45 protein-coding genes, 1 other RNA gene and 4 pseudogenes (2 of these 50 running past the window's edge) are annotated in these 57,671 nt (G+C 33.5%); 45 read left to right on the forward strand and 5 right to left on the reverse strand.

Going from position 1 to position 57,671, the window contains the following annotated elements; all coding sequences use genetic code 11:
- From LK443_RS04380 to LK443_RS04445, 15 genes and pseudogenes are all read left to right on the forward strand, one after another.
- Nucleotides 1–483, forward strand: the 3' portion of a protein-coding gene (locus LK443_RS04380; protein WP_227932323.1) for a 2-dehydropantoate 2-reductase. It extends 447 nt beyond the left edge of the window; the window shows 483 of its 930 coding nt (coding positions 448–930); its start codon lies beyond the left edge, outside the window; the stop codon is at nt 481–483.
- Nucleotides 484–797: 314 nt separating this feature from the next.
- The gene (locus LK443_RS04385; RefSeq protein ID WP_227932325.1) at nt 798–1,565 is read left to right on the forward strand and encodes an ABC transporter ATP-binding protein; all 768 of its coding nucleotides are present in this window, start codon (nt 798–800) and stop codon (nt 1,563–1,565) included.
- A 231-nt stretch (nt 1,566–1,796) separates the two neighbouring features.
- Nucleotides 1,797–3,539: pseudogene (locus LK443_RS04390) on the forward strand (FtsX-like permease family protein); the annotation flags it as partial.
- Between the two features lie 184 nt (nt 3,540–3,723).
- Nucleotides 3,724–4,794, forward strand: a complete 1,071-nt coding sequence (locus tag LK443_RS04395) for an ABC transporter ATP-binding protein (protein WP_227932329.1) — start codon at nt 3,724–3,726, stop codon at nt 4,792–4,794.
- Nucleotides 4,794–5,669, forward strand: a complete 876-nt coding sequence (locus tag LK443_RS04400; protein ID WP_227932331.1) for a carbohydrate ABC transporter permease — start codon at nt 4,794–4,796, stop codon at nt 5,667–5,669. Before LK443_RS04395 ends, LK443_RS04400 begins: the two co-directional genes overlap by 1 nt.
- 2 nt (nt 5,670–5,671) lie before the next feature.
- A complete protein-coding gene (locus tag LK443_RS04405) occupies nt 5,672–6,490 on the forward strand; it encodes a carbohydrate ABC transporter permease (protein ID WP_227932333.1) in 819 nt (272 codons plus the stop codon).
- The gene (locus tag LK443_RS04410; RefSeq protein ID WP_227932335.1) at nt 6,474–7,766 is read left to right on the forward strand and encodes an MBL fold metallo-hydrolase; all 1,293 of its coding nucleotides are present in this window, start codon (nt 6,474–6,476) and stop codon (nt 7,764–7,766) included. The genes LK443_RS04405 and LK443_RS04410 overlap by 17 nt, the downstream gene beginning before the upstream one ends.
- Before the next feature lie 27 nt (nt 7,767–7,793).
- Nucleotides 7,794–9,083, forward strand: coding sequence for an extracellular solute-binding protein (locus LK443_RS04415; protein WP_227932337.1), 1,290 nt, complete (start codon nt 7,794–7,796; stop codon nt 9,081–9,083).
- A 484-nt stretch (nt 9,084–9,567) separates the two neighbouring features.
- Nucleotides 9,568–9,672: pseudogene (locus LK443_RS09455) on the forward strand (restriction endonuclease subunit M); the annotation flags it as partial.
- A 76-nt stretch (nt 9,673–9,748) separates the two neighbouring features.
- Nucleotides 9,749–10,811, forward strand: a pseudogene (locus LK443_RS04420) (virulence RhuM family protein).
- Nucleotides 10,812–10,837: 26 nt separating this feature from the next.
- On the forward strand, nt 10,838–11,278 hold the full coding sequence (locus LK443_RS04425) for a GNAT family N-acetyltransferase (RefSeq protein ID WP_227932339.1): 441 nt from the start codon (nt 10,838–10,840) through the stop codon (nt 11,276–11,278).
- Between the two features lie 91 nt (nt 11,279–11,369).
- Complete coding sequence (locus tag LK443_RS04430; protein ID WP_227932341.1) at nt 11,370–11,567, forward strand: hypothetical protein; 198 nt, start codon at nt 11,370–11,372, stop codon at nt 11,565–11,567.
- A 322-nt stretch (nt 11,568–11,889) separates the two neighbouring features.
- A complete protein-coding gene (locus tag LK443_RS04435) occupies nt 11,890–12,744 on the forward strand; it encodes a transposase (RefSeq protein WP_227932343.1) in 855 nt (284 codons plus the stop codon).
- Nucleotides 12,745–13,083: 339 nt separating this feature from the next.
- Nucleotides 13,084–13,242 (forward strand): annotated as a pseudogene (locus tag LK443_RS04440) (helix-turn-helix domain-containing protein); the annotation flags it as partial.
- 52 nt (nt 13,243–13,294) lie between these two features.
- Complete coding sequence (locus LK443_RS04445) at nt 13,295–19,468, forward strand: InlB B-repeat-containing protein (protein ID WP_227932345.1); 6,174 nt, start codon at nt 13,295–13,297, stop codon at nt 19,466–19,468.
- Nucleotides 19,469–19,916: 448 nt separating this feature from the next.
- Here the strand turns inward: LK443_RS04445 and LK443_RS04450 are convergent, their stop codons facing one another.
- A complete protein-coding gene (locus tag LK443_RS04450) occupies nt 19,917–20,339 on the reverse strand; it encodes a helix-turn-helix domain-containing protein (protein ID WP_227932347.1) in 423 nt (140 codons plus the stop codon).
- A gap of 224 nt (nt 20,340–20,563) precedes the next feature.
- Here LK443_RS04450 and LK443_RS04455 point away from each other — a divergent pair, with 224 nt between their 5' ends.
- The 7 genes from LK443_RS04455 (at nt 20,564) to LK443_RS04485 (ending at nt 27,380) form a co-directional block, all read left to right on the forward strand.
- On the forward strand, nt 20,564–22,120 hold the full coding sequence (locus tag LK443_RS04455) for a bifunctional metallophosphatase/5'-nucleotidase (protein ID WP_227932350.1): 1,557 nt from the start codon (nt 20,564–20,566) through the stop codon (nt 22,118–22,120).
- Between the two features lie 127 nt (nt 22,121–22,247).
- Nucleotides 22,248–22,931, forward strand: a complete 684-nt coding sequence (locus tag LK443_RS04460; protein ID WP_227932352.1) for a response regulator transcription factor — start codon at nt 22,248–22,250, stop codon at nt 22,929–22,931.
- Nucleotides 22,906–23,925: a sensor histidine kinase gene (locus LK443_RS04465; RefSeq protein ID WP_227932354.1), complete on the forward strand. Its 1,020-nt coding sequence runs from the start codon at nt 22,906–22,908 to the stop codon at nt 23,923–23,925. The genes LK443_RS04460 and LK443_RS04465 overlap by 26 nt, the downstream gene beginning before the upstream one ends.
- An 86-nt stretch (nt 23,926–24,011) precedes the next feature.
- Nucleotides 24,012–24,899, forward strand: coding sequence for an RNase adapter RapZ (gene rapZ / locus LK443_RS04470; RefSeq protein ID WP_227932356.1), 888 nt, complete (start codon nt 24,012–24,014; stop codon nt 24,897–24,899).
- Nucleotides 24,896–25,915 carry a gluconeogenesis factor YvcK family protein gene (locus tag LK443_RS04475; RefSeq protein WP_227932358.1) on the forward strand — a complete coding sequence of 340 codons (1,020 nt, stop codon included), beginning with the start codon at nt 24,896–24,898 and terminating at the stop codon, nt 25,913–25,915. Before rapZ ends, LK443_RS04475 begins: the two co-directional genes overlap by 4 nt.
- 66 nt (nt 25,916–25,981) lie before the next feature.
- Nucleotides 25,982–26,917: a DNA-binding protein WhiA gene (gene whiA / locus LK443_RS04480; RefSeq protein WP_227932360.1), complete on the forward strand. Its 936-nt coding sequence runs from the start codon at nt 25,982–25,984 to the stop codon at nt 26,915–26,917.
- 82 nt (nt 26,918–26,999) lie between these two features.
- Complete coding sequence (locus tag LK443_RS04485; RefSeq protein ID WP_227932362.1) at nt 27,000–27,380, forward strand: single-stranded DNA-binding protein; 381 nt, start codon at nt 27,000–27,002, stop codon at nt 27,378–27,380.
- A 96-nt stretch (nt 27,381–27,476) separates the two neighbouring features.
- Here LK443_RS04485 and LK443_RS04490 read toward each other — a convergent pair whose 3' ends face one another.
- The 3 genes from LK443_RS04490 to LK443_RS04500 form a co-directional block, all read right to left on the reverse strand.
- A complete protein-coding gene (locus LK443_RS04490) occupies nt 27,477–27,770 on the reverse strand; it encodes an antitoxin (RefSeq protein WP_227932364.1) in 294 nt (97 codons plus the stop codon).
- A gap of 183 nt (nt 27,771–27,953) precedes the next feature.
- Entirely contained in the window at nt 27,954–28,772 is an 819-nt protein-coding gene (locus LK443_RS04495; RefSeq protein ID WP_227932366.1) for a Cof-type HAD-IIB family hydrolase, read from the reverse strand.
- 87 nt (nt 28,773–28,859) lie between these two features.
- Nucleotides 28,860–29,831: an L-lactate dehydrogenase gene (locus LK443_RS04500; RefSeq protein ID WP_227932368.1), complete on the reverse strand. Its 972-nt coding sequence runs from the start codon at nt 29,829–29,831 to the stop codon at nt 28,860–28,862.
- Between the two features lie 160 nt (nt 29,832–29,991).
- On the opposite strand from LK443_RS04500, the gene pth reads away from it, so the two are divergent.
- The 15 genes from pth to dltD all read left to right on the forward strand — a co-directional run bounded on the left by pth (nt 29,992) and on the right by dltD (nt 47,586).
- Nucleotides 29,992–30,552: an aminoacyl-tRNA hydrolase gene (gene pth / locus LK443_RS04505; protein WP_227932370.1), complete on the forward strand. Its 561-nt coding sequence runs from the start codon at nt 29,992–29,994 to the stop codon at nt 30,550–30,552.
- A gap of 71 nt (nt 30,553–30,623) precedes the next feature.
- A complete protein-coding gene (mfd, locus tag LK443_RS04510; RefSeq protein ID WP_227932372.1) occupies nt 30,624–34,148 on the forward strand; it encodes a transcription-repair coupling factor in 3,525 nt (1,174 codons plus the stop codon).
- A gap of 19 nt (nt 34,149–34,167) precedes the next feature.
- On the forward strand, nt 34,168–35,769 hold the full coding sequence (locus tag LK443_RS04515) for a putative polysaccharide biosynthesis protein (protein ID WP_227932374.1): 1,602 nt from the start codon (nt 34,168–34,170) through the stop codon (nt 35,767–35,769).
- A gap of 4 nt (nt 35,770–35,773) precedes the next feature.
- Nucleotides 35,774–36,046: an RNA-binding S4 domain-containing protein gene (locus tag LK443_RS04520; protein ID WP_227932375.1), complete on the forward strand. Its 273-nt coding sequence runs from the start codon at nt 35,774–35,776 to the stop codon at nt 36,044–36,046.
- Nucleotides 36,047–36,332: 286 nt separating this feature from the next.
- Nucleotides 36,333–37,031, forward strand: coding sequence for an MgtC/SapB family protein (locus LK443_RS04525; protein WP_227932376.1), 699 nt, complete (start codon nt 36,333–36,335; stop codon nt 37,029–37,031).
- Between the two features lie 164 nt (nt 37,032–37,195).
- Nucleotides 37,196–37,621 (forward strand): FtsB family cell division protein, encoded by a 426-nt coding sequence (locus tag LK443_RS04530; RefSeq protein ID WP_227932377.1) that lies wholly within the window; start codon nt 37,196–37,198, stop codon nt 37,619–37,621.
- 92 nt (nt 37,622–37,713) lie between these two features.
- Nucleotides 37,714–38,205 carry a S1 domain-containing RNA-binding protein gene (locus LK443_RS04535; RefSeq protein ID WP_227932378.1) on the forward strand — a complete coding sequence of 164 codons (492 nt, stop codon included), beginning with the start codon at nt 37,714–37,716 and terminating at the stop codon, nt 38,203–38,205.
- A gap of 79 nt (nt 38,206–38,284) precedes the next feature.
- The gene (gene tilS, locus LK443_RS04540) at nt 38,285–39,628 is read left to right on the forward strand and encodes a tRNA lysidine(34) synthetase TilS (protein WP_227932379.1); all 1,344 of its coding nucleotides are present in this window, start codon (nt 38,285–38,287) and stop codon (nt 39,626–39,628) included.
- A 1-nt stretch (nt 39,629) separates the two neighbouring features.
- The gene (gene hpt, locus LK443_RS04545) at nt 39,630–40,172 is read left to right on the forward strand and encodes a hypoxanthine phosphoribosyltransferase (RefSeq protein WP_227932380.1); all 543 of its coding nucleotides are present in this window, start codon (nt 39,630–39,632) and stop codon (nt 40,170–40,172) included.
- Between the two features lie 91 nt (nt 40,173–40,263).
- Entirely contained in the window at nt 40,264–42,312 is a 2,049-nt protein-coding gene (gene ftsH / locus LK443_RS04550; RefSeq protein WP_227932381.1) for an ATP-dependent zinc metalloprotease FtsH, read from the forward strand.
- A gap of 76 nt (nt 42,313–42,388) precedes the next feature.
- Nucleotides 42,389–43,288: an Hsp33 family molecular chaperone HslO gene (hslO, locus tag LK443_RS04555; protein WP_227932382.1), complete on the forward strand. Its 900-nt coding sequence runs from the start codon at nt 42,389–42,391 to the stop codon at nt 43,286–43,288.
- 221 nt (nt 43,289–43,509) lie between these two features.
- Nucleotides 43,510–45,003 (forward strand): D-alanine--poly(phosphoribitol) ligase subunit DltA, encoded by a 1,494-nt coding sequence (gene dltA / locus LK443_RS04560; protein WP_227932383.1) that lies wholly within the window; start codon nt 43,510–43,512, stop codon nt 45,001–45,003.
- Nucleotide 45,004: 1 nt separating this feature from the next.
- Nucleotides 45,005–46,165, forward strand: a complete 1,161-nt coding sequence (dltB, locus tag LK443_RS04565; RefSeq protein WP_227932384.1) for a D-alanyl-lipoteichoic acid biosynthesis protein DltB — start codon at nt 45,005–45,007, stop codon at nt 46,163–46,165.
- 15 nt (nt 46,166–46,180) lie between these two features.
- Nucleotides 46,181–46,417 carry a D-alanine--poly(phosphoribitol) ligase subunit DltC gene (gene dltC / locus LK443_RS04570; RefSeq protein ID WP_227932385.1) on the forward strand — a complete coding sequence of 79 codons (237 nt, stop codon included), beginning with the start codon at nt 46,181–46,183 and terminating at the stop codon, nt 46,415–46,417.
- Complete coding sequence (gene dltD / locus LK443_RS04575) at nt 46,417–47,586, forward strand: D-alanyl-lipoteichoic acid biosynthesis protein DltD (RefSeq protein WP_227932386.1); 1,170 nt, start codon at nt 46,417–46,419, stop codon at nt 47,584–47,586. Before dltC ends, dltD begins: the two co-directional genes overlap by 1 nt.
- A 172-nt stretch (nt 47,587–47,758) precedes the next feature.
- On the opposite strand, the gene LK443_RS04580 is transcribed toward dltD, so the two are convergent.
- Entirely contained in the window at nt 47,759–49,012 is a 1,254-nt protein-coding gene (locus LK443_RS04580) for a CapA family protein (protein WP_227932387.1), read from the reverse strand.
- Nucleotides 49,013–49,258: 246 nt separating this feature from the next.
- Between LK443_RS04580 and fba the strand changes: the two genes are divergently transcribed.
- The 8 genes from fba to dnaX form a co-directional block, all read left to right on the forward strand.
- A complete protein-coding gene (gene fba, locus LK443_RS04585; protein ID WP_227932388.1) occupies nt 49,259–50,116 on the forward strand; it encodes a class II fructose-1,6-bisphosphate aldolase in 858 nt (285 codons plus the stop codon).
- Between the two features lie 457 nt (nt 50,117–50,573).
- On the forward strand, nt 50,574–52,382 hold the full coding sequence (gene glmS / locus LK443_RS04590; protein ID WP_227932389.1) for a glutamine--fructose-6-phosphate transaminase (isomerizing): 1,809 nt from the start codon (nt 50,574–50,576) through the stop codon (nt 52,380–52,382).
- Nucleotides 52,383–52,508: 126 nt separating this feature from the next.
- The gene (locus tag LK443_RS04595; protein ID WP_227932390.1) at nt 52,509–52,979 is read left to right on the forward strand and encodes a low molecular weight protein-tyrosine-phosphatase; all 471 of its coding nucleotides are present in this window, start codon (nt 52,509–52,511) and stop codon (nt 52,977–52,979) included.
- Nucleotides 52,979–54,076, forward strand: a complete 1,098-nt coding sequence (locus tag LK443_RS04600) for an AI-2E family transporter (protein ID WP_227932391.1) — start codon at nt 52,979–52,981, stop codon at nt 54,074–54,076. The genes LK443_RS04595 and LK443_RS04600 overlap by 1 nt, the downstream gene beginning before the upstream one ends.
- Before the next feature lie 19 nt (nt 54,077–54,095).
- Nucleotides 54,096–54,590, forward strand: coding sequence for a tRNA adenosine(34) deaminase TadA (tadA, locus tag LK443_RS04605; protein WP_227932452.1), 495 nt, complete (start codon nt 54,096–54,098; stop codon nt 54,588–54,590).
- A 156-nt stretch (nt 54,591–54,746) separates the two neighbouring features.
- An RNA gene (gene ffs, locus LK443_RS04610) (signal recognition particle sRNA small type) lies at nt 54,747–54,846 on the forward strand.
- A gap of 73 nt (nt 54,847–54,919) precedes the next feature.
- A complete protein-coding gene (locus LK443_RS04615; protein ID WP_227932392.1) occupies nt 54,920–57,064 on the forward strand; it encodes a HelD family protein in 2,145 nt (714 codons plus the stop codon).
- A gap of 100 nt (nt 57,065–57,164) precedes the next feature.
- Nucleotides 57,165–57,671: the start of a DNA polymerase III subunit gamma/tau gene (gene dnaX, locus LK443_RS04620; protein ID WP_227932393.1), read on the forward strand. It continues 1,212 nt past the right edge of the window; only the first 507 of its 1,719 coding nucleotides appear in the window; the start codon lies at nt 57,165–57,167; its stop codon lies beyond the right edge, outside the window.

The raw sequence follows: 57,671 nt of genomic DNA on the forward strand, positions 1-57,671 counted from the left end.
GTAGAAGAAGCGAGCGGTCGTGCGATTGCAGAAGAATTAGTCGCTGTTATGAATCAAGGGGGATTAAATGCTAGTTATAGTGAAGATGTTTTATTCTCAATTTGGAGAAAAGCATGTGTAAATGGAACAATGAATGCAACATGTGCGATTTTAGATGCGAATATTGGAGAAGTATTTGATACAACTACAGCAGAAGCAGTTGTTGAGCAAATTATTCATGAGTTTGTGGAAGTGGCACATCATGAAGGTGTGAAAATTGACGCAGCTGAAATGAAAAACTATGTTTATACTGCGTCAAACAAAGTTCGTGCACACTATCCATCAATGCACCAAGATTTAATGCAAAATCATCGCTTTACTGAGATTGATTACTTAAATGGATTTGTTGCGAAACGCGGACTAGAGTATGGAATTCCAACTCCATATTGTGCTATGATTACACAATTAATTCATGCAAAAGAACAAATTTTAAAAGTACAATAAAAGGAATTTTGAGAGACGAGACGAGAGTCTCGTCTTTTTTATGGAGAAATTAACAGTATTTTTTATATAAAAACCCACCTAACTATTTAAAAATCACATCAATAAAAAGGAAAAATAAGGAATGGATAACCACTATTTTTACGAATATATTATACGATTTTTATTACTTTCTCAAAAGTGAAAACATTTAAATTTAACAAATTTCTTTCTTACAAAAATGTAAGAAACAAACAGAAAATGATAGCTAAAATATAGGAATGCATCGATTTTATTTGATAGAATAAATACAAATCAAAGAGAAAGTAGGAATTGTAATGACATTATTAGATGTAAAACAAGTACAAAAAATTTACCATACAAGATTTGGAGCGATGCAAATAGAGGTGTTAAAAGATATTACTTTTAGTGTTGAAAAAGGAGAATATGTTGCCATTATGGGGGAATCTGGTTCTGGTAAAACAACGCTGTTAAATATTTTAGCCACATTAGATCGTCCTACAAAAGGACAAGTATTATTGAATCAATTAGATATTCAAAATATACCAGACAAAACATTAGCAGCCTTTCGTCGTGATCATTTAGGATTTGTATTCCAAGATTTTAATTTATTAGAAACATTGTCTGTTAAAGATAATATGTTACTCCCATTAGTCCTAGCAAAGAAAACTGTTCAAGAAATGGAGCAAAAAGTAAAATCTGTTGCTACATTATTAGGAATTGAAAAATTATTAGAAAAATATCCTTATGAATTATCAGGTGGACAACAACAACGTGTAGCGATTGGACGTGCAATGATGGCTAATCCAAGTATATTACTAGCAGATGAACCAACTGGAGCATTAGATTCAAAATCTTCTAGCAATATTTTAGATGTTTTTGATACCTTAAATGAAAAGGGACAAACCATTTTAATGGTAACTCATAGTACATTAGCTGCTAGTCGAGCGAAACGAGTGTTATTTATTAAAGATGGTATTTTGTATCATCAATTATTTAAAGGTGAGCGTACAGATGAAGAAATGTTTGAAGCAATTTCGGATACGTTAACAGTAATGGCTAATCGAGGTGAGACTCATGTTTAAATTCATTCATTAGCAGTATCCAATTTAAAGAAAAATCGAACATTGTATATTCCGTTTTCGATTGCTTCTATTACCATGATGGTCATTACCTATATTCTATTAGCACTATCTACAAATAAAACGATTTCACAAAGTAGTGGAGGAAATACGGTAGTCATGGCATTAGGGTTTGGCGTTGTGATTATGTTACTTGTCTCTACCTTAACGATGATTTATGCCAATGGATTTGTAATGAAAAACCGTTCAAAAGAATTTGGATTGTATAGTATTTTAGGATTAGGCCGCACACAAATTCAATTGTTACAAGTTATTGAAATGGTATTATTCGCAGTGCTAAATCTAATTGTAGGTCTGGTATTAGGTGTATTGTTCAATCGATTAGCCTTTGCCTTGTTACTGAAAGCAATGCGTTTTTCAGTTCCTTTAGCGTATGAATTTCAAATTTCAACAGTCATTATAATTGGAATTTTATTTAGTGGAATTTTTGTTTCCTTAATGATTTTAAATGCGATTAAGATTAGAGTGAGTCGTCCATTAGAATTACTACGCGAGAAAAAATCAGGAGAAAAAACAGGACGTTTCTTAAGTATTCGTGCACTAATTGGAGTAGCGATTTTAGGATATGCTTACTATATTTCTCAATCAATCGAAAGTCCGATTAAAGCGTTAGGTTGGTTCTTTATTGCAGTACTATTAGTAGTTATTGCAACTTATATTTTATTTGATGCTGGAAGTATTGCACTTTTACGCTTCTTGAAAAATCGTAAAACATTTTATTATCGTCCAATTAACTTCATCTCTGTTTCTAATTTAATTTTTAGAATGAGAAAAAATGCGATGGGCTTAGCAAGTATTTGTGTTTTATCAACAATGGTACTCGTGACTCTTGGAACGACAGTTTCGTTGCAGTTTGGGGCACAGGAAGTGATTAATAAAACAAGTCCAACTGATTTTACGTTTAGAAATATGTATCGTAATCCTGAAGAAACAGCAGAATATTCAAAAGAGGCGAAACAATTAGCGGAAGGAATTGCTTCAAAAGTAACAGATTTTTATGAATATTCGTATATTTTAACAGGGGGAAATCAAGAAGGGGATGTATTAGATACAAATGTTAAAAAACTGGGTACTCTTCCAGAAGCAATGGTCGTCCTAGTATCAGTGGAAGATTATAATTGTAATAGTGGAGAAAATATTACTGTTAAACCTGGAGAAATGGTGATAGGAGAACAAAATACTGAGAAAACTAAACCTAGTTTCACTCAAATAGCAGTTGGGGAAAATACTTTTTCAATTGGACAAGTCATCGAAGTGAATAAATTCGCTGCAGGATTAATTGTAAATCCGAATATAACCGATCATTCTTATATTGGCATTTTAAATGAAGAGGATATGGCGAAAGTTGTTCCATATTACAGTAAAGGAAATGATGAAGGATATCGTGCTTATACAAGACAATATATTGCATTATGGAATACTTCTAGTAAAACAGATGATGAGAAGCAAAAAGAATTAGAAGTGTATCAACAATCTGATATTGCTGGAGGAATTGATGGAAAAATAGAAATTGCTCAATTATTATTCCAATTTTATGGTTCCCTATTATTCTTAGGGTTTTTATTAGCCATTGCCTTTTCAGTTGGAGCAGTCTTAGTCATTTACTATAAACAAATTTCAGAAGGGTATGAAGATCGTGAGCGTTATGTCATTTTGAAGAAAATCGGAATTGATCAATCAATGATTCATCAATCAATTAATCGTCAAGTATTAATTGTATTCTTCTTACCGCTATTAACAGCGTTCTTGCATACTGCATTATCGTATAAAATTGTGAGTAAAATTGTCTTAATCTTTGGCATTAAAGGAAGTATTATTGGGTTGACGATGTTAGCAGTAGCAGGAGTCTTTATGATTGCTTACTTCTTAGTTTACAAAATTACTTCAAGAGAGTACTTCAAAATTATCAATCGATAGTAAAAATAAACGTCTTTAGTGAAAGCTAGAGGCGTTTATTTATTGCGTATTTTATTCAGAAATTATTCGAAAAATACCGTATAAAAAAATATTTTTTAAAAAATTCTTAATATTTGTATTTCATGAAAGCGTAAAACATGATATACTAGAATGTATTCAAGTAAAGAAATTTGGAGGTTTACTCATGATTGATGTTATCGATTTAAATAAAGTATTCGATAATGGCTTTGAAGCATTAAAGTCTGTTAATTTTTCAATTGAACAAGGGGATTTAGTATGCTTATTAGGGCCTAGTGGTTGCGGAAAATCAACTATTTTAAATATGATTGCAGGGTTATTACAACCAACTGGTGGAGATATCCAATTTAAAAAATCTTCTGTGATTAATACAGAACCAAAAGATAGAAATATTGGATTTGTGTTCCAAAACTACGCATTATATCCTCATATGACAGTGTTAGAGAACATTATGTTCCCATTAACTGTAGGGCAAAATAAAGTTTCAAAAGAAGAAGCTAAAGCAATTGCAGAAGAATACATGCAATTAACAAATATTGAAGAACTAGCTGCAAAAAAACCTGGAACTTTATCTGGAGGACAACAACAACGTGTTGCGATTACTCGTGCATTAGTTCAAAAACCAGAAGTATTATTATTAGACGAACCATTAAGTAACTTAGATGCTCGTTTACGTTTAAAAATTCGTGAAGAAATTCGTCGTTTAGTAAAAGAAGTAGGAATTACAACAATTTTCGTAACTCATGACCAAGAAGAAGCTTTATCAATCAGTGATAAAATTATCTTATTAAATGAAGGTGTTATCCAACAACATGATGACCCTCAAAACCTGTATTTAGAACCAAATAATTTATTTGTGGCTAAATTTATCGGAAATCCTATTATTAACATTTCAGAAGTGGATGTAAAAGATGGTGTGATTCATCACCCAGCGTTTACTATGCAAGCAAGTGAATTAGTAGCAAGTCGTTTCCGTAAAGAATTAGAACAGGGACATTATTATTTAGGATTACGTCCTGAAGATTTGTTTCCAAGTGAAAATGGATTGTTCACAGTAACCATTACGTCAGTGGAATTAATTGGACGTGAACGTATTTTACACTTTACATTAGGAGAACAAGATATTAAATCAATCGTTAGTGTGGAACATAAGATTGAAGAAGGAGACACACTTTCATTTGACCTTCTAAGACATAAGTTATTCTTATTCAATCAAAATGGAGAACGTGTATACTAATGAAAAAATATAATCCTGAGAATCAACCAAAGGCGTGGTTATTCCTTCTTCCGTCATTAGGTGTGATTTTACTATTTAATATTTACCCATTAATTCGTTCATTTTGGATGAGTTTTCAAAAAGGTTCATTGTTAAAACTTCAATTTACAGGTTTATCAAACTATCAAAAAGTTTTAGCAGATCCAGTGTTTCATAGAGCATTAATGAATACAGCTTTATATGCATTTGTAGTAGTTCCAGTTGCACTATGTATTTCAGTTGTGGTTGCTTGGATTATCTTTGAAAAGGTAAAACATAAGAGTGTGTTTGAAACAATTTTCTTCATGCCATATGTTACAAGTACAATCGCAATTGGGATTGTCTTCCGTTATTTCTTTAATGGAAGTTATGGATTAATTAACTTCTTACTAGGTTTAGTAGGAATTCCTGCAGTGAATTGGTTAGATAATGTTAATATGAGTATGCCAACTTTAATTATTTTTGGTATTTGGACAGGACTTGCATTTAATATCATCATTTTATTAGCAGGTTTGAGAAATATTGACCCAGAACACTTTAAAATTGCAAAAATGTTTGGTGCTACAGAAAAAGAAATTTTCTGGAGAATTACATTCCCTCAATTAGTTCCAACAATTGCGTTCTTATCTACGGTGAACTTAATTGGTGCTTTCAAAGTTTATACGCAAGTATATGCGTTATTTGGAGGAACACCAGGGGTTGCCAATAGTGCTACAACTGCCGTGTACTATATTTATGACAAGTTCCATGTGGCTGGACGTCCAGGAATTGCGATGGCAGCAACTGTAATCTTATTTGTGATTATTCTAATTGCTACTTTCTTCCAAAATAAATTCTTGAGAAGAGCGGAGGGTTAATCATGAAAAAAGTGATCAATTATTTATTATTAGCACTGATTGTGGTTTTATCAATCATTACGATATTTCCATTTATTTATATGATTTTAACAGGGTTAATGACTTATGCAGAAGCAACAAGTTTGCCACCTACATTAATTCCTAAATCATTACAATTCCAAAACTATTTTGAAGTATTCCAAAGAGCACCGTTCTTACGTTACTTTGCCAATACATTATTTGTATCATTATGTACAACTACTGCAACGGTTATTACTTCATTACTAGCAGCATTTGCATTAACAAGTTTAGAATTTAAATATAAAAAAGTTGTGACATTAGTGATGGTTTCATTATTAATGGTTCCTTATGAATCCATTATCTTTACAAATTATCAGACCATTGCACAATTAGGATTATTAGATACTTATTTAGCATTAATCCTTCCATTTTTAACAAGTATTTTCTATATTTACTATTTAAATGGTTATCTTCGTGGAATTCCAAGTACATTCTACAAAGCAGCTAAAATTGATGGCGCATCTGATTTAGAATATATTCGTCGAATTTTAGTGCCAATGTGTAAGCCAGCGCTTGTAACAGTTGGGATTTTAACATTCATTATGAGCTGGAATTCATTCCTATGGCCATTGCTTGCAACAAATACTAAATACTTCCGTCTATTAAACAACGGATTGTCTGCCTTCACGACTGAAAGTGGTAGTGATGTGCAATTACAAATGGCTGCCGCAACATTGACAGTAGTTCCTATTTTGATTATCTATTTTGTATTTAGAAAAGAAATTATTAGAGGGGTTGCTAAGAATGGTATCAAAGGATAAAACAGTTGTGACATTCCATAGCGGAATTCTAACAATTGGCGGAACCGTCATTGAAGTTAGTTATGGAAATTCTCATATTTTCTTTGACTTCGGGACAGAGTTTCGTCCAGAATTAGATTTGCCAGATGAACAGTTACAAACATTGATTCAATATGGGATTATCCCAAAATTAAATCATGTTTATGATCCACGTTTGGGATATGAGTACGATGGAGAAGAAACCGGAGAGTATGAAAATACAGCGGTATTTTTATCACATGCTCATCTTGATCATTCAAGAATGATTAACTATTTAGATCCGGCTATTCCATTGTATACTTTAAAAGAAACAAAAATGATTTTGAATAGTTTGAATCGTAATGGAGATTTTTTATTACCAACACCGTTTGAAAAATCTCCTTTTACGAGAGAAATGATTGGCTTAGAACCAAATGCAATCGTAACTGTAGGTGATATTACAATTGAAGTAGTTCCAGTGGATCATGATGCATATGGTGCAAGTGCCTTATTAATTAGAACTCCAGATCATTTTATTACGTATACTGGAGATCTACGATTACATGGCTATATTCCAGAAGCAACTGTAGAGTTTTGTAACAAAGCAAAACATACTCAGATGCTAATGATGGAAGGGGTAACGATTAGTTTCCCTGAAAGACCAGTTGATCCAACTGAAATTAAACCATCCAATGAATTAGAAGTCATTGAAAAAGTGGTTCAATTTCAACAAGAAAATCCAAATCGTCCGATAGCTTTTAATGGGTATCCAGCGAATGTGGAACGCTTCGCAAAAATTGTAGAACAATCTCCACGAACAGTAGTATTAGAGGCTCATATGGCAGCATTATTACAAGAAGTATTTGGAATTCATGCTCATTTTTATTATTCAAATGGAGCAAAACGTATTCCAAAATTAAATCATGATTTAGAAGTTTCTTATCAAACACTAATTGAAGATCAAGAGGAGTATTTCTGGCAAGTAGTCGATAATTTTGATAAACTACAAGAAGGAACACTATACCTTCACTGTGATGCTCAACCATTAGGTGACTTTGATCCAAATTATCAAGTGTTTCTCGATTTATTAGCGAAACATCACATCGAATTTGTGAAGATCGCTTGTTCAGGTCATGCAAAACCTGCGGATTTAGACCGTATTATTGCGATGATCGAACCCAAACTTTTGGTTCCTATCCATACTTTGAAACCAGAATTATTGGTGAATCCGTATGGTGAAAGAATATTGCCACATCGTGGCGAAAAAATTGTGTTGTAAAACTATAAAAGAAAAAGGAGAATAATTATGAAATTCAAATCTTTAGTAAAAGCGACACTTGCGACAACATCAGTTTTAGTTTTAGGAGCTTGCGGCAATACTGCTTCAAACTCACAAAAAGAAACTAAAGCAGACATTCAAACAGAAGTAAAAGAGGAAACGAAAATTACTTTCTGGCATGCCTTAAATGGTAAATTAGAGGAAACTCTAACGAAATTAACTGAGGAGTTCATGGCTAAAAATCCTAATGTGAAAATTGAGTTACAAAACCAATCTTCATATAAAGAATTACAAGCTAAAATTAACTCTACATTAACTTCGCCAAAAGATTTACCAACAATTACTCAAGCATACCCAGGATGGTTATGGAATGCTGCAGATCAAGATCAATTAGTTGATTTAAAACCTTACTTAGAAAACTCAACTATTGGTATCAAAGATGATGCTGCGATTCGTTCAGAATTATTAAAAGGTGCGCAAATCAATGGTGTACAATATGGTATTCCATTTAACAAATCAACAGAAGTATTGTTCTACAATGCTGATTTATTTAAAGAATATGGAGTTAAAGTACCAACTACTTTAGATGAATTAAAAGAAGCAGCTAAAACAATTTATGAAAAATCAAATCATCAAATTGTAGGTGCTGGCTTTGACTCATTAAACAACTACTATTCAACAGGTATGGTAAACAAAGGTGTTCAATTCAATAAAGAATTAGATATTACAAGTAAAGAATCAAAAGAAGTTGTTTCTTACTACGCAGAAGGTATTAAAGAAGGTTACTTCCGTATTGCTGGATCAGATAAGTTCTTATCAGGACCTTTCTCAAATAAACAAGTTGCAATGTATGTAGGTTCAACTGCGGGTGAGTCATTTGTTGCTAAAGGTGCTAAAGAAGCTGGATATGAATATGGCGTAGCTCCACGTCCTGAGAAAGTTAACATCCAACAAGGTACTGATATTTACATGTTCCAAAGTGCTTCTGAAGAACAACGTACTGCAGCTTACTTATTCTTAAAATTCTTAGCTTCTCCTGAGTCTCAATTAACTTGGGCACAAGCTACAGGATATATTCCAGTAGTTTCTAAAGTATTAGAAAGTGCAGAATACAAAAATTCTAACTCTAAAGTTCCAGCAGCAATCGCTGAAGGTAAAAAAGAATTATTCTCAATTCCTGTCATTGAAAATGCTGACTCTGCATATGCAGAAATCACTAAGATTCAAGAAAAAGTTTATAGTGATGTAAATGGTTCAAGTGTTGATAAAGTTTTAGAAGCTTCTAAAGCTGAATTCCAATCAGTTTGGAACCAATAGATTCGAATTAGACTTCCTTGTAGTAGTAAAGGACGCAAGCAAACCTGACGGTTTCATGGCTGCTAATACTACTATGGGAAGTCTTTTCTCATTTTATTGGGGTTGTTCGACAAATCCTGTTGGTGAATCAATTTGACCACCAAATTAAGCCTTCGGTTGTCAACGAACAATAGCTGAAATTCATAAAAATATAGCCTATTTTTAATAAAATCACAACTTAAATTTAAAGTTACAAGATTATCTAGCAAATTTGATTAATGGTATAAAAGTTAACTTTACAGTTCATTTGGGATTTGAAAAAGGAGAATCGGGTATTTTGTATGTCCTTTGCAAAGCTGCTCGGTTAGGATTTATTGATGTAGAGTATGTAAATGAGTGTGTAAAAAATATTTATAGTCAACTTTATAGAGAACATGAGGATTATAATTTATTATGCCCTGGATATGCAATGCTTCGGTGTTCTATTGATTTTGGAACTGGGTCTCGTGTCATAATAGTGATAGAGGCAAATAGTTATGTAAATACAAGGAGTTCAAGACTTCTACCAAAGTTTAAAATAAGAAAAATGAACGGTTGGTGCACTGTTTAGGAGAGTTTTACGAAAATAAATGTTGCAAATAGTACGTTAGGAGAGAGGAGATAACTAAAGTGAGTAATAAAAAAATATTCAAGAACAAAATAATTTACAAATTAGATCATCAACAGCTGAATATTTAACTTATATTGCTTTAAACGGTGAAAATCAAAATTCTTTTGAGGTTCGTTATGAAGATGAGAACATATGGCTTATACAAATGATGATGGCTGAGTTATATGATGTTGCACTTTCGACAATAAATGAGCATTTGAAACATATTTATGAGGATTCGGAACTTGCTGAACAAGCAACTATTCGGAAATACCGAATAGTTCAAAATGAAGGTGACCGTGAGGTTTCTAGAGGTGTAAATCACTATAATCTTCGAGCTATTATTGCAGTTGGATTTAAGGTAAATAATGAGCGTGCTTTACAGTTTAGAAAATGGGCTAACCAGATTGTAAAAGATTACACCATCCAAGGATGGGTAATGGATGTAGATAGACTGAAGAATTTTGGAACAGTTATAAATAAGGATTATTTTGAAAAGCAATTAGAGAAAGTTCGTGAAATTCGTCTTTCAGAGAGAAGATTCTATCAAAAGATTACCGATATTTATTCGACTGCTATTGATTATGACAAGAATGCAAAAACAACAAAGAGATTCTTTTCTGCCGTACAGAATAAACTTTATTATGCTGTACATGGCCAAACAGCTGCGGAAGTCATCTATTGATAGGGCAGATAGTTCTAAAGAAAATATGGGCCTTACTACATGGGATGGTTCTCCTAAAGAAAAGATTCATAAATACGATGTAATTGTTGCTAAAAACTATTTATCGGAAAACGAGATGATTCAAATGCAAAGGGTTGTTTCAGCATATCTTGATATGGCCGAAGACATGGCGCTTAGACAAATTCCTATGACTATGGAAGATTGGGAGAAAAGATTAAATGCTTTCTTAACTTTATGGGATAGAGATATTCTTCAAGATGCTGGTAAAGTTACGGCTGAACTGGCAAAACAACATGCTTTAACTGAATTTGAAAAATATAGAGTGATTCAAGATAGATTATTTCAAAGCGATTTTGATTCTTTCCTCCAATTAGAAGGTAATTTGAAGGAAGATAATGATAAAAATAAAAACTAAAAACAAACAACATTTTAGGAGTGAAGATGGAAGAAATTATAATTGAAGAAAATCTAAAACTAATTCCATATTATCCAAATCAAGAAATTGCTTTGAAGTGGTATCAAGATTTAGATGTTTGCAAGCAAGTAGATAACATAGAGGCTCTCTATACTAGAGACAGGCTAGACGCGATGTATAATTATCTTTCGACAAACGGGGAATGTTATTATGTCCAATTTAATAATACTTTAGTTGGAGATGTTTCGCTTTATAATGGAAATGAACTAGCAATTGTGATTTCCAAGGAATATCAAAATCAGCATATTGGGCGGAAATGTGTTCAGAAAATGATACAACAAGCAAACGAAAGAGGTTTGAAAGAATTAATAGCAAATATATATTCATTTAATCAGCAAAGCAGAAAAATGTTTGAATCAATTGGATTTAAACAAGTAGATGAAGAACTATATATGTATAAACTTTGAAATAGAGGCTAAGATGGAGAGATTAGATTTACTTGCAGACAAAATATACCTGCATTTTAAAGAAACAAAAAATTGATCTTATCCATTGCTATTGGAAAAAGAAGAAATAAAGCAAACATTAGAAAAGATAAAAAACAATTCAGACTCATTTTATTTGTTGGATAAAGAAGATGATGATATCCAAGGAATATGTGGTTATTACACAATTGAAAAAGAAAAATATTTACAAACTGAAATATTTGTTAGTTTTAACCAGAACAAGAAGTTTATGAATTATTTTCGTAGTTAAATAAAGTCAATGAAATCAATACTTTAGAAGTAGTACTAAAATAAAAATCGACACCATGAAATCCCGTAAAATAAGGATTTTATGGTGTCAATTTTGTTTATTTTGTAATTTTACGACTAAAAAATAATGGAAATTCCTGTATAATATAGTTGGTAAAAAAATATCAAAGGAGGAATTTCCACATGAGCATTGTAACGCAAACAAACCTATTTAGTGAAGAAGAAAATTTAGGGGAATTAGAAAAAATAGCACAAATACTATCAGTATTACTAGCAGAAAAGTTATAAAAAAATTAAAGGAACATCAAAAAGAATTAACAGAGATGATGGTCATTTTAGAAAAGAAATTACAAGAAGAATTACCGGACTTTGGAAAAGAAGAAGCCATTGATGGGAAAAGGATTCAAAGTTATGCCAATAAGGTATCTACTAAAGAACCAGACGGCAGAAGAGAAACGCAAGCAGATACGACAGCTAAAATTTATTATTCAAATAACGAAACTAAAACTACTAAGTATTTTTGTTTCCGAGTCCATTTATTAGCAGATGTAAATGATGAACTACCGTTGGCTTTTAAAGTGACTCCAGCAAGTAAAGGAGAACGGGAAGTCGCTGAAGAAATTGTATTAAAGAATACAAAAGCAGTGATGGCAGATAAAGGATATGATCGTGTTGAATTTAGGGAATTCATCGAAGAACAAGGGATGATTGCGATTATCTCTCCAAGACACATGTGGAAAGACGAAGAAAGTCGTCAATATAAAGATACATCACTCTATTATAATCAAGATGGGGAAGTATTTTATCGCACAGAAGATTATCAATTCATACCATTAGTGTACAAAGGTTATGATCAATCAACAGATTCATTGCGTTACGGATTTCATCCAAAATATAAGAATAACCGTATTTTTAGAATAAATCGTTCAGAAGATATTCGCATCTTCCCTAAAGTATCACAACAATCACATAAATTTGAGAGACTTTACAATAAGAGAAGTGCCATTGAGAGGATTAATGGTCGCTTAGACAGAGATTTTATGTTTGAAAATCATACGATAAGAGGATTAGAAAAAGTAACTTTATATGTCTCAATGGCTTGTTTATGTACATTAGGATTTGCTTATTTAAAAGTGAAAAAACAAGAAACAGAACATTTGAGCAGTTGGGTTGCATAATAGTTATATAACTTTTTTAAAAAATTGCGAAAATTTAAGGGGGAATAGTTTGCTTTTTTTTAGGAACAGAGGTTACTATTGAATAAGTATGTCCGAAAATGAAAAAAAAGATTTTCCGAAATGATTTTCCGTTTTTGGAATCATTTTTTGTTTCGAGAATCGATTTTCTTTTTCAAAAATAACGAAACCGCTATTTTAGGTAAAAAAAGTGCTACAGCGTAAATGATTCCGATACAATAGATAGTGCAATTTAAATAGAACATATGATATAATAAATGATAAGAGATCATAGGAGGTTTTAAATTGGCTAGACATTACGAAGAAGACTTCTAAAAGCAAATAGTAGAAATCTTTAACCAAGGAAATTACACATACAGAAAATTAGGAGAAGAATACGACATAGCACCGTCAACAATAAGAGGATGGGTTAATAGGTACAACAACTCTAAATCTTTTGACATTGATGACAATAGAACTGAAGAAGAAAAAGAACTAATAAGATAAAGAAATTTGTGAAAAGGAAGGTAAATATGAAAAAATGAGAAAGTTTATGGCACTTTTGATAGCTACTATCACGATGGTATCAAATATCGCCCCAGCTTTTGCGACTGATGGGGTTGGAGGGTTGCCAAAAGACGATAAATGCCCTATTGTGGAAGGAGCTAATATTCCTGCAAAGCCAGAAAAACATGGAGAAGGAGAAACGGTAGAAAGTCTCGTAAAAAATCCAGAACAACCAAATATCTATACTTTTCGTACAGACTATAAGGTTGAGAGAATGGATGCTGATGGGAAATCCTCTTTTGAAATCAACTACCAACCCTACATAGCTAGTGTTGGTGAATCTGCAACAAAAGAAGAAAAAGATAGGATAAGTAAGGCAATTACCTTACCTAATTTTTCTGGTTATTTCATTCCTAAAAATAAAATTGAAAATTATAATATTGATTATGATACGATAGTAAAAAAAGCAAAAGATGGCAAAATAAGTGATGACGAAGAATTTGGACGTAGGTATGAAGGTGGTCAAGAATTTCTTTATTATGGAAAAGAAAACGAAGTAACAGTCAAACACGTTTTTCAAGACATCGTAGACTTAAATAAGTATACAAATTTAGGTGGAGATGACAAAGAAGAAATAACTACACAGCAAAAAGGTAACACTGCTTCTATTTTGGAAATAAAACCACTTGATGAAAAAAATAGAAAAGGCTTTGTTCCAGAACAAGATTTTATCAAGATACAAGTACCAAATGATACTAAAGATTTTGTTGTAGAATACCGCTACAACCGTGCCCATTTCAATGTCAACTTTGATACAGACGGCGGCACACCAATTCCTAACCGTACTCTCTATTATGAACAAGAAATCCCAAAAATTGATGCAAACAGCATTACAAAAAAAGAAGGAAGTATATTTTTGGGTTGGAAACCATCTGTTGAAATAAAGAAAAAAAACGGCGGCACAATTAAACCAAGTGATTTAATTAATGAAGCAGAATTAACTAATGGTTTAATCATGCCGGCAGAAGATGTCACTTTCACAGCACAATGGAAAGATGAATCAAAGGCTGACTATGCAGTACAATTTTGGGCAGAAAAGGCAGACCATGCTGAAGACGCATCTCTTCTAGACAAGTACGACTATATAGGCACTCGTGTTTATAAAAATGCTGATGCAGGATATAAACCAGATTTAGATAAGGAACCTGTAAAGGGATTAAAATTCCCTGACCTAAATGACACTCGTCTACAAAAAATATGGAAAGGCGAGAAATTTAATTATAAAAAAGACCTTTATCTAAATAAGTTCTATGTCTACAACAAAGACCTAACAGACAAAGAAAATTCTAATCCTCAAAATCCAAATGTGATAAAGTCAGTGTCTCCAACAGGTCAAACTGTCTATAATATCTACTACGACAGACAAGTCTATGACCTATACTTTACTGAGTCCAATTATTATAAAAAAGAAAGACAAGAGTACACTTTCTACCCTGAAATTTGGGGATATGATCAATCAAAAGGTAAAGCGGTAATGAAGGGCGGCCCCGGTAATCCTTACCACTACAAGGCAAGATTTAATGAAATGATGTATAAGTGGCCAAACGATGCTAAACAAACCAAGGGCTTCACATCTGGCTACCAATCTTTTGGCTGGGGACCTAACTATGCTATTCCAAACTGGCCTCTTCACTTAGATACTCCTCCTTATAGATTAAATGCAGATGAGTTCCTGGACATGGATAACTACAATAGATGGGGTGGCTATACTAAGAAGATAGATAAGGGCGATGGCACAACCATTGATTTAGATAGATTCAATTTCACAACTCTATCCTTCGGTATAAAACAGGATCATCCATCTATCCCTCACCACATGGACTTTTGGATGGACGGCTTTAAGGATGGCGAAACCATCATACGCTACGACCTTGTTAGGACCAAGGCAGATACGGCTAACCTAGACTATGGCCACAGATACCCTATAGTTACAGGCTTTACTCCTTATGGCTATGAACCTAATAATCCTCAAATAGGATGGCCAGCAATCAGAGAGGAACAGCAGGACGACGGCCGTGTTAATGAAGATAGAATTGGTGAATTAAACGACGAGCGTGAAGCAATCACCCCTAACACTAGTGGGACATACTATAACAACAATGGAATCAAACTCCCTATCGGACAGCTAGACTTTATACCAGTCTTCTTTAGCGATGACGACGGATATGGCGATCCTAAAGAAGGTGGTCAAGTATTTGAAGAAAATGGTTACCTTCGTTACAAATACAAACGTAACAAGTATCCACTAAGGTTTAACTACGACCCATCAAAGATAAAAGGTGATAATGAGTTTGATAATACTAACTCATTAGACACCTTCTATGAATTCCCACTAAAGGTCCTAAGTCCTGACTTGGTAGATAAGAATACACCTCAAGAAGAAAGGGAATATTTCAAAGAAGATCCAAAAAACTTTTTAGACAACCCTGAAAACTTACAAAAATTAGGTCTTACAGAGTTAGTAGAAGAAGATGAAAATGGGAATTTGAGAGTCAGAAGACCACAAGGTCTTTCAGACCAAATGGTATTTAAGGGATGGGCCCTTGATCCAGATGGCAAAAAGATGGTTTGGGAAAACCCGGGCAAAAAAATGCCTGACCACCCAGTAAATCTCTATGCTATATGGGGCGAGCCTGACTATAAATGGAAGGTGACCTTTGACCCTGATGGGGGAGAACTAGATTCAATAGATGAAGCAAATATCACCACAGAAAGAAAAAAAATAAAAGAAGGTGACATAGGTGATGAGAAAGAAATCACCTACGCCAAAAAAGTAGATGACGAAGGCGATAAGCAAATCTTTACTGTCGTCCAAAGACAAAAGCTAGTAGAACCTCAAAAACCAAAAAAGAAAGGATATGACTTTCTAGGTTGGGAAGTAATCCATTATAAAAAAGGTGATGATGGCAACTATACTAACGAACAGGATGATTCATATCGAGAAAAATATAATGTTCCAGAATTATATTCCTTTGGTACTGACGTTGTTGGTCCAATCTACCTAAAGGCAATTTGGGTGCCAAACCAAAGAGTCGATGTCAAGGTAGAACACTACTTTTTAGATGGGAAATTTAATTTAGATGGAAATATAAAGACAAATCCAGAAGTGATAACACTAGAAGGTAAAAGAGCGGAGAAGATGGTTTCTGCAACTGCAACAAAGGAAAACGGGAAGTATCTACTCGCATCTCACGATGAACTCGAAAAATTAACAGGTGAATTAAAAAAACAATACGAAGAATATAATAATCGTATGCATGCAAACAACTCATTCTATCAAAACCTCAGGGTTGAACCAGAAAAAATACTAAACCCAGAAACTAATAAGATGGAAAATAATCCTAAAGCCGCAAACAATGTCTTCAAATTCTTCTATACACCTATTAGGAAGCGTGAGTATAAGGTTAATTACTTAGATGAAAGAGCCAAAGAAAAACTAAAAGCGGCGTCATCTGAAGCCGAAAAGAAAGCAATAATAGAAAAGTATTCTATTATAAAACAAGAAAAAGTTGATAACGGCAACCGTCACTATGATGCCAGAAATTACAAAAAAATTCCGGGCTGGGTCCTAGCTAAGGGAGAAAAGCCACAACAACAACTTTTCTTTGATGTTGATGAGAAGACAAATGAGTTTAAGGGCATCAATGGCACAGGGTCTGATGAAATTACTTTCTATTATAAAGACGTAAGGATAATAGAAGTGCCAGAAAAAGAGACTCCACCAGATGGCTATGTTAGAGTGACCTTCAAGGCTGGCGACAACGGCAAACTCGAAGAAGGTGGTAAAGCCAAAACTGTTTACTACGACGTTGTAAAGGGCTTAAAATTTTCTAATATCCCAGTTCCTGATACTATGGAACATAATTCAGACAAAACAGGTGTAGAAATTGTACCTAATAAGGACTATCAATTTGTAGGTTGGGAACGTGAAAATGCTAAGGACAAAGGTCTATTAAATGAGGAGGATCAAGTTTGTGATGACTACACCTTTGTAGCGAAATTTGAAAAACCACAGGGCAAACTAACCATCAAAAAAGTCCTAGAAAACGAACCTGAAAAAAAACAGTCAATGATGACCAGGACGGCAGTTCCAGATCCATTGAAGTTTAAATTCAAAGTTACAGGACCAAAGATAAATGGATCTAAAAATAATGAGCCAACAGAATATACAGAAGAATTTGAATTGGTTGCCGGAGAAACAAAAGTATTAGAAAATCTATTTGACGGAGACTATAAGGTTGAAGAAATAGAAAACCATGGCTATACTCCATATTACATTGAAGGTGACTATAATAAGACTAGTTCAAAATTATCAGCAGATCCAATAAAAGTAAAATTAGAAAAAACTGATAATGAAAAAGACTATGAAAAGACCCTAACCGTGGTAAACAAAAACGTCAAACCAGGAGAAGCTGAAACTCCGAATAAAAATATTATAGACATTACAGTTAAGAAAGTTTGGGACGGCGGCAAGAAGCCGGATACTACTATTGAACTTTGGAGAAAGGGCTACAAGGCAGAATACAAAGAAGACTTGACAGATGAAGAAAAATCAAAAGCTCTAATTGATGAAAAAGTTGGAGAATTTACTACAACTCCTGAGGGAGATAATGAGCAGTCTCAAATCTTCAAAGACCTTTCAAAACACGACCCAAGTGGTAAGGAATTTGAATATTATGTAAAAGAAGAAAATGTTCCAGACAATTATACTAAAAACATAACTGGATCCATAGATAAAGGATTTACAGTAACAAATACCTATCAGAAAATAGATGTAGAAGCTAATAAAGTTTGGGAAGGCGATTTAAAAGAAGGTGAAACAAGACCAACTATTTACTTCAAACTTTACAGGAAAATCAAAGACGATAAAGAAACAGAAGTCCAAGGTCAAGAAGTGAAAAAACTTGAAAATGGTACAACAAAAGTAACTTGGGAAGGCTTAGATAGATTTGATAAAAATGACAAGGAATTTATTTATTCAGTAAAAGAAGTTCAAGAAAACGGATCTGATTTTACTCCTGAAGGTTATACTAAAAAAGAAGAGGGCCTAACCGTAACAAATACTAAAGACCCAGTTGTGCCTCCAACTCCAGATCCTTCAGTTCCAGAAGACCCACAGTCACCAAAAGAATCAAAAATTTCAATAAGCAAACAAAACTTTGCAGGAGAAGAAATCAAAGGTGCACAAATTGAAATTAAAACTGAGCAAGGGGAAACAGCAAAAGGAAAATTCAAAGACTCAGACAAAGAACAAGAACTAAAATGGACTTCAGGAGATGAAGCAAAGGAAATCATACTAAAAGAAGGTAAATATAAGTTTAAAGAAGTTGCAGCACCTAAGGGCTATGCAAAAGTTACAGAAATAGAATTTAGTGTAGATTCTACAGGAAAAGTAACAGTAATAAATCCAATAGGTTCAAAAAACGCAAAAGCAGAAGAAAGTAAACTTACTATAATAGATGATATAGAAGTAGGAACACTGTCAACAACTGTATCGGTTGGAGAAAAATCTGCAAGCGAAGCTCAAGCCCTACAAGTAAAAGCAAAAGAAAAAGAAACAGTTAAAGACACAGTACACTATGAAAACTTACAACCAGGTCAAAAATATAAAATAACTGGAACACTAAAAGATGTAACAGACTATAAAGATGGTTCTAAGATTGAAGATTTAAAAACAGTTGCAGAATCAGAAAAAACATTTACTGTAAGTGACGAAGGAAAAGGTACAGTAGAAATGGAGTTTAAAGATGTACAGTTAGAAGCTGGTAAAAAATATGTAGTGTTTGAAGTAGCTGAGTCAGAAAATAACTTGAAAAAAGATGACAAAGACGGTCTTACTAAAAATATAATAAGACACGAAGATCCAAAAGACCAAGCACAAACAATTATTGTTGAGCCGGAAAATAATAATAACAATAATCCGGGTTCTGGTGATAGTCATAAAAAACCTAAAGACCCTGATAAAAACAATTCGTCTGTTGAAAAATCTGTTAGTTCAGGAGAAAAACCTAAACAACAGGATATTGTAAAAGTTCGTCATTTACCAAAAACAGGAGCCGGTGCAAATGCAACAGCATATTCTACAGTAGTAGGAGTGGTAGTAGCAGCGTTGGGTGGAGTTTTGGTAGTATTTGGAAGAAGAAAAAAAGAAACAAAATAGTATCAAAAAAGTGTCTTGAAATATAGTTTTGCTATAGAGAATAGTGGAACTTAATTGAGAGATGAAAACTAAATTTTTGGGTTGTTCGACAAATCCTGTTGGTGAGAAATCACCGACAGGATTTTTTACATGCAAAAAAGAGAAATCCAGGTTATGATTAAGTCAACCAAAACAAAAAACAAAGGAAGAAGGCGTTGAACTATAATACATTAAGCCGATTGTAACAAGTGCTGCTGTACTATTTGATTGGGAGATTTAAATTTTAATACACATCTAGCTACATGATTACCTCTACTAATATATCTTGTATGTGCTTTAACTAAACTATCTAAACTCTTAAATACTCAATTATAAAATCTTCTTCCATCTTCTTTATGACTATGTTCTACTTTTCCGTTTTGCCATGGTGAGTATGGTCTAGTTTTTATATGTTTGATGCCTTTTTCTTCTAATTTTTGTTCGAAAATCGTTTTTTTAGTTGTCGCTTCTGGATCATAGGATACGTTCTTTTTTCTTTCTTCTCAATTAATTGAAGTTTTTTAATCATTTTTTTCATAGCTCCATATGAACGTGTGTACCCTCTTCTTTGACATTGTATATAAACCTCTGCTAATCCATCTCTGTTATAACGTTTGTACATTTTACGTATCAGTTCTAATTCTTCTTTTTTATGTTTATTCGGATGATGTAAAGGTCCTCGACTCTTTGGAAGCAATGATGGTGCAGTCCCATCATATCGACTTCTCCATCGAGCAATTTGTTGTCTAGTTGTATGGTATTTTCTTGCTGCTTTAGCGTTATTATCATGTTTTATGGCATATTCTACTGCACGCTGTCTTAATTTGATTTCTTCTGTTATAATAGATTTCATAAGAGAACCTCTTTCCTGATTTTTTCCCAACTTCAGTAGAACATTGGTTCTCTTTTTTTGTACTCTTTTTGTCACAAATGTATTATACCTTAACATAGTTTTGATACTTAACTAGAAGTTACTTTGAAATTTTACGTTTAGGAATAAAGGGGAGAATCTATCTATTTATTTTGATTTTTGTATGATACAATGAACTGTGACTAAAGAGTGAAATGAGGGATAAGATGGAAATCAAAATTATTGAAACAAGTGATATGCATGGGTATGTATTACCTACAAACTATGCTGAAAGAAATTTAGATTTAGGATTTAGTACAGCTAAAGCTGCAACTATTATTAAAAAAATAAAAAAAGAAGCAAAAGGTCCAGTTGTTCAAATTGAAAATGGTGACTTTATTCAAGGGTCTCCATTAAGTTATTATGTTCGTAAACAAGGCCATCATATTGCCCATGACTTAACAAAAGTTTTAAACTATTTAGAATATGATTTAGGAATTTTAGGAAATCATGAATTTAATTATGGATTAGATTATTTGCGTGAAGCCATTGAATCATACAATCATCCGATTATTTGTGCGAACATTCTTTCTAAAACAGGAGAGCAAGTGTTTGGAGAACCTTATCGTATTATTGAAAAAGAAGGAGTTAAAATTGCAGTTTTAGGATTAACAACTCCATATATACCAAAATGGGAACAACCTGCAACGGTTAAAGATTTAACTTTTATTAGTGCTTTAGAAACTGCACAAAAATATGTGCCTGAAATGCGTGAAAAAGCAGATATTGTAGTGGTAACCTATCATGGAGGATTTGAGTCAGACTTAGAAACGGGTGAACCAACAGAATTATTAACAGGGGAAAATGAAGGGTATGCCATTGCGACTAAAGTACCTGGAATTGATGCTCTTGTAACAGGACACCAACACCGTGTTATTGCAACAAAAGTAAACGGAGTTCCTGTAATTCAACCAGGATATCGTGGAGCTTATGTAGGTGAAATTTGTTTACAAGTTGAAAAAGAAGGCGACCGTTATGTGGTCGTTAATAGTCAAGCAAAATTACACGAAACAGCAGAAGTTAAAGCAGATCCTAAAGTGTTAGAAATGTTTGAAGAATTACAAGCTGATGTAGAAAATTGGTTAGATACACCTGTAGGAACTGTTGTTGGAGATATGACGATTACAGATCCTCAACAAGCAAGATTAGTCGAACATCCTTATATTGAATTTATTAATAAAGTTCAAATGGAAGCAACTGGTGCAGATATTTCAGGAACTGCTTTGTTCAATAATGAAGGACGAGGATTTGGTTCTAAAATTGCAATGCGTGATGTCATTACAAACTACATTTATCCAAATACTTTAGCGGTGCTAAAAATTTCTGGAGAAGATTTACGTTTAGCATTAGAAAGAGTAGCAACTTACTTTATTGTAAAAGATGGACAAGTTCAATTTAATCCAAAATATATTGAACCAAAACCACAATATTATAATTATGATATGTATGAAGGTATTGAGTATACGCTTGATTTTACGAAACCATTTGGAGAACGAGTGACAAGACTAGATTATCATGGAGCTCCTGTTAAAGATACGGATGAATTAGAAGTTGTAACAAACCAATATCGTGCAGTAGGTGGCGGAAACTATGCCATGTTTAAACCAGAAAAAATTGTACGAGAAGTTCAAATTGATATGACGGAATTAATTGCCGATTATATGAAAAAACATCCCGTATTAGAAGCTACAACAAACCAAAACTTCAAGACGATTATCAAATAAATTTTTAGTTAATCATGAGAAAACATTTTTCTTTGTAGCTAAGCTATGAAAGGAAGGTGTTTTTTTCTTATTTATTCCGTGATACAATCAAGGTGTATAGGAATGATTAGAAATTGAGGTGAAATGGATGCATACGGTGATGATTGTGGAGGATGAACCGATTATTCGTGATGCTGTAGCTCAGGAATTAAGTAAATGGAATTATCAAGTTGAATGTGTAACAGATTTTAATAAAGTAATGGATGATTTTGTAAGAGTGAATCCGCAGTTAGTAATATTAGATATTACTCTTCCTTTTTTTAATGGTTATTATTGGTGTCAGGAAATTCGTAAAATTTCGAATGTGCCAATTTTATTTTTATCATCTCACCAACAACCGATGGATATTGTCATGTCGATTAATATGGGGGCAGATGATTATATTACGAAACCTTTTGAAATGCCGATACTAGTAGCTAAAATTCAAGGACTTTTCCGTCGTGCGTATGAATTTGTTGGAACTCAAGATTGGCTTGAATATAAGAGTGCGACGTTACATTTGAAGACGACTCAATTTACTTATAACCAACAAGTGATTGATTTGACAAAAAATGAATTTCAAATTTTACGTGTTCTCTTTGAAAGAGTCGGAAGTTTTGTGAGTCGAGATGAATTGATGAAGGAATTATGGAATAGTGATTTCTTCATTGATGATAATACTTTAACCGTTAATGTTGCCCGTCTTCGTAAAAAATTAGAAGAATGCGGCTTAGTGAATTTTATTACGACTAAAAAAGGAATTGGTTATGGCCTGGTGGATACCAATGAGTAAAGAGAGGAGACAGTTTATTCAACAGTGGCTATGCAGTCATAAACATTTTTTATGGTATATCGCTTTTATTCTATGCTTATGGCTAGTCTTTGGATTTGCTTTTAATGCATTGGAATGGATGTTGTATTTAATCGTACTAGTTCTCATTTTTTCAGGCTTATTTTTAGCTTCATGGTGTGCAAAGGATTTTTTGCAGTATAAAAAAATAAAAGAAAATCCAAATTGGAAAGAGTTGCTTCAAAGCGAAAAAGTGTGGACATCATCTGAACAGTTTTTATTAGAGACTTTAGAGGATTATGCCTCTCAATTATCGCAAACTGAATTTCAACAAAAAGAAGCTTATAAAGAGCAGTTAGATTACTATACAATGTGGATTCATCAAATTAAGACAAGTATTGCTTCGAGTCAATTATTAATTCAGACTTTACCAACGCTTCCTGAAAAGAGTCCATTAGAACAAGAGTTAATTAAAATTACGACTTATACTGATTTTGTCCTGCATTATGTTAGAATGGAGACTTTTCATCAAGATTTAGTATTAAGAGAACATTCTCTAGATAACATTATTCGTCAAATATTGAAGAAGTTTGCAACGTTCTTTATTTATAAAAATCTTCGATTATCCTATGATGCTGTTGATCAAGTCATTGTGACGGATGCAAAATGGTTTAGTGTTATTTTAGAACAAATTTTATTAAATTCGATTAAGTATACGGATAAAGAGGGGCAGATTTCTATTTATTTAGAGGGACCTTATTTATGTATTCAAGATACAGGGATTGGAATTGCAACATCTGATCAACAACGTATTTTTGAAAGAGGATTTAGCGGATTTAACGGGAGAATGAATTACCATTCTTCAGGATTAGGCTTATATTTATCCAATGAAATTGCGAAAAATTTAGGATTAAAATTATCGGTAGAATCGATTGTAGGAGAAGGAACAACATTAAAAATTTTATTACAGCAAGATAAACTAGATACTAGGATTTAAAAGGGAAGAAAATGACTTAAAATTTCCCATGGAACGCCCGGATATGTTATGATAAAGAGAACTGAAATAGGAGAGGTGAATGACACATGGTAGATCAATTAGAATTAGTGGTCATTACAGGAATGAGTGGTGCCGGAAAAACGGTCGCAATGCAGAGCTTTGAGGATATGGGCTATTTTTGCGTTGACAATATGCCACCAAGTTTATTACCAAAATTTTGGGAATTAGTAAAAGAATCTGGAAAAATTACAAAAATTGCATTAGTCATCGACTTACGTTCAAGAGCTTTTTTCGATGAAATTATGCCATCGATTAGTGGATTAGATAATACTTCGTTTATTACTACGAAAATTTTATTTTTAGAAGCAAGTGATGATTCATTGGTTTCTCGTTATAAAGAAACTCGTCGTACTCACCCATTAGCAGGTGATGGACGTGTATATGATGGCATTGTAGCGGAACGTCGTTTATTACAAGATATTAAAGTGCGCGCACAAAAAGTCATTGATACTACAACTCTTTCTCCAAGAAAATTGCGTGAAGAAATTATGCATACTTTCTCAAATGGAGATAGTGATATTTTTACCATTCAAGTAGTATCGTTTGGATTTAAATATGGTATTCCAATTGATGCGGATATCGTAATGGATGTTCGTTTCTTACCAAATCCGCATTATATCGATGAATTACGTCCGTTAACAGGACAAGATTCTGCCGTTTATGATTATGTCATGAGTCAACCAGAGACAAAAACTTTCTATCATAAATTTATGGAATTATTAGATTTTGTCATTCCTGGTTATAAAAAAGAAGGAAAATCCAGTGTAACGATTGCGATTGGATGTACGGGTGGACAACACCGTTCTGTTGCATTAACAGAACGTACAGGAAGAGAATTAATGTCTGACTCATATCATGTAATGATTTCTCACCGAGATAAAGATAAACGTAAAGAAGGGAATGGTCGTTCGTGATTTTTGAAGTAGAACCTCAAGAAAAAAAGCGAAAGAAAGGACCTAAAATTACCGTTATTGGTGGTGGAACAGGATTACCTGTATTATTAAGAAATTTAAGAAAACAGGATGCAAATGTTACAGCAATTGTAACGGTTGCTGATGATGGAGGAAGTTCAGGCGTTATTCGTGACTATATTAATGTTGTGCCTCCAGGAGATATTCGTAACTGCTTATGTGCATTATCTCCAATGAGTTCTTTGCAAAAAGATATTTTTCAATATCGCTTCAAGTCAGATGATCAATTTTTTGCAGGTCATGCAATTGGGAATTTAATTATTGCTGCCTTAACAGAAATGCAGGGAAATAATATTTTTGATGCCATTCGTCTTCTTTCTAGAATGATGAGTATTGAAGGGCATGTTTATCCTGCTGCAGAAGAACCATTATTGCTAAGAGCAGAATTTGAAGATGGAACGATTGTAGATGGAGAGTCTCAATTAGCCAAGCATCGTAAAAAAATTAAACATGTTAGCGTTCATACTTATGATGAAAATCGTAAACCAATTGCTTCTCGAGATGTTGTAGAAGCCATTATGGAAGCCGATATGGTAGTAATTGGACCGGGAAGTTTATATACAAGTATTTTGCCAAACTTAATGATTGAAGATATTGGACGAGCAGTTTGCGAAACACAGGCAGAAGTGGTGTATATTTGTAATATTATGACGCAACTTGGGGAAACAGAACATTTTACAGATAGTGATCATGTTCGTGTGTTACATGAGCATTTAGAAGAATCTTTTATTGATACAGTATTAGTCAATACGGAGTCTGTTCCAGATGAATATTTAAATCAACAAAAACATGAAGAATATTTATATCAAGTAAAATATGATTTCCAAGGCTTACGTGATCAAGGATGTCGAGTAATCTCGACAGATTTTCTTAAATTAAGAGAAAATGGTGTCTATCACGATGGACAAAAAGTCATTGATGAATTATTTACTTTATTACGAAGTGTCAAACATGATTAACGAAAAAGAAGTGGGGAAGAGCAATGGTTCTTTCCCACTCCTATTGTATAAAGAGAGGAGGGTATTATGTCATTTGCATCTGAAACGAAAAAAGAATTAACGCAATTAGAAGTACATATTGAACATGCAAAAGCAGAATTAGCGGCCCTGATTCGTATGAATGGTTCTCTAAGTTTATTTAATCGTCAGTTTGTATTAAATATCCAAACAGAAAATGCGGCAATTGCAAGACGTATTTTCGTATTATTAAAACAGCATTATCAAATTGAAAGTGAATTACTAGTTCGCCGTAAAATGAAATTGAAGAAAAATAATGTGTATATCGTACGGTTAAAACAAGGGACTAAGGAAATTTTAAGTGATCTAGGTATTATGGAAAACTTGGAATTAATTACACATATTCCACTAGAGATTCGTGATAATGAAGAGAAAATGCGTTCTTATTTAAGAGGTGCATTCCTAGCAGGGGGATCCGTAAATAATCCTGAAACGAGTCGCTATCATTTAGAAATTTATTCTAACTATGAAGAACATAATGAAGATATTTGTGATATGATGAATGCTTTTGGGCTCAATGCCAGAATGATTGAGAGAAGAAATGGATTTATTACTTATTTAAAAGAAGCAGAAAAAATTGCGGATTTTCTTGCGCTCATTGGGGCAGCGAATGCGATGATGAAATTTGAAGACATTCGTATTGTACGAGATATGAGAAACTCGGTGAATCGTTTAGTGAACTGTGAAAATGCCAATATTAATAAAGTCGTTACAGCAGCTTCTCGTCAAATGGAAGATATTTTATTCATTGAGGAGAAAGTTGGTTTAGAGGCATTACCTGTAAAATTATTTGAATTAGCTCAAGTGAGAAAAGAAAATCCGGATATTAGTTTGAAGGACTTAGGGGAAATTATTCCTTCTGGTTCGATTTCAAAATCGGGGGTAAACCATCGTTTGAGAAAAATATCTGAATTTGCTGAAAATTTAAGAAAAAATATTTCGTAAAAAAATATTTTTTGAGATTTTTTTCGTACTTATAGAGTGAAGAACAAATTGTTCTTTAATCATTTAATGGAGGTACGGAAAAATGAATCATGTTTCATTAATTGGTCGTCTGATTAAGGACGTCGCTGTTCATCAATCTGAGAAGGGAAATTCTGTTTGTCGAAATACTTTGGCAGTACAGAGTATTTATAGGCAGAATGATGGGGATAAGCAGACGGATTTTATTCAGGTGATTGCTTTTGGAAAGCTGGCGGATCGGATTCAGCGTTTTGTGAAGAAGGGTGATCGTTTAGGGATTGAGGGTCGTATTCATTCGAGACATTATAAGAATCGTGATCAGCAGGATGTTTATGTGACAGAGGTGATTATTGAGGAATGTTATTTCTTAGAGCCTAAGTCGCAAGAAACTGAGCCAGAAGAAACGGATGAGTTTGCTTCGATTTTCACGGTTGAAGGGGAATAAGATAAAAGACTTCCTGGAATTGTAGTATTAGGTCTTTCCTGCACTACAATGGGAAGTCTTTTTTTGTTCTTTGGAATGACATGGGAGCGTAAGTGATTAATCAACACCCAATTCCTTTCTCACATCTGACAAAGAAGTAAGTTTCCCTTGCTGAATGTCCTGATGACCAAGCAAAATCTCTTTTTTCAAATCTTCAAAGGCAACTTGATATTGTGGTTCTTGAGAATCGCTGAATACAAATTCTTTAGGGTCAACTGCTCCAGTTGCAATTTTACGAAGTGCTGCGTTGAATACATCAGATAAAGTTATCTTTTCATCTGCTAGTATCTCTTTTGATTGTTGGTAGAATGTAGAATCTGCTCTAAAATTCACTGGTTGAGTACTCGCCATAATAACCACCTTTTGTAAAGATATTTTGTAAATACATTGTAGCATAATTTATTGTGTTGAAAAATTAAAACAAAGGCTGCCTTGTTCGGTGCAGACACTAATAAAATGTATGTCTCTTTCTCATGGAAGAACATAAAAATATGAGTAATGAGTTGAGTGATACTACTTGAGCAGTTGAACGTATTATTCCTTCTCAATAACGATACGTTCAATTGCCTTAATAACACCATTATTTTCGTTTGTGTCAGTTACAATGCTGCATAGATGTTTAACTTCTTCTGTGGCATTTCCCATTGCGATTGCTAATCCTGCGTATTGAAGCATTTCGATATCATTGGCGGCATCTCCAATAGCGGCAATTTCGTTTTGGTTGAGGTTGAGTCTTTGGACTAATTTTTCTAGTCCATAAGCTTTATTGACGCCTTTTTTTAGGACCTCAACTAAATATTTTTGGCTACGAACGACATAGAATTCCTCTCTCCATGAATCTGGAATTACTGTCTCAAATTCGTTTAATTGTTCTTCATCTCCAAGTAGTAAAATTTTATAAAAATCTGTTGTAAGAGATTCTTTCGTTGTAATACGTTTGATTTCTCCGTTGATGATTTTTACATCATATTCCATCCATTCTGTTGGTTCTTGGTCAAAGGAGTAGTAATAATCAACTCCGCCTCCCATCACACTAATGTTGTGTTCTTTTCCAAGTTGAATCCATTTTTGGATAGCAGCTGAATCTACAAATGCATCCATGATACGGTTCCCTGTTTGGCTTTCATAAATATTAGCGCCGTTTTGACTAATAATATAATGATTTTCTTCAAGATATCCTAAATCTTTTAAGTAAGGACGAATTCCTGTTTCTGGTCTACCTGTACATAGAACTAATAGTGTTTCTGTATCTTTATGATGAAATTCTTTGAAATATTGTTTCGTTTCTTCTAGTAATTGTTTTTTAGAATTTAATAATGTTCCATCCATATCGATGGCAATTAGTTTAATCATCTGATTGACTCCTTTTTAAAATGTGTTTTCATTTTACCATAAAAATACCGACCTCCAAAGGTTCATTTTTGGAAGTCGGTAAACTTTTTATTTTTCATTTTCTAAACGTTCAAAGGCATCGTGAATGACTTGTTTTAAGGCAGTAGCAGATAAATCCATTTTTTCTTGTTCAGCATCAGCTAATGGGATTTCAATAATTTGACGAATGCCATCTCGTCCAATAACGGCTGGAACTCCGATATAAATATCTTCTTGTCCATAATGTCCTTCGAGATAGACGGATAATGGGAAGATAGCTCTTTCGTTATTTAAAATGGCTTTTGTAATTCTTGCTAGGGTTGCTCCGATACCATAGTAAGTAGCTCCTTTTTTCGCAATGATTTCATAAGCAGCATCTCTTACTTGGAAGAATACTTCGACTAATTTTTCTTCATCTGTATCCGGATTTTGGCGAACCCATTCATAAATTTGTAATCCACCGACATTTGCATGAGACCAAACTGGGAATTCTGTATCTCCGTGTTCTCCTAGGATATATCCATGAACGTTTCGAGCATCGACATCGATTAATTCAGCAATTGCTTGACGGAAACGAGCACTATCTAATGCAGTACCTGATCCTACTACACGATTTTTTGGCAATCCAGAAAATTTCCAAGTAGCGTAAGTTAAAATGTCTACAGGATTTGATGCAACTAAGAAGATTCCATCAAATCCACTTGCCATAATTGGATCAATAATCCCTTTTAAGATTTTTAAGTTTTTGTGTACTAAGTCAATTCGAGTTTCACCTGGTTTTTGAGCTGCACCTGCTGTGATACAAATAACGTCTGCATCTTGGCAGTCTTCATAACTGGCTGCATAGATTTTCTTAGGAGAGTTGAATGCTAGAGCGTGTGATAAGTCTAAGGCATCTCCTTCTGTTTTTTCTCGTGCAATATCAATAATTCCAAGTTCTTCCGCAATTCCTTGAAGAACAAGGGCATAGGCATAACTAGAACCTACAGCGCCATCTCCAACTAAAATTACTTTATTACTAGGTTTAATAAATTTTTTCATACTGTTACCTCCTGTTCCCTAAATGGAATAACTATGAATAGTATAACATATTTTATTTTGTGAAGGGTTTTCAGAAGCTTACAAAATGAATTAAATTTTCGGTTTTTGAATAGTTTGTGATATACTAAGTAGGACTCAAGATAGAAATGGGTGTGAACGTATGAAATTAATCATTGGATTAGGAAATCCAGGAGCAAAATATAAAGGAACTCGTCATAATATCGGATTTATTACTGTTGACGAATTTGCTTACCAAGAAAAATTGGAATTTAATCAAGCGTTATTTGATGCAACTTTTACTCAAACACATATCGATGGAGAAAAAGTCATTTTCATGAAGCCGTTGACGTATATGAATTTATCCGGTCAAGCGGTTCGTCCGTTCATGAATTATTTTAAAATTGATATTGAAGATATTGTAGTGCTTTATGATGATATGGATCTTCCAGTAGGAAAAATTAGGTTACGTCAAAAAGGCAGTGCCGGAGGACATAATGGGGTTAAGAGTATCATTAGTTGTTTAGGAAGTGACCAGTTTAATCGCATTAAAATTGGTGTAGGTCGACCGGCACCAGGTCGAAGTGTAATCAATCATGTATTAGCTAATTTTGAAAAGGAAGAACAAGAAGATATTTTAGCTTCTGTAGATAAAAGCGTAGAAGCGCTAAGAGATTGGATAAAATGCGATAACTTTATTCAAACAATGAATCGTTATAATTAAATAAACTTGAAAAAAGGCTGGAGCGAAAGTTTCAACCTTTTTAGTGCGTATATAAAGAGGAAGGAAAAGATATGTTACCGTTAGGAATTAGTAAAAAACAAATCCATAGTTTTAAAGAATGGATAGAGAATCTTCCTATGATGCAAAGTCAGTTAGTGTTAGGGTTAACTGGAGCTGCGAAGCATTTAGCAGTAGCAAATGCGTATGATCATTGGAAAGGACCAATAGTTATTGTAACGCCAACAATGTTACAAGCAACTCAATTATATGAAGAATTAGGACAATGGTATGAAGATGAAGTCCATTTGTTTACAGTAGAGGAATCGTTAGCGGCAGAATATTCCATCCATTCTCCTGAAGTGATTAGTAATCGAATTCGAACTTTGCAGTTTTTAGCAAGTGGAGAAAAAGGAATTGCGGTCGTTCCTTTGTCAGGAATTCAAAAGCCACTAGTTCCATTAGAAGTTTGGAAGAAAAGTACGGTTGAATTAGTTGTTGGAGAAACAAGATTAGAAGTAGAAGAATTAGTGAGTCAATTAGGACGGATGGGGTATCGTAGAGAAGCGATGGTAGCTGCACCGGGAGAATTTTCCGTTCGTGGAGGCATTGTTGATATTTATCCGTTGGATCAAGAACATCCGATTCGGTTAGATTTTTTTGATGATGAATTAGATTCCTTGCGTCATTTTGATGCAGAAACACAACGCTCACTTGAAATGGTGGAAAATATTATTCTTTTACCGGCAACTGATATTCCATTTGAATATGAAGTAGTATTTGAGGCAAAAGCTAAAATTCAAAAAGCTTATGAAAAAGATATGAAGAGTAGTGAATCAGATGAACGTACGCAATTATTAACCAATCAAATGAATCACCTGTTGACACAATTAGAAGAAGGAGAGATTCCTCCTAAAATATCTTATTGGCTTGAACTATTTTATAAAGAGAAAACGACTATTTTAGATTATGTGTCTAAAAAGGGATATTTATTAATTGATGATTATGCTCGTATTCAAGAAAAACAACGTTCACTTCATGAAGAAGCAGGATTATGGAAAATTCATCAATTAGAATTAGGAATGATTGCTAGTTCGATTGATATGATTTTTGAAGGAAAGAAAGTATTAAAAGATTCTACGCTTCCAAGAACGTATTTTTCATTATTCCAAAAGGGATTGGGACGATTAACGTTTGAAGCCATTCACAATATTCAAGAACGTTCGATGACACAATTCTTCTCGCAAATGCCAATGGTCAAAGTAGAAGCAGATCGTTGGGCGAAACAAAAGGCTACGGTTATTGTAGTGGTGGATCGGTTAACGAGAGCTTCAAAAGTAGAACAAACTTTCCATGATTTTGATATTCCAGCGATTATTACAAAAGAAGTACAAGAAGGAATTCTTCAAATTATGGTAGGAACTTTTAGCCATGGATTTGAATTACCGCAAGATAAATTTGTAGTCGTTACAGAAAAGGAACTGTTTAATAAATTAACGAAGCGTGCTCCAAGAACTCAAAAAATTTCTAATGCGGAGAGATTGAAGAGTTATACCGAATTAGCAGTTGGAGACTATGTTGTCCACGTCAATCATGGGGTCGGTGTGTATCAAGGAATGGAAACATTAGAGATTAATGGTGTCCATCAAGATTACATGTCGATTCATTATCAAGATGGAGGGCATTTATTTGTACCCGTTCATCAAATTAAATTAGTTCAAAAATATGTTTCTTCGGATGCAAAAGTTCCTAAATTAAATAAATTAGGAAGTAGCGAATGGGCTAAAACGAAACGTAAAGTTGAAACGAAAATTGAAGATATTGCGGATGAATTAATTGAATTATATGCAAAACGTGATGCAGAAAAAGGGTATGCCTTCAGCAAGGATACCGTAGAACAAAAAGAATTTGAAGAAGCCTTTCCTTATTCAGAAACTCAAGACCAGTTAAGAAGTATTGAGGAAATTAAAGCAGATATGCAAAAAGATAAACCAATGGATCGTTTACTTGTTGGAGATGTTGGGTATGGGAAAACGGAAGTAGCTATGCGTGCAGTTTTCAAAGCGTTAATGGATGGCAAACAAGCGGCTGTATTAGTACCAACAACGATTTTAGCAGAACAACATTATGAAAATTTTGTTCAAAGATTTGCAGATTATCCGTTCACGATTGGCTTGTTAAGTCGATTTAGATCGAAGAAAGAACAACAAGAAACTATTGATGGTCTGAAAAAAGGGCAAGTGGATGTTGTCATTGGAACGCATCGTGTTTTATCAAAAGATGTAGATTTCTTAGATTTAGGTTTATTAGTAGTCGATGAAGAACAACGATTTGGGGTAAAACATAAAGAACGATTGAAACAATTAAAATCTCAAGTCGATGTTTTAACATTAACTGCAACGCCAATTCCTAGAACCTTGCATATGTCGATGCTTGGCGTACGTGATTTATCCGTTATTGAAACGCCACCTTCAAACCGTTATCCTGTCCAAACTTTTGTGATGGAACAACAAGGAATTACGATTAAAGATGGCATTGAACGAGAATTAACTCGTGGAGGACAAGTCTTTTATTTATATAATCGTGTGGAGACTATTGAGAAGAAAGCAGATGAATTACGTCAATTAGTTCCTGAAGCAAGAGTCGGAGTCATTCACGGACAAATGAGTGAAACAACATTAGAAAATATTTTATATCAATTTATTGAAGGCGAATATGATGTTTTAGTGACAACAACAATTATTGAAACAGGGGTAGATATTCCAAATGTCAATACTCTGTTTATTGAAAATGCAGATCATATGGGCTTGTCTCAGTTATATCAATTACGTGGAAGAGTGGGACGAACGAACCGTATTGCGTATGCGTATTTAATGTATCAACCAGATAAAACTTTAACAGAAGTTGGAGAAAAACGTCTACAAGCGATGCGTGACTTTACAGAATTAGGATCAGGATTCAAAATTGCGATGCGAGATTTATCGATTCGTGGTGCAGGGAATTTATTAGGAAAACAACAGCATGGATTTATTGATTCTGTTGGATTTGATTTATATTCTCAAATGTTGAGTGAAGCAGTATTGAAAAAACAAGGAAAAGCTGTTCCAACATTGGAAGATTCTGTTGAAATTGATTTACAAGTAGATGCTTATATTCCATCTACTTATATTCAAGATGAACGTCAAAAAATTGAAATGTATAAACGAATTCGTTCCATTGATAGTATGGAAACGTATCATGAATTATTAGATGATTTTATTGATCGCTTTGGGGAGTTTCCAGATGAAGTGAGCTATTTATTAGAAGTTGGAATGTTAAAATATTTTGCAGAGCAATTATCGATTACTTCGATTAAGAAAAAACGATATTCAATCATTGTATCGATTGCTCAACCGGTGGCTCAACGATTAGAAGGAGTTGCCATTTTTGAAGCTCTTGGGCCAGTGAAATTACCTGCTCAAGTCACTAAAAAAGGGATGACTTTACAAGTATTACTCAATGTAACGAATCAGCCAACGGATTTATGGCTAGAACAATTAAAAATTTTGTTAGAAAAATGTTGTGAAGTTGTAGCAAATCAAAAAGAGGAAAATGACTAAGCAAAGAGAGGAGGAGCTAATGGTTAAATCGAACAGACAGATGATGCAAGGAGCGTTGGTATTGTCACTAGCAGCCTTCATTGCGAAAATATTAAGTGCCGTTTATCGAGTTCCTTTCCAAAATATGGTTGGAAATACTGGGTTTTACGTTTATCAGCAAGTCTATCCCATTTATGGAATTGGAATGACCTTTGCTCTCTCTGGTTTCCCAGTATTTGTGTCAGCATTGATTGCTCAGTATCGTTCGGATTATGAATTGTCTCTTCTTTTAAAACGATTATTTTGGATTTTAAGTGGATTAGGGATAGGAGTATTTTTACTTCTATATACACAGTCAGAACTCATTGCTTCATGGATGGGAGATACTTTATTATCCCCAGTCATTCAAAGTGTTTCGTGGATGTTTTTAATGATGCCATTTTTGGTCATTGCAAGGGGATATTTCCAAGGAACGAATCGAATGGTTCCAACAGCTGTTTCTCAAGTAGTGGAACAAGTCGTTCGAGTAAGTGTTATCTTATTGGCAGCAAGTTTTTATGGCAGTCTCACGAATGATTTATATGTAGTGGGAACTTGGGCAATGTCGAGCGCAGTGATTGCGGCAGTGATAGCAACTTTTGTATTATTGTATTATAAAAAATCAGACTCTTTTGAAAATTGGAATGGCAGTCGAGAGATTGAACCTCGTAAGATTCAATGGGGAGTCTTGCTAAAGAGATTCGTCATTGAAGGTGGAACTATATGTTTATTAAGTTCGATATTAGTATTGTTCCAATTAATAGATTCATTTACCTTATTTAAAGGTCTAGTAGAACAGGGAATCAGTCAAGAAGTTGCCAAAGATTTAAAAGGAATTTTTGATCGAGGACAACCATTGGTGCAATTAGGAATGGTTGTAGGAGTGGGATTTTCTTCAAGCTACTTACCCTTACTCAGTCGTAGTTATACAAAGCAACATTTAGAAGAGTTTGAACAATTGAAACAGTCTCTTTTAAAAATGACAATGGTATTTTCAGTGGTAGCAACAGTAGGATTATTGGTTATTTTACCAAGAGTCAATCATATGCTTTTTGGAGATATTCAAGGAAATGATGTATTGAGTGTTTATAGTATTAGTATTGTGTTGGCGTCTATGATGATGGCGTACCATGGAATATTACAAAGTACTGGAAAATATTCTATTACGCTTATGGCTTTATTAGTCGGATTGATTACAAAAGCATTTGGCAATATGGTCTTTGTTCGATGGCTTCAAACATTAGGAGCTAGTATTGCAACGGTTTTAGGGTTGTTTATGATGCTAGCAATGATTTGGATTCTGAGTGGAGAGGGAAAATATTCTTTGAATCATCTAAAGTCAACGATGATAAAATTAGGAATTGTAACAATAGGAATGGCAATCGTTGTAGGAATTTTGAATAGCATTTTTAAAGGTTATTTCCCAGCTGGTGATTCTAGAACAAAAGATACGCTGATTGCTCTATTATTAGTGAGTGTTGGAATCATCGTATTTATAATAGGGGCGATTCGGATAAAATTATTTACCATTCGTGAATGGTTGATGATTCCAAAAGGGAAAATGCTATTAAGATTTACAAGAAAATGGAAGAAACGAGGGTAAAAGAATGAGATTAGATAAATATTTAAAAGTATCTCGATTGATTAAAAGAAGAAGTGTTGCAAAAGAAGTAGCCGATAAAGGAAGAATTACGGTACAAGATAAAGTGGCAAAATCTTCAACGGATGTAAAAGTAGGAGATAGGATTACCATTCAATTTGGAAATAAGACTGTAACGGTTCGAGTGGATGCAATTTTAGATTCAACGAGAAAAGAAGATGCCAAAGAAATGTTTACGATTTTAGAAGAAAAACAAGTAGTGAAAACAGAAGGGTTTTAAAACGGAGAAGAGAGAGTTGGTTAGTCCACCTCTCTTATTTTTTAGGAAAAACTTACACAAAATATTGTACACTCTCGTTTGGTCCTATAATTATAAAGAGCACGATGCTACATTTTCACTCAGTACCTTTTGGTGTGATTGTGGACTTAACAATTGTGTTTCTTAGAATGATGCCAAAATGGAAAGATAAGATTTCTTGACAATTATGGAAGAAAAGAATAGAATAATGGGAACGTTATCATTTTGGTGATAGTACAAAAAATTCAATGATCATGAAGGAGCAAGTATGGTAGAAACAATTTTAAGTAGAAATTTTGATGCAATATTAGAAGTTAGACATTTAATAGCCATTATTTTAGCTTGCTTATGTGGATGGGCTATTGGACATGAACGAAAATCTAGAAATAAACAAGCAGGAATTAAAACTCACGTTATTGTAGCGTTAACTTCAGCGTTAATGATGTTAATCTCTAAAGAAGCATTTTTAGATACTTCCAAATTTGATACAGCACGTGTGGCAGCGCAAGTAGTTAGTGGTATTAGTTTTATCGGTGGTGGAATTATCTTTATGAGAGATAAGAAAATCAGCGGAATTACAACGGCTTCAGGAATTTGGGCAACAGCAGGTATTGGTTTAGCAATTGGTGGAGGAATGTGGATTTTTGGAGTTGTTTGTGCAGCAGTTGTTGTCATAATCCAATTATTGACACATGAGTCTCCATTGAAGGCACAAAATCGTCAAGTCAGTATCCATTGCTTAGTCCCAGATGTAACGATTATGCAGAAGATTTATGATTTTTGTCATTTAGAGGATTATCAATCGATTCAAGTTGAAGCAAAAGAATTGGATGATGGTCAATATGAACTGATTTTACGTGTAGAGCATGATGAAGAAATTGTAATTGAGAAAATTCAAGAGTATATGGAAGAACAACATTCTGATTTAGAAGTGAAGAAGATTAAGTTTAAAACCGAAGAATATTAACGAACAAGACTTGTCTGAGATAGTAAGAAGGACGCCAGAAACTTCGCAAAGCGAATCTCATGGCTATGTCGAAAGTCTTTTTTTATAAAAATTTCCATGAAAGCATAGACTAGTTATCATATTCTTGTTATACTCGTCATATAATCATTAAAGGAGTCAGTGCAGTGAATAAACAGCAACAAGAAAATAGCAACATTATTGCGTTTAAAGCAAAAAAGAAAAAATTGCATAAAAATGTTCATTTACCGAAAGTGCCTGTGTGGAAACGAGTAGCTGTATGGCATTCATTACTTATGGCAGTAGTGATAGCTGTTATTGGAACACTGATTTTACAAATTGTTGGACAGATGAATCAAGCTAGTAAGATTGAAGCACAAATCGTAGAAGCGAAAAAAGAAGAAGCAAAAGAAAAAGAAAAACAAAAGGCTCTAGTTCAACAAGTTGAGTTATTACAACAAGATGATTATGTTGCAAAACTTGCACGAAGTGAATATTACTTAAGTAAATCAGGAGAAATTATTTTCAATACACCTGATGATGCTGCGCAAAATAAAATTCAACAAGCAAAAGATAATCAATCTCGTCATTAATTTTTGCAAAGTGCTACGAATGTTAGAAATAATCTTTTATACTCGTTGAGCGTGTGTATAAAAGGAAAATTTGAAGGAGGAACGCTTTTTATATGTCAATTGAGGTAGGGAATATTTTACCTGGTAAAGTAACTGGTATTACAAATTTTGGGGCTTTTGTGGATTTAGGAAATCGTAAAACGGGTTTAGTTCACATTAGTGAAGTATCTAACTCTTATATTAAAGATATTAAAGATGTCTTAACAGTTGGAGATGAAGTACAAGTAAAAGTAATGGAAATTTCTGGAGACGGAAAAGTAAGTTTATCAATTCGTCGTGCAAGTGCCGATTTTTCTGAAGAAACTGTTGAAGAAAAGCCAAAATTCCAAAAATCAGCTTCACGTAATCAAGAAGGTCAAGGGTTTAAAAAGCCTTATTCAGCTAAATCAGCTCCGTCGTTTGAAAAAAAATCTCCATCACAAGCAAAAGTGAATGATTTTGATGCAATGATGAGTTCCTTCTTAAAAGATTCTGAAGATCGTTTAACTTCATTAAAACGTAATACAGAAGGCAAACGTGGCGGACGTGGCGGACGTCGCTCATAATAAAGTATTCTAATGAGGCTGGAAATATCCAGTCTCATTTTTGTCATTGGAAGATATCAATCAGATGGGAGGTGTTTGAATGAAGAATGTAGAACGATTTTTAAAGCAATATATTCCTAATTGGCAACAAGAGTCTTTTTTATTAGCTGTTTCGGGTGGTGTAGATTCGATGGTGTTATTGGAGAGTTTTTTCTTGATTCAAAAAAAATATCCGTTATTACAGTTTTCGGTTGTTTATATTCATCATCATCTTAGAAAAGAATCAGATGAAGAAGAGTCGATGGTTCGAATTTTTTGTAGTGAAAGAAATATTTCGCTGGAAGTGCATCATTGGGAACAAGGAGCTAGTCAGACAGTAGGAATTGAAGAAAAAGCAAGAAAATTTCGCTATCAAAAATTGGAAGAATCTATGAATAAAAATCAAGCCCCTTATGTCGTTGTAGCTCATCATGCAGATGATCAATCGGAAACGGTTTTAATGAAATTAACTAGAGGAAGTACGCTTGAAGGGATTGCAGGAATGAAGCCAATTCGTTCTTTTGGTAATGGCTATCTCATTCGTCCTTTTTTAACGGTGAATAAAGAAGAATTATACAAGTATGCTTCGATTCATCAAATACCTTATCGAGAAGATGCCTCGAATCAAAGTTTAGAATATACGAGAAATCGATTTAGACAGGAAATCATTCCGCTTTTCAAACAGGAAAACCCTAAATTGAATCAAAAAATTCAAGAATTTACGCAAACGTTACAAGAACAACAAGAATTGATTTTACATCTAGCTTATCAATGGATGGAACAAGAAATAGTAGAATTACATAACGGTTGGTCTTGGAATCGCGAAAATTACATCAAGCAACCAGTAGGACTTCAAAAAGTTATTTTAGTAGAACTATCTAAAAAACTTTGGGGATTATTGAGTACAAAAAATGTATCCGAGATTCAAAAAGCTGTTTTGTCGGATAAGTCTCAACTGAGTTTGAATTTGCCAAAAGGATGGGTTTTCCAAAAAAGATATGATCAATTACAGATTGTAAAAGAAGAAAAAAATGACATTCCCTATCAAGAAATAAGTGTAGAAAATATTCAATCAGCAGATATTGTGTTATCAGAAGATGAAGTTGTATCATTTACAGCAAAAAAGGGGTGGAAGATGTTTGTATCGAGGGAAGATTTTCCATTAACCATTCGTAGGAGAAAGCCAAATGATTGTTTTCTTTTGAACGAAAATCAACATCAGAGTATAAGAAGATGGTGTATTAATCAGAAAATTCCTAAAGAAGAAAGGGATAAATTATGGGTTGTAGAAAATTCTTCAAAAGAAATCATCGCAATATTAGGATTTCGCAAAACACAATCATTGTCCAAAAGCAAAGAAACTGATAGAATAAGAATAGTCTATAGAAAAAAGAAGAGGTGCTAATATGTTAGATAATTATATTGCAGAAGTAGTTGTCAGCAAGAAAGAATTAGAAGAAACAATTGAAAAATTAGGGAAGACTTTAACAGCAGAGTATCAAGATAAAAATCCATTAGTCATTTGTATTTTAAAAGGAGCTATTTTCTTTATGACAGACCTTGTTCGTGCGATGGACTGTGATTTAGAAGTAGATTTTATGGATGTATCTAGTTATGGAGATGCATTTGAATCAAGTGGTGAAGTTCGTATTTTGAAAGATTTAGATCAAAGTGTAAAAGATCGTCACGTGTTAATTGTAGAAGATATTATTGATACAGGTCGTGCTTTAGCGCATGTGGTTGAACTATTAAAACATCGTCAAGCAGCAAGTGTTAAAATCGTAACATTATTAGATAAACAAGAACGTCGTGTTATTGCTATTGATGCGGATTATGTTGGAGTGGAAGTTCCAAATAAATTTGTAGTGGGTTATGGTTTAGATTACAAACAAAACTTAAGAAACTTGCCATATATTGGCGTATTAAAACCAGAAGTGTATGAATCATAAGATTTGGTTAAGTTAATCATCAAAAATGGTCAAACGCCCTTGTGTGTGATACACTAAGCTATACAACAATTTATGAATTGCAGGAGGCAAAATGAATACAAATAATAATCGTCAAATATTTCGTAATGGACTAATGTATATTATGATTTTTGTGGCAATTGTTGGTTTAGTTTCTTGGTTTAATCAAGGTTCTAATGGACAAACGACAGAAGTTAGTTATACACAATTCATTCAAGAATTGAAAAAAGGTGACATTAAAGAAATTAAAATGCAGTATGCAAACTCCGTTTATACAATAACTGGAGAATATAAAGAAGCAAAAGAAAATACAAATACAACTTCTAAAGGTTTATCTGTATTTGATAAAAGATCTTCTAAAACTTCGAATTTTAAAACAACCGTTTTACCAAATGATGGAACGGTAACAGAAATTAATAATGCAGCTCAACAAGCAGGCACTCAAATTACGACTCTTCCTGAAAGTCAGTCTGGAGTTTGGTTATCATTATTTTTACAGGTAGTAATTCCAATTGCGATTTTTGGATTTTTAATGTATAACGTATTTTCAAGTCAAATGGGACAAGGTGGCCCACGTGGTGTAATGAATTTTGGTCGTTCAAAAGCAACCGATCAAAAACAAAAAGTAAAAGTTCGTTTCTCAGATGTAGCAGGAGCGGAAGAAGAAAAACAAGAATTAGTAGAAGTAGTAGAATTCTTAAAAGACCCTCGTAAATTTACAGCTCTTGGAGCTCGTATTCCCGCAGGTGTCTTATTAGAAGGCCCTCCAGGGACAGGTAAAACGTTATTAGCAAAAGCGGTTGCTGGTGAAGCAAATGTACCATTCTTCTCAATTTCAGGTTCTGAATTTGTTGAAATGTTCGTAGGGGTAGGGGCAAGCCGTGTTCGTGATTTATTTGAAAATGCGAAGAAAAACGCTCCAGCTATTATCTTTATTGATGAAATCGATGCTGTTGGTCGTCAACGTGGTACAGGTATGGGTGGAGGTCACGATGAACGTGAACAAACTCTAAACCAATTATTAGTTGAAATGGATGGTTTTGAAGGAACAGAAGGCGTCATCGTGATTGCTGCAACAAACCGTTCAGATGTACTAGACCCTGCTTTATTACGTCCAGGACGCTTTGACCGTCAAGTGTTAGTAGGTCGTCCAGATGTTAAAGGACGTGAAGCTATTCTGAAAGTTCATGCTAGAAATAAAAAATTAGCAAAAGAAGTGGACTTGAAAGTGATTGCTCAACAAACTCCAGGATTTTCTGGTGCTGAATTAGAAAACTTATTAAATGAAGCGGCGTTAGTAGCTGCAAGAAGAGATAAAAAATCTATTGATAAATTAGATGTCGATGAAGCACATGATCGTGTGATTGCAGGACCGGCGAAAAAAGATCGTGCGATTAGTGAAAAAGAACGTAAAATGGTTGCTTTCCACGAAGCTGGTCATACAGTTGTGGGGATGGTATTGAGTGATGCACGTGTTGTTCATAAAGTAACAATTGTTCCTCGTGGACGTGCAGGTGGATATGCGATTATGCTTCCAAAAGAAGATCGCTTCTTATTGACTAAAAAAGAATTATTCGAGCAAGTGGTTGGATTACTTGGGGGACGTGCTGCTGAAGAATTTATCTTTAATGAGAAAACAACAGGAGCAAGTAATGATTTTGAACAAGCAACTGGAATCGTTCGTAGTATGATTACAGAGTACGGAATGTATGATGAATTAGGAACGGTTCAATATGAAGGACATCATCAAGTCTTTATTGGACGTGATTATGGACAAACAAAAGCATATTCAGAACAAGTGGCTTTTGAAATTGACAATGCTGTTCGCTCTATTATGAAAGAAGCTTATGCAAAAGCTTTACAAATTTTAGAAGAACATCAAGAGCAATTAACGCTCATTGCTGAAAAATTATTAGAATTAGAAACTCTAGACGAACGCACGATTAAAGCATTGTTTGAAACTGGAGAAATGCCAACAGAAGATGTGGAGGAAGAGTATCCGAGTGAAGTACAAGCAGCAAGTTTTGAAGAAACTAAAAAAGCTTTAGAAAAACGTGAAGCTTCAAAACAAGAGGATTTTGAAGAAAAATCTGATTCAGATACGGATTCAGAACAAGAATAATGACAAGAAAGTGAGAAGGAGAAGTTAACGCTTTTCTTTCCCACTTTTCTTTTATGAAGGAAAGAAGGAATGAAGAATGAAAGATCATTTATTAAAAGTTCTAGCTTTTAATGATGAAGTGAAAGCGGTAGCGATTGTAGCTACGGAAACAGTATCTCAAGCACAAAAACGACATGACACATGGAATGCAGCTACAGCAGCATTAGGACGTACGATGATTGGAACTCAATTATTAGCGACTAGTTTAAAAGGAAAAGAAAAAATAACGGTTCAAGTGAATGGAGATGGGCCTGGTGGAAAAATCATGGCGGAAGCGAATGGGTTAGGTCAAATGAGAGGTTATATTTCCAATTCGCATGTAAGTTTGCCTTTAAATGAAAAAGAGAAACTAGATGTGCGTGGCGTTGTGGGAACTAATGGGACGATTACCGTCATTAAGGATTTACAAATGAAAGAACCATTTTCTGGACAAATTCCAATTGTAGATGGTGAACTCGGAATGGACTTTACATATTATTTAGCTGTTTCAGAGCAAATAAATGGAGCCGTTGGTGTTTCTGTTTTAGTGAATCCAGATGAATCTGTTCGTGCAGCGGGTGGATTTATGATTCAATTACTTCCAGGAGCTAGCGAAGAAACGATTGTAGAAATTGAACGCCGTATTAGCGAAATGCCTCTTGTTTCAAAATTAATTGACCAACAAGAAGAACCAATTGATTTATTAAATCGTCTGCTAGGAAAAGAAAATATTAAAGTGTTGGAAAAATTACCGGTAGAATTTCATTGTCCTTGTACAAGAGAAAGATTTAGTGCAGGATTATTATCGATTGGAGTAGAAGACTTACAACATTTAATTGATGAAGATCATGGAGCAGAAATTGTTTGTCATTTCTGCGGAGAGAAATATCAATTTACAGAAGAAAATTTAAATGAATTAATTGAAGAAATTCAAAGTCAAAAAATATGTAGAAAATAATTTTTTGAGACGATTGATGTCGTCTCTTTTTTATTCTGAAGAAAACAAAATCGCTAAATACTAGCTTATAAATAAATGAGAATTTTAAAAAAATTCTAATATGTGAAGAAATCGTGCTATTTTAACGATTAAGATTTTCAGAAAATCTATAATATGGTATACTTTTGCTATGTGACAGTCTAGAAATTGGCTGTTAGACGATTAGATAACAAAGAAGGGAAATGAATAAGGTGTTTGAAAAGTTATTAGATCGACTATCAAGTTTTAAGGGAAAAACTGAAAAAATCTATCGTCATGATTTGTTTTTAGAAGAAGAATTATCTCCAGCGCAATATTGGGAATACTCTGATAAATTAGCGTATTATTTACAGGAAAGATTACAGAATAATCGTCAACCAATCGTTGTTTATGGACATAAACATCCGATGATGCTTGTCTATTTCTTAGCCTGTGTTAAATCGGGACGTGCATTTTGTCCTGTGGATGTAAATACACCGATTGACCGTGTGAAAGATATTATTGCAACGGTACAATCACCAGTTGTATTAATAAGTGAAGAGATTGAATTAGAAACTCCGTTATTAGACGTTTCAGCTACTAAAGAAATTCTTCGTACGACAACTCAAAGTATTGATCCAAAATATTATGTAAAAGATGAAGATATTTTTTATATTATTTTCACTTCAGGAAGTACAGGGAAACCAAAAGGAGTTTCGGTTACTTACGAAAATCTAAATAACTTCTTGAAATGGTATACAGGCTATTATACAGAAAAAGGTTCGCAAGTCTTTTTAGGACACCCGCCATTTTCATTTGACTTATCAGTGATGTCTTTATGGCCATCACTTTATATGAATGCGCCATTAGTGCAAATTGATAGACAGCATTTACAAGATTTTAAAGTACTTTTCAATACATTAAAAGAATCAAATGCAACCATTTGGATTTCAACACCTTCATTTGCAGAAATGTGTTTAGTAGATCCGAGCTTTAATCAAGAATTATTGCCACAAGTTGATCAATTTGTTTTCTGTGGAGAAAAATTATTCGCTGCAACAGCGCAAAAATTATTAGATCGTTTCCCAAGTGCAGAGGTAGTGAATACTTATGGCCCAACAGAATCAACGGTGATGATTACATGGGTATCGATTACGAGAGAGATTTTGGAACAATATCCAAATAATTTACCAGTGGGTGTGATTAAACCAGGAACAACCGTTACGATTGACGGAGAACAGAGTGGGGAAATTATTATCCAAGGGGATACAGTAGCCAATGGATATTATCAAAACCCAGAAATGACGCAAAAAAGTTTTATGATCCCTGAAGTTGGAGAACGCAGCTATAAAACAGGAGACTTAGGTCATTTTGAAGGAGAATTATTATTCTGTGAAGGTCGTATTGATTTCCAAATTAAATTACATGGACATCGTATCGAATTAGAGGATATCGATAATAATTTATTGAACAATCCGAAAATTCGTCAAGCTGCAACGGTGCCATCTTATGCAGAAGATGGGAAAATTAAATCTATCATTTCTTATGTTGTTTATACAGAAGAAGTGAAAAGCCGATTTGCAACAGGTAAATTAGTAAAACAAGATTTAGCACAATATGTTCCAGAATATATGATTCCTAAAAAAATTGTCTTTTTAGATGAAATGCCATTAAATAATAATGGTAAGATTGATAAGAAAAAATTAAAGGAGTTATAGAATGGAGTGTTTTGAAGGCTTAGATTTCTTTGGAACATTATTTTTTGCATTGATTCCAGTAATTCTATTACGATTATTTGAAAAATCGGTTTATTGGATTACGTTAGTAATTTCTATTGGAATTGCGATTGCAGTATTTAAAGAACAGCCAAATCATTTTATAAACTTAGTCGTCTTTATTGTGGAGACCTATCTATTCGTTCGATTAGGTTTTTATTTTAGAGAGAAAAAATCTACGAAATATCCAATTTTATTGTTTGCGAGTTTATTGTTAATTGCAGCAAAAACAGTCGTTATTTGGAAAGTATCTATTTTTGGATTTTTAGGTATTTCTTATATGACGTTCAAAGTTCTTCAAATTATTTTTGAAACTTATGACGGAGTGATTAAGGATCCGATTAATATTTTTGATTATCTTCAATTTTTATTATTCTTCCCAACTTTTAGTTCAGGACCAATTGATAGAAGTAGAAGATTTGTGGAAGATATTCATCAAACAATTCCAAGAGCAGAATATATTGAATTATTAGGAACTGGATTATTTAGATTATTATTAGGACTAGTTTATAAAGTAGTTTTATCTGGGTTATTGTATTTAGCAATGAATCATATTCCACATAAAGGGTTGTTATTTACAACTGTTTCTTATATGTATTTGTATACATTTTACTTATTCTTCGATTTTGCTGGATATAGTTTAATGGCAGTTGGTGTAAGTAATATTATGGGAATTCAAACTCCAATGAACTTTAATAAACCGTTTTTAAGTGTGGATATTAAAGATTTCTGGAATCGTTGGCATATTTCATTATCAACTTGGTTAAGAGATTTTATTTTCTCAAGAATTGTAATGAAGTCAATGCGTTATAAATGGTTTAAAACTCGTTTAACAACTGCAATGGTAGCCTATATGCTGAATATGATATTCATGGGATTCTGGCATGGTCTTTCATGGAGCTATGTTGTGTATGGATTTTACCATGGAGTTTTAATGGCAGCATTTGAATGGTATCAAAAGAAATCTAAATTTTATAAAAAATATAAACAGAAAACAGCTTATAAAGTAGTAAGTTGGTTTGTGACAATGCATTTAGTCATGATTGGTTTACTCATTTTCTCTGAGAAACCATATGAATTTATTATAAAATTGTTATCGAAATAATAAGGAGAGATTAGTATGTTAGAAGAAAAAGTATTGTCAATTATTGAAGAAATTTGTGAAGATGATGTTATTTATGAAGAACGTGACATTAATTTAAAAGAAGAAGGATTGATGGATTCATTAGCCTTTGTTGAATTATTAGTTCGAATGGAAGAGTTTGGTATTGAAGTTGCTCCAACAGAAGTAACTTATGAGGAAATTGATACACCTAATAAAATTATTCACTATATTGAAACAAGGGTGAATCAATAATGAAGAAGATAAAGGCGTTAGGAATAGCCTTAGTACTTGCAATACTCACTCTTGGATTATATGTTCATATAATTGAACAAAAATTATCTGATTATTATCATGTGAGTGATAATAGTGTTCGATATAATTTTGAATATACAAAGTATAAAAGTAGAGATATTATTAAAGATAATATAGATGATAAAACTTTAGTAGTGTTTGGTTCATCTGAATTGAGTACACCAAGTAATTATCCTTTTCATATTAAACAACTTTTTAATTATGATGATTTTCATATTATGGCTGTAGGTGGGGGGAACTTCCAAAATATTATTCAAGCTTCTATGTTAGGGTCATTATCAGATAGTATTCCTAAGCAAAAATTTATTTTAAGTGAATCATTTATTTGGTTTGATCAATATGGAATGAATCCAAAAGCATTTTTAAATCGTGTATCAAATGAGCATGTATACTATACTTTAAAAAATCCTAAACTTAGTTATGAAACAAAAGAGAAATTTATAAATCGTGTTTTAGAATTATCTAAAGATAATAAATTTGTACATCAAAATTTCGAGAGATATAAACGTCGTTTATTGGATAATAAAGGAACAGTTTTAGATGATTTATTAAATTGGTTTGATGTGAAGAAATTTACACTGAACAATAAAATTGCTTTTTACTTTACAGGGAATGTTAAACCAATTCCTTCTAGTGGAGAGAAAACTCCTCAGTATAATTGGAATGAAATTCAAAATAAGTATTTAGAGGAAGCAAAAAAAGCAACCGATAATAATGAATTTTATCTTGAAAATCGACAGTATAATGCTGAAATAAAAGACCGTAAAGAAAAACTAAAAAATAAATATTCTAATTATAAATATGATCAATCAACAGAATATGATGACTATGCATTGGTTTTACAAATGGCTAAAGAATTGGGGCTAGAAGTAGAAGTAGTTAATTTTCCAATTAATGGCCGTTGGTATGATTATATTGGTATTGGTTCGGAACAACGGGCTATTTACTCTAAAAAGTTAACAGAAATCACAAATTCGTTTGGGTATAAACTCATGGATTTAACTCAAAAGGAATATGAACCTTATTATATGTATGATACGGTTCACCCTGGATGGAAAGGATGGCCTGAAGTTGCTGAAGAAATGTATAAATTCTATCAAAAAGATTAGTGAAAAACATGAATTATTTGTATGGACAATGGCGTTTTATGTTTTATTTCTAATATTAGGCTTATACCTCATTCATGCAGATTTTTCAAATGTAGCAGAATTTGTCTACAGTGCTTTTTAATAAAAAATAAAAATTCCACACGACTTTTAACAGTTGTGTGGAATTTCTGTTTTAGAATTGAATATTCAACAACTCTAGCATTTCATAATAAGCTTTTTCAATTCGTTGACGGGTTGTTTCATCTACCTGATGCGCATATTTTCCACCTGGAATATAATCTTCAGCTAAAAATACTTGATAATCATATGCAGGGTAACCTTGGAATGTACGATTGATTGGTGTGCGTGATACCCAAGTTGGATGTGCTTGAACACTTGTTAAGGTAGTTACTTTTCCTTCTTTTTGAATCGTAATATCCATAATAACGCCACGTTCCGTCCAAATATTGTCTAATGTTTCCACACGTTGGTTGGATAATAAATTTCCCATTGAATAAATAATGAATTTCTTTTGCCCATCTTTTTCAATAGTTTCAGTCGGTTCGGCAACGTGAGGGTGACCTCCGAAGATAACATCTGCGCCCCATTCAATCATTTTATGATAAGTTTCTACTTGAGCATCCGTTGGAGATAATTTATATTCTACTCCCATTTGCGGCATTACAATTGTAAAATCAGCGATTTCTTCCGCTTTTTCAATTTGTGCTTTTACTTTATCCATATTTAAATCATATAAATGATTATCGTAATCTTCTTGAGAAATACTAGCTTCAATTCCGTTAAATCCATATGAGAAACCTAAAATAGCGACTTTAATGCCATTTACTTCTTTCACTAAAATTCCTTCATCAGGATTTACTTTAACACCGAAAATATCTAAACCGGCATTTCTAAAAGCTGTAGCTGTATATTTTAATCCACTAATTCCTGTATCTAAAATATGATTATGAGCTAAGTCTAAAACATCATATCCAGCATCTTTAATACTTTGAACAACTTCTTCTGGAGCGTTGAAAATTGGATAACCAGCCAAAGGTCTATCTGGATTAATCGTTCCTTCAAAGTCCCCAAGAGCTAAATCAGCTGAAGAAACAAGTGGAGTAATTTGTTCATAATCATTTTTAAAATCATAGTTTTGTCCATCAAAAGCACTACCATAAACAATATCATGATACAGCATATCACCACTTGCAGTAATTCTTGCAGTATGGACTTCTTTATCTTCTGAAGTTATTGAAGAATTTTGCTGGGTTGTAGATCCGTTTTTAGTTAATAGTTTATTTTCATTATTAATAATTGATGGAATATTTAAAATGAAAATGACAATAGCAAGTGAGGCTATTGCGATAAATGCAAATAATAATTTTGCTAGACGAGCTTCTCTAACAGCACGTTTATGATGTGAACTGTTTTGACGTTGATTCATATCAAACCCTCCCAAATTGTTTATACTATCACTATTATAAAGCAAAACAAAAAAATTTCTATAAATATTTTCAATAAAAAGTCAGCAAATCCCGAATTTGTAATGAATGAAATAGCATGAAAAGAAAATAGTACGTGAAATAATTTCATAATAATATTCAAAATGTCTAGCTATCCTATAAAATTTGGGGTATAATAATGACGTAAAAATAAATACTAGGGAACTAGTATAAGGAGGAAATTTTAAATGAGTCGTTTAGTAAGTATGACAGAAATGTTGAACAAAGCTAAAGAAGGTAAATATGCCGTAGGTCAATTCAACATCAATAACTTAGAATGGACACAAGCTGTTCTAACTGCTGCTCAAGAAGCAAAATCACCAATCATCTTAGGAGTATCTGAAGGTGCTGGTAAATATATGGGTGGCCCATCAGTAGTTGTAGCTATGGTAAATGCATTATTAGAAACTATGGATATTACAGTTCCAGTTGCATTACACTTAGACCATGGTTCATCTGTAGATGTATGTAAAAAATATATTGATGCTGGTTTCAGCTCAGTAATGTTTGACCACTCTCATTATCCAATTGATGAAAACATTGCATTAACTAAAGAAGTTGTTGCATATGCACATCCTAAAGGCGTTTCTGTAGAAGCTGAAGTAGGTACTGTAGGTGGTACTGAAGATGGCGTTACAGGAGGAATTAAATATGCTGACTTACACGAATGTGAACGTATGGTAAAAGAAGCGAATATTGATGCATTAGCAGCAGCATTAGGTTCAGTTCACGGAACTTATGCAGGTGAACCTGTATTAGGATTTGACGAAATGTTAGCTATTTCTGAAGCTACTGGTGCTCCATTAGTATTACACGGTGGATCAGGTATTCCAGAATATCAAATCAAAAAAGCAATCGAACGTGGACATGCTAAAATCAATGTTAACACTGAATTACAACAACAATGGACTGCAGCAGTTCGTGCTAAATTAAATGCAGATGCTGAAGTTTATGACCCACGTAAAGTAATCAAACCAGGTTTTGACGCAATCGTTAAAATTACTAAAGAAACAATGGATATCTTTGGTTCAACTGGTAAAGCTTAATCAGTAAAAATACGCAACAGAGGTGAGAGAAATCTCGCCTCTTTTTTATCTTCTTTTTGATAGTGAGATTGTAATGTGGATGAAATAGTGTAAAAGAGGGAGAATAAAGATGATGTAAGAGTTTATAAGTTAAAATTTCAAAAATACGAGAAAGAAGAAAGAGACGTGGAGAAGAATGATTCTTTTTTGACAAATAAGCACAAAATCGTGTATGATAAATCATGTTTCTGAAAATAAATAGCTAAGAAAGGTAGCAAATATGGATAGCGCCAGGCTTATCACGATAGAGGATAAGTGACGAGGATTGAGTTTATCGAAAGATTCGGCGGGTGACTCAAGGCAGTGCAGTCTACAGCAATATACAAAAATCTCTGCGGGGATACAAAATTTTTGCATGCACCAGAAACATTGAAAAATTTGTTTGAAGGAAACCCTTCAGTAAAGGAGAATATGTTATATGTGTGGAATTGTAGGATGTATTGGAGATAACCGTATTCAAACGGTCATTTTAGATGGATTAGAAAAATTAGAATATCGTGGATATGATTCAGCAGGATTATTTATCGCAGATGCTGATGGTACAACACAATTAGTAAAAAAAGTAGGACGTATTGTAAACTTACGTGAAGCAGTTGATGAAGAAATTCCAGCTTTTGCAGGGATTGGGCATACACGTTGGGCGACTCATGGACCTGCAACAGAAAATAATGCTCACCCACATCGTTCTCAAAATGGACGTTTCACATTAGTTCATAATGGAGTAATTGAAAATTTCGCTGAATTAAAAGAAACTTATTTATCACATGTAAACTTCCAATCTCAAACGGATACAGAAGTAGCAGTGAATTTAGTAGAATATTTTGCAGAAAAAGAAGGCTTATCTGGTAAAGAAGCTTTCCGTCGTGCGTTAAAAGAAATTCGTGGATCATTTGCATTCGGTTTATTAGATGAACAAGCTCCAGGAGTATTATATGCCGCAAAACATAAAAGTCCATTATTAGTAGGAGTAGGAAATGGATTCAATGTTATTTGTTCAGATGCAATGGCAACTATTTCTCAAACGGATACTTATTTAGAAATTAAAGATGAAGAATTAATTACCATTACAAAAGATCAAGTGGAAATTGAAACCATTGATGGTCAAGCAGTAGAACGTGTACCATTTAAAGCAGAATTAGATGCGGATGATATTGAAAAAGGTGCTTATCCTCATTACATGTTAAAAGAAATGGATGAACAACCTGCCGTATTACGTCGTATTATTAAAGAATATACGAATGAAGCTGGTGAATTAGAAGTTCCTAGCGAATTATTAGAAGAAATCGGACAAAGCGATCGCGTTTATGTTGTAGCTTGTGGGACAAGTTACCATGCTGGTTGGATTGGAAAATATTTATTAGAACAATTAGCAGGAATTCCTGTTGAAGTATTTTTAGCAAGTGAATTTGCATATCATCAACCAATTTTATCAGAAAAACCATTCTTCATTTTCTTAACACAAAGTGGAGAAACAGCAGATAGCCGTCAAGCATTAGTAAAAGTAAATGAAAAAGGATATCCTTCATTAACGATTACAAATGTTAAAGGTTCAACGTTATCGCGTGAAGCAACGCATACATTATTACTTCATGCAGGTCCAGAAATTGCCGTAGCTTCAACAAAAGCTTATACAGCACAAATTACAGTAATGGCTGTCTTAGCAGAAGTACTACGTCGCACAAAAGGACGTCCTCAAACATTTGATATGAGTCATGAATTAGCCGTTATTGCTTCTGCAATTGAAGGTGTATTAGATGAAAAAGTTGTTATAAAAGAATTAGTGGATCAAAACTTATTAGAGACAGCGAACGCCTTTTATATTGGACGTCATTTAGATTATTATGTGGCAATGGAAGCAGCATTGAAATTAAAAGAAATTTCTTATGTACAAACGGAAAGTTTCGCTGCTGGAGAATTAAAACATGGTACAATTGCCTTAATCGAAGAAGGAACACCTGTTATTGCTTTATTAAGCGAACCAGTAGTTGCAAGTCATACAAGAGGAAATATCGAAGAAGTGAAAGCACGTGGAGCTAAAACAATGGTAATTGCCATGGAAGGAAGCGAACGTGAAGGAGACGATATCGTATTACCAAAAGTACAAATGGAATTAGCACCACTTTTAAGTGTTGTTGTAACACAATTGATTGCTTATTACACATCTCTTGGTAAAGGATTAGATGTTGATAAACCAAGAAACTTAGCAAAATCTGTAACAGTGGAATAATGATATAAATCCGTAGCACACGAAAGACAACAAAACAGTCTTTCGTGTGTTTTTTGTTATGGGTTTGAAAAGGACGATTTTTCTAAAATATGATATACTGGCAGAAAGAGAAAAGGAGAGTTGTAGATGAAAGTTATATTTGTATGTTTAGGAAATATTTGCCGTTCACCGATGGCAGAAGCTGTGTTTAGACAAATGGTAAAAGATAGAGGGTTAGAACAACAAGTCATTATCGATTCTGCAGCAACAAGTTCTTGGGAACAAGGAAATCCTGTTCACTCTGGTACTAGAAAACAATTAGCAAAAGTAGGAATTTCGACAGATGGAATGTATTCGAGACAATTATCTTTAGTAGATTCCGATGCGGATTACATCATTGGAATGGATTCAGAAAATATGATGAATATAAGGCGAATGATGCAAGGAAAGACTAATGCAAAAATTGCGTCTTTATTAAGTTTTGCAGGAAGTAAGAGAGATATTGCAGATCCATGGTATACAGGAGATTTTGAGCAAACGTATCAAGATGTTTGTTTGGGATGTGAAGCTTTAATAGAAGAAATTCAAGAGAAATTACAGAAAAATGGAGACAAGTAATGGAGAAAAATTTTAAACAACAATTAGTATTAATTGCAGTTGCAGCGACGAGTTTATTTTTCGTATTAAATATTAGTTATTTATATACAGGAATTACAAATCTTTTAGGAATGATGTCTCCTATTGTTTTAGGACTACTACTAGCTTTCATTTTTAATGTTCCTATGAAACATATGGAGAAGCAATTAGAAAAAATTAAGGTTCCGACTTCGTTTCGTAGAGGAATTGCAATTTTAGGGGTTCTATTGATTTTTGTTGCAATTGTAGTGGCTATTTCTTGGATTATTGTTCCAACTTTAGCGAAAACTGTTGTTCAATTAGGAGGAAGTTTTAATTACTTAATGGATTTTTGTGTGAATTGGATTCAACATTCAGGGTGGTTACAAGCAACGGATGTAGAACGAATTACAGGATTTATTAATCAAAGTAATATTGTTTCTAGCGTTGTATCGTTACTAGGTGGTTTTACTTCTAACATTACTGGAATTTTTTCTAACGTATTTACGATTTTAATGGCAGTATTTTTAATGTTAAATATTTTAGGAAGTAAAGAACAATTACAATATTTAATGAATCGATTATTAAAGGTGTTTCTTCCAAAAAATCGATATGAATTACTTCAGTATATCGGTAAAGTCATATTAGATACTTATGATAAATTTTTAATGGGACAATTAATTGAAGCGATGATTATTGGCTCATTAGTGTTTGTGACGTATAGTGTATTTCAATTGCCTTATGCAGCCATTACTGGTGTATTAGCAGGAGTGTTGTCGTTTATTCCATATATCGGACCATTTTCGGCTTGTATGTTAGGAGCCGTTTTCATTTTTACAGTAAGCCCGATTCAAGCGTTAATTTCGATTGGTGTCTTTTATGGGTTACAATTGATTGAAGGGAATTTCATTTATCCTCGCGTGGTAGGGAATTCTATAGGGTTACCGACTGTGTTAACATTAGCAGCAGCTTTGATTGGTGGAAATTTATTCGGAATTTTGGGTTTGATTTTCTTTATTCCTCTTTGTGCAGTGGTATATCATCTTGTAAAAGAATTAGTTATCAAGCGAGAAAAAGCGTTGAAGTTGGAAGATAAATGAGGTGAGAATCATCGAACAAATGGAAAAAGAAATGTTCATGACGGAAGCTTTAAAAGAAGCACAAAAAGCGTATGATAAGGAAGAAGTTCCTATTGGAGCAGTTGTAGTTTTAAATGGCGAAATTATTGGACGTGGACATAATTTACGAGAAAAAGAACAAGATGCAACGTTACATGCGGAAATTAAAGCGATTCGGCAAGCAAATCAAGTTTTAGGGAGTTGGCGATTAGAAGATTGCGAATTGTTTGTGACATTAGAACCATGCCCCATGTGTAGTGGAGCTATGATTTTGTCACGTTTGAAAAAAGTAACTTTTGGATCGTTTGATCCAAAGGCAGGGACTGCAGGAACATTTATGAATTTATTACAAGATGAACGATTTAATCATCAAGTAGAAGTCGAACATGGCGTGTTAGAAGAAGAGTGTCAACAAATTTTAAAAGACTTCTTTAAGGGATTAAGAGAACGAAATAAAAGACGAAAAGAACAAAAGAGATTAGAGAACGGTGAATGAGCTAAATTCTCAATCTAAGTTCTACCATAAAATGTAGTCTCAGAGTAACTTCTAGTTTTGATACTTAACCAGAAGTTACTTTGAAACTTTACGTGTGAAAACTATTTTCTTTGCACTGTTGCAATTTTTAGGAAAGTAGAGTATAATAGTATATGCCGTTAGGCCATATGGCAATAGCGAACATATGAATCGAGTCAGGTCCGGAAGGAAGCAGCTATAAGTATCGTTCGTTATGTGCTGTATGTACATAGAAGAAATTACAGGCTGGGGCTAGCGTTCCAGCCTGTTTTTATAAGTAAGTATTTTAGGATAGATGGAGGAGCTCTCTAGTGAAAAATAAAGGGTTCAAAGAAGAAGAAAAGCACTTAGTAGAAGTTCAATCGAAATTTGATGCAAAAATACAATCTGAAAAACAAAGATTAAAAGATGAACATTTAGATCAACAACGTCAAGATTTCATTGATTTTTCAATTCATCAATTAGAAGAACAAAAAGAATCTCCATATTTTGGAAGAATTGATGTGCAATTTGAAGGTGAACCAGAAGTGGAAAAAATGTATATTGGTTCATCTACATTTTTTGATGAAGAAAAACAAGTGCAAGTTTATGATTGGCGAGCGCCAATTGCGAGTTTATTTTATGAAGGAACTTTAGGAGATTTAACGTATCAAACTCCTTCAGGAATTCAACATGGACAAGCCTTTTTAAAACGTGATATTGTCATTAAAAAAGGGAAAATTCAATCGGTTTATGATGTAGAAAATGAAGAATCATTATTAATGGAAACATTAAGTGCACCTACGAATCGTGATGGACATTTAGAAGGAATTACCGCAACGATTCAAAAGGAACAAAATGAAATTATTCGCCATAAACAGAAAGATTGGTTAATCGTTAATGGTTGTGCAGGTAGTGGTAAAACAACGATTTTATTACAACGAATTGCGTATTTAATGTATCAATCAAAAGATCAAACGCATAATGATATGTTGTTGTTATCACGTAACCAATTATTTGCCAAATATATTTCACACGTTATTCCAAGTTTAACTGGAAGTGAATTATATCAACAAACATTAGCGCAACATACAGTAGAATTATTTAAGAAGTTTTTCTTAAATAAAACAAGCATGTTAGTACCGACTAAAACGAGAAGAGCGTATTTAACAGATAGCGAGTGGGCAGCACTTATTACCGAACAATTGCTTGCTTTATCAGTAGCGAATTTACATTTCCGTCCAATTTCAATGAAAGGATTTAGAATTTTTGGTGAAAAAGATTATCAAAAAATCATCGAACAAGTGAATCCAAAATTAACATTATATCAACAATTGGTACAAATTCAGGAAGTGTTAGAAAAGAACTTAAAACGTCGATTAAATCGTTTTTATGTTTCTGAAGTAGCTAAAAATGTATATGAAGAAATGTCTCCTATGCAAATTGAAGTATTGATGAAAAATCAAGAATTTAATAGTGAAACAGAATATTATCAAATGCTAGGACAACGAGTATTTGAAAAACAATCACAGGATGTTGAACAACAAGTAGAAATGTTTGCTTTTGTCAATTTTGCTAAACATTTACAAGATTGGATTCCGCTAGCTAAACAACGTAGAGAAGAATTAGGAAAAGTAGATAATGCTCAGTTACCTTTAAAAGATACAGGTGAAGGACGTCTTCAAGTAACAGCAGAAGGTGTAAGAGTGTTACTATATGTTGCTACAATGATTGCGCCAATTCGTGATTATCAAGGATATACTCACTTGTTTATTGATGAAGTTCAAGATGTGTCATTATTATTCATGGCAGCATTATCCAATTATTATTTCCGTGCGAAATTTACAGTAGTAGGGGATACATTCCAATCATTCTCAACAGCTACAACGATTTTCTCTTTAGAAGAACGTCATCCAGAATTAGTAGCAGCCTTTTTCAAAGAACGTGTATTAGAACATCGTTCATTAGAAATTAGCTACCGTTGTACGGCACAAATTACTCGTTTCGCCAACGGTATTTTAGGATGGGAATTAGATAAAAATGTCTTCCCACGAACAGGTGAAGAAGTAGGGGTATTTGTCGATGAAGAACCTTCAATTGCACGATTGAAGAAATTAGTGGAAGATACACCTGAACGTTATCATACAAATGCTATTTTCTGCCGTACGATGGATGAAGCAAAAGCTTTACAAAAAGAGTTAGTCGAGTTTGATGCTGAATTATTAGAAGATACAAGTGAATCTTTAGGTAGTCGATTAGTAGTGACAACTATTGAAGTTGCTAAAGGACTCGAGTTTGACCAAGTGTTTATTTGGCAAGCTACAAAAGATCGCTATGCAACGATGAAAGAACGCTTTATGTTCTATACAACTTGTACTCGTGCAAAACATCGCTTGAATATTTTAACAACTCCAGATGTGACAAGTTTTATTGCAAATTCTAAAGCGCCAATGTCTGTTTTTGGAACATTTCGGTAGTCAAATCTGATAAAAAAATGTAAAATAGTAAAGGATAGAAAACATAACCTACGATTGTAGTGTTGTGTTTTCTTAGTATAAAGTCAAAAGGAGAAGACCGATGGCTTATCAAGCGTTATACCGAAAATGGAGACCACAAAAATTTGAAGATATGGTGGGGCAAACTGCAGTTACGAAAACATTGAAAAATGCGATTGTCCATCATAAAACAAGCCATGCATATTTATTTACAGGACCAAGAGGAACTGGGAAGACTAGTGCTGCGAAAATTTTTGCTAAAGCAATTAACTGTTTAAATCCTAAAGATGGAGAACCTTGTAATGACTGTTTATTATGTAAAGGTATTACAGAAGGAACGATTGGGGACGTTATTGAAATCGATGCGGCGAGTAATAATGGGGTAGAAGAAATTCGTGATATTCGAGATAAAGCTCGATATGCTCCAACTCAAGCAACGTATAAAGTTTATATTATCGATGAAGTACATATGTTATCAACGGGAGCGTTCAATGCTTTATTAAAAACATTGGAAGAACCGCCCAAAAATGTTATTTTCATTTTAGCAACGACTGAACCGCATAAAATTCCGGCAACAATTATTTCAAGA

Origin of the sequence: Granulicatella elegans, from assembly GCF_020735385.1 — a bacterium.
Taxonomy (GTDB): domain Bacteria; phylum Bacillota; class Bacilli; order Lactobacillales; family Aerococcaceae; genus Granulicatella; species Granulicatella elegans_B.

Coding starts and splice junctions, on each gene's coding strand:
- LK443_RS04385 (WP_227932325.1), top strand. CDS start 798: ATGACATTATTAGATGTAAAACAAGTACAAAAAATTTACCATACAAGA.
- LK443_RS04395 (WP_227932329.1), top strand. CDS start 3,724: ATGATTGATGTTATCGATTTAAATAAAGTATTCGATAATGGCTTTGAA.
- LK443_RS04400 (WP_227932331.1), top strand. CDS start 4,794: ATGAAAAAATATAATCCTGAGAATCAACCAAAGGCGTGGTTATTCCTT.
- LK443_RS04405 (WP_227932333.1), top strand. CDS start 5,672: ATGAAAAAAGTGATCAATTATTTATTATTAGCACTGATTGTGGTTTTA.
- LK443_RS04410 (WP_227932335.1), top strand. CDS start 6,474: ATGGTATCAAAGGATAAAACAGTTGTGACATTCCATAGCGGAATTCTA.
- LK443_RS04415 (WP_227932337.1), top strand. CDS start 7,794: ATGAAATTCAAATCTTTAGTAAAAGCGACACTTGCGACAACATCAGTT.
- LK443_RS04425 (WP_227932339.1), top strand. CDS start 10,838: ATGGAAGAAATTATAATTGAAGAAAATCTAAAACTAATTCCATATTAT.
- LK443_RS04435 (WP_227932343.1), top strand. CDS start 11,890: ATGATGGTCATTTTAGAAAAGAAATTACAAGAAGAATTACCGGACTTT.
- LK443_RS04445 (WP_227932345.1), top strand. CDS start 13,295: ATGGCACTTTTGATAGCTACTATCACGATGGTATCAAATATCGCCCCA.
- LK443_RS04450 (WP_227932347.1), bottom strand. CDS start 20,339: ATGAAATCTATTATAACAGAAGAAATCAAATTAAGACAGCGTGCAGTA.
- LK443_RS04455 (WP_227932350.1), top strand. CDS start 20,564: ATGGAAATCAAAATTATTGAAACAAGTGATATGCATGGGTATGTATTA.
- LK443_RS04460 (WP_227932352.1), top strand. CDS start 22,248: ATGCATACGGTGATGATTGTGGAGGATGAACCGATTATTCGTGATGCT.
- LK443_RS04465 (WP_227932354.1), top strand. CDS start 22,906: ATGGCCTGGTGGATACCAATGAGTAAAGAGAGGAGACAGTTTATTCAA.
- rapZ (WP_227932356.1), top strand. CDS start 24,012: ATGGTAGATCAATTAGAATTAGTGGTCATTACAGGAATGAGTGGTGCC.
- whiA (WP_227932360.1), top strand. CDS start 25,982: ATGTCATTTGCATCTGAAACGAAAAAAGAATTAACGCAATTAGAAGTA.
- LK443_RS04485 (WP_227932362.1), top strand. CDS start 27,000: ATGAATCATGTTTCATTAATTGGTCGTCTGATTAAGGACGTCGCTGTT.
- LK443_RS04490 (WP_227932364.1), bottom strand. CDS start 27,770: ATGGCGAGTACTCAACCAGTGAATTTTAGAGCAGATTCTACATTCTAC.
- LK443_RS04495 (WP_227932366.1), bottom strand. CDS start 28,772: ATGATTAAACTAATTGCCATCGATATGGATGGAACATTATTAAATTCT.
- LK443_RS04500 (WP_227932368.1), bottom strand. CDS start 29,831: ATGAAAAAATTTATTAAACCTAGTAATAAAGTAATTTTAGTTGGAGAT.
- pth (WP_227932370.1), top strand. CDS start 29,992: ATGAAATTAATCATTGGATTAGGAAATCCAGGAGCAAAATATAAAGGA.
- mfd (WP_227932372.1), top strand. CDS start 30,624: ATGTTACCGTTAGGAATTAGTAAAAAACAAATCCATAGTTTTAAAGAA.
- LK443_RS04515 (WP_227932374.1), top strand. CDS start 34,168: ATGGTTAAATCGAACAGACAGATGATGCAAGGAGCGTTGGTATTGTCA.
- LK443_RS04520 (WP_227932375.1), top strand. CDS start 35,774: ATGAGATTAGATAAATATTTAAAAGTATCTCGATTGATTAAAAGAAGA.
- LK443_RS04525 (WP_227932376.1), top strand. CDS start 36,333: ATGGTAGAAACAATTTTAAGTAGAAATTTTGATGCAATATTAGAAGTT.
- LK443_RS04535 (WP_227932378.1), top strand. CDS start 37,714: ATGTCAATTGAGGTAGGGAATATTTTACCTGGTAAAGTAACTGGTATT.
- tilS (WP_227932379.1), top strand. CDS start 38,285: ATGAAGAATGTAGAACGATTTTTAAAGCAATATATTCCTAATTGGCAA.
- hpt (WP_227932380.1), top strand. CDS start 39,630: ATGTTAGATAATTATATTGCAGAAGTAGTTGTCAGCAAGAAAGAATTA.
- ftsH (WP_227932381.1), top strand. CDS start 40,264: ATGAATACAAATAATAATCGTCAAATATTTCGTAATGGACTAATGTAT.
- hslO (WP_227932382.1), top strand. CDS start 42,389: ATGAAAGATCATTTATTAAAAGTTCTAGCTTTTAATGATGAAGTGAAA.
- dltA (WP_227932383.1), top strand. CDS start 43,510: ATGAATAAGGTGTTTGAAAAGTTATTAGATCGACTATCAAGTTTTAAG.
- dltB (WP_227932384.1), top strand. CDS start 45,005: ATGGAGTGTTTTGAAGGCTTAGATTTCTTTGGAACATTATTTTTTGCA.
- dltC (WP_227932385.1), top strand. CDS start 46,181: ATGTTAGAAGAAAAAGTATTGTCAATTATTGAAGAAATTTGTGAAGAT.
- dltD (WP_227932386.1), top strand. CDS start 46,417: ATGAAGAAGATAAAGGCGTTAGGAATAGCCTTAGTACTTGCAATACTC.
- LK443_RS04580 (WP_227932387.1), bottom strand. CDS start 49,012: ATGAATCAACGTCAAAACAGTTCACATCATAAACGTGCTGTTAGAGAA.
- fba (WP_227932388.1), top strand. CDS start 49,259: ATGAGTCGTTTAGTAAGTATGACAGAAATGTTGAACAAAGCTAAAGAA.
- glmS (WP_227932389.1), top strand. CDS start 50,574: ATGTGTGGAATTGTAGGATGTATTGGAGATAACCGTATTCAAACGGTC.
- LK443_RS04595 (WP_227932390.1), top strand. CDS start 52,509: ATGAAAGTTATATTTGTATGTTTAGGAAATATTTGCCGTTCACCGATG.
- LK443_RS04600 (WP_227932391.1), top strand. CDS start 52,979: ATGGAGAAAAATTTTAAACAACAATTAGTATTAATTGCAGTTGCAGCG.
- tadA (WP_227932452.1), top strand. CDS start 54,096: ATGGAAAAAGAAATGTTCATGACGGAAGCTTTAAAAGAAGCACAAAAA.